Source organism: Escherichia sp. UTM R2, assembly GCF_048593455.1.
GTDB classification, from domain to species: Bacteria; Pseudomonadota; Gammaproteobacteria; order Enterobacterales; family Enterobacteriaceae; genus Escherichia; species Escherichia coli.
Genome location: NZ_JBFWDY010000002.1, coordinates 57,672 through 115,342, shown reverse-complemented (window position 1 = coordinate 115,342; position 57,671 = coordinate 57,672). Strand labels below are relative to the sequence as shown.

53 protein-coding genes, 1 tRNA gene and 1 other RNA gene (2 of these 55 cut by a window edge) are annotated in these 57,671 nt (G+C 50.6%); 28 read left to right on the top strand and 27 right to left on the bottom strand.

The genetic code is table 11. The features are described 5' to 3' along the window. The 6 genes from dppA to AB4H76_RS01365 all read right to left on the bottom strand — a co-directional run. On the bottom strand, positions 1 to 1,271 hold the 5' portion of the coding sequence (dppA, locus tag AB4H76_RS01390) for a dipeptide ABC transporter substrate-binding protein DppA (protein WP_001222883.1). The gene continues 337 nt to the left of window position 1, outside the view; 1,271 of the gene's 1,608 nt are visible here — the first part of the coding sequence; it begins with the start codon at positions 1,269 to 1,271; the stop codon falls past the left edge of the window. 742 nt (positions 1,272 to 2,013) lie between these two features. Beyond that, positions 2,014 to 2,147, bottom strand: a non-coding RNA gene (locus tag AB4H76_RS01385) — RtT sRNA. Between the two features lie 34 nt (positions 2,148 to 2,181). Next, a tRNA-Pro gene (locus tag AB4H76_RS01380) sits at positions 2,182 to 2,258 on the bottom strand. Between the two features lie 91 nt (positions 2,259 to 2,349). After that, the gene (gene eptB / locus AB4H76_RS01375; RefSeq protein ID WP_001269197.1) at positions 2,350 to 4,041 is read right to left on the bottom strand and encodes a kdo(2)-lipid A phosphoethanolamine 7''-transferase; all 1,692 of its coding nucleotides are present in this window, start codon (positions 4,039 to 4,041) and stop codon (positions 2,350 to 2,352) included. Positions 4,042 to 4,364: 323 nt separating this feature from the next. Beyond that, positions 4,365 to 5,573, bottom strand: coding sequence for an MFS transporter (locus AB4H76_RS01370; protein WP_000189019.1), 1,209 nt, complete (start codon positions 5,571 to 5,573; stop codon positions 4,365 to 4,367). Positions 5,574 to 5,801: 228 nt separating this feature from the next. Then, entirely contained in the window at positions 5,802 to 6,500 is a 699-nt protein-coding gene (locus AB4H76_RS01365) for an autotransporter outer membrane beta-barrel domain-containing protein (RefSeq protein ID WP_001299523.1), read from the bottom strand. A 157-nt stretch (positions 6,501 to 6,657) separates the two neighbouring features. Here AB4H76_RS01365 and tag point away from each other — a divergent pair, with 157 nt between their 5' ends. After that, a complete protein-coding gene (gene tag, locus AB4H76_RS01360) occupies positions 6,658 to 7,221 on the top strand; it encodes a DNA-3-methyladenine glycosylase I (RefSeq protein WP_000438948.1) in 564 nt (187 codons plus the stop codon). Beyond that, positions 7,218 to 7,658: an N-acetyltransferase gene (locus tag AB4H76_RS01355; protein ID WP_000617485.1), complete on the top strand. Its 441-nt coding sequence runs from the start codon at positions 7,218 to 7,220 to the stop codon at positions 7,656 to 7,658. Before tag ends, AB4H76_RS01355 begins: the two co-directional genes overlap by 4 nt. Here AB4H76_RS01355 and bisC read toward each other — a convergent pair. Next, positions 7,627 to 9,960, bottom strand: coding sequence for a biotin sulfoxide reductase (bisC, locus tag AB4H76_RS01350; protein WP_000013960.1), 2,334 nt, complete (start codon positions 9,958 to 9,960; stop codon positions 7,627 to 7,629). The genes AB4H76_RS01355 and bisC overlap by 32 nt on opposite strands. A gap of 152 nt (positions 9,961 to 10,112) precedes the next feature. Here bisC and AB4H76_RS01345 point away from each other — a divergent pair, with 152 nt between their 5' ends. Both AB4H76_RS01345 and ghrB read left to right on the top strand, forming a co-directional pair. Next, positions 10,113 to 10,772 carry an OmpA family lipoprotein gene (locus AB4H76_RS01345; protein WP_000747625.1) on the top strand — a complete coding sequence of 220 codons (660 nt, stop codon included), beginning with the start codon at positions 10,113 to 10,115 and terminating at the stop codon, positions 10,770 to 10,772. Positions 10,773 to 10,875: 103 nt separating this feature from the next. Further along, positions 10,876 to 11,850 (top strand): glyoxylate/hydroxypyruvate reductase GhrB, encoded by a 975-nt coding sequence (gene ghrB / locus AB4H76_RS01340; protein ID WP_000805027.1) that lies wholly within the window; start codon positions 10,876 to 10,878, stop codon positions 11,848 to 11,850. A 49-nt stretch (positions 11,851 to 11,899) separates the two neighbouring features. On the opposite strand, the gene AB4H76_RS01335 is transcribed toward ghrB, so the two are convergent. After that, a complete protein-coding gene (locus AB4H76_RS01335) occupies positions 11,900 to 12,610 on the bottom strand; it encodes a DUF3053 domain-containing protein (protein WP_134720038.1) in 711 nt (236 codons plus the stop codon). A 433-nt stretch (positions 12,611 to 13,043) separates the two neighbouring features. Here AB4H76_RS01335 and AB4H76_RS01330 point away from each other — a divergent pair, with 433 nt between their 5' ends. From AB4H76_RS01330 to ysaE, 3 genes are all read left to right on the top strand, one after another. Beyond that, positions 13,044 to 13,334: an HTH-type transcriptional regulator gene (locus tag AB4H76_RS01330; protein WP_000455798.1), complete on the top strand. Its 291-nt coding sequence runs from the start codon at positions 13,044 to 13,046 to the stop codon at positions 13,332 to 13,334. Positions 13,335 to 13,614: 280 nt separating this feature from the next. Continuing rightward, positions 13,615 to 13,827 carry an RNA chaperone/antiterminator CspA gene (cspE, locus tag AB4H76_RS01325; protein ID WP_000014594.1) on the top strand — a complete coding sequence of 71 codons (213 nt, stop codon included), beginning with the start codon at positions 13,615 to 13,617 and terminating at the stop codon, positions 13,825 to 13,827. A 138-nt stretch (positions 13,828 to 13,965) separates the two neighbouring features. Further along, a complete protein-coding gene (gene ysaE / locus AB4H76_RS01320) occupies positions 13,966 to 14,037 on the top strand; it encodes a protein YsaE (protein WP_211180513.1) in 72 nt (23 codons plus the stop codon). Here the strand turns inward: ysaE and hokA are convergent. Continuing rightward, positions 14,014 to 14,166, bottom strand: a complete 153-nt coding sequence (gene hokA / locus AB4H76_RS01315; RefSeq protein WP_001135732.1) for a type I toxin-antitoxin system toxin HokA — start codon at positions 14,164 to 14,166, stop codon at positions 14,014 to 14,016. The genes ysaE and hokA overlap by 24 nt on opposite strands. A gap of 79 nt (positions 14,167 to 14,245) precedes the next feature. Here hokA and AB4H76_RS01310 point away from each other — a divergent pair. Next, positions 14,246 to 15,615, top strand: a protein-coding gene (locus AB4H76_RS01310) for an IS3-like element IS150 family transposase (protein ID WP_112902337.1) whose coding sequence is annotated in 2 segments (ribosomal slippage) — positions 14,246 to 14,726 and positions 14,726 to 15,615 — 1,371 coding nt in all. Because the reading frame shifts where the segments join, the coding sequence is not laid out codon by codon here. 278 nt (positions 15,616 to 15,893) lie between these two features. Here AB4H76_RS01310 and glyS read toward each other — a convergent pair. The 3 genes from glyS to AB4H76_RS01295 form a co-directional block, all read right to left on the bottom strand. Beyond that, a complete protein-coding gene (glyS, locus tag AB4H76_RS01305) occupies positions 15,894 to 17,963 on the bottom strand; it encodes a glycine--tRNA ligase subunit beta (RefSeq protein ID WP_086703691.1) in 2,070 nt (689 codons plus the stop codon). Positions 17,964 to 17,972: 9 nt separating this feature from the next. Beyond that, complete coding sequence (glyQ, locus tag AB4H76_RS01300; protein WP_001168544.1) at positions 17,973 to 18,884, bottom strand: glycine--tRNA ligase subunit alpha; 912 nt, start codon at positions 18,882 to 18,884, stop codon at positions 17,973 to 17,975. A gap of 94 nt (positions 18,885 to 18,978) precedes the next feature. Next, the gene (locus tag AB4H76_RS01295; protein ID WP_000980109.1) at positions 18,979 to 19,278 is read right to left on the bottom strand and encodes a YsaB family lipoprotein; all 300 of its coding nucleotides are present in this window, start codon (positions 19,276 to 19,278) and stop codon (positions 18,979 to 18,981) included. 174 nt (positions 19,279 to 19,452) lie between these two features. Between AB4H76_RS01295 and wecH the strand changes: the two genes are divergently transcribed. Next, positions 19,453 to 20,448 (top strand): O-acetyltransferase WecH, encoded by a 996-nt coding sequence (wecH, locus tag AB4H76_RS01290; RefSeq protein WP_001182642.1) that lies wholly within the window; start codon positions 19,453 to 19,455, stop codon positions 20,446 to 20,448. Positions 20,449 to 20,489: 41 nt separating this feature from the next. Here wecH and yiaA read toward each other — a convergent pair whose 3' ends face one another. The 4 genes from yiaA to xylA form a co-directional block, all read right to left on the bottom strand. Next, positions 20,490 to 20,927 carry an inner membrane protein YiaA gene (gene yiaA, locus AB4H76_RS01285; RefSeq protein ID WP_001296808.1) on the bottom strand — a complete coding sequence of 146 codons (438 nt, stop codon included), beginning with the start codon at positions 20,925 to 20,927 and terminating at the stop codon, positions 20,490 to 20,492. A gap of 45 nt (positions 20,928 to 20,972) precedes the next feature. Further along, entirely contained in the window at positions 20,973 to 21,314 is a 342-nt protein-coding gene (gene yiaB, locus AB4H76_RS01280; RefSeq protein ID WP_088538111.1) for an inner membrane protein YiaB, read from the bottom strand. Between the two features lie 168 nt (positions 21,315 to 21,482). Next, positions 21,483 to 22,937 carry a xylulokinase gene (xylB, locus tag AB4H76_RS01275; protein ID WP_000275381.1) on the bottom strand — a complete coding sequence of 485 codons (1,455 nt, stop codon included), beginning with the start codon at positions 22,935 to 22,937 and terminating at the stop codon, positions 21,483 to 21,485. Positions 22,938 to 23,008: 71 nt separating this feature from the next. Beyond that, positions 23,009 to 24,331, bottom strand: a complete 1,323-nt coding sequence (gene xylA / locus AB4H76_RS01270) for a xylose isomerase (protein ID WP_001149592.1) — start codon at positions 24,329 to 24,331, stop codon at positions 23,009 to 23,011. Positions 24,332 to 24,696: 365 nt separating this feature from the next. Here xylA and xylF point away from each other — a divergent pair, with 365 nt between their 5' ends. From xylF to xylR, 4 genes are all read left to right on the top strand, one after another. Beyond that, positions 24,697 to 25,689 carry a D-xylose ABC transporter substrate-binding protein gene (gene xylF, locus AB4H76_RS01265; RefSeq protein WP_088538112.1) on the top strand — a complete coding sequence of 331 codons (993 nt, stop codon included), beginning with the start codon at positions 24,697 to 24,699 and terminating at the stop codon, positions 25,687 to 25,689. A gap of 77 nt (positions 25,690 to 25,766) precedes the next feature. After that, the gene (gene xylG / locus AB4H76_RS01260) at positions 25,767 to 27,308 is read left to right on the top strand and encodes a D-xylose ABC transporter ATP-binding protein (RefSeq protein ID WP_001146479.1); all 1,542 of its coding nucleotides are present in this window, start codon (positions 25,767 to 25,769) and stop codon (positions 27,306 to 27,308) included. Then, the gene (xylH, locus tag AB4H76_RS01255; RefSeq protein ID WP_000045978.1) at positions 27,286 to 28,467 is read left to right on the top strand and encodes a xylose ABC transporter permease XylH; all 1,182 of its coding nucleotides are present in this window, start codon (positions 27,286 to 27,288) and stop codon (positions 28,465 to 28,467) included. Before xylG ends, xylH begins: the two co-directional genes overlap by 23 nt. A 77-nt stretch (positions 28,468 to 28,544) precedes the next feature. Then, positions 28,545 to 29,723 carry a D-xylose utilization transcriptional activator XylR gene (xylR, locus tag AB4H76_RS01250; protein ID WP_000494484.1) on the top strand — a complete coding sequence of 393 codons (1,179 nt, stop codon included), beginning with the start codon at positions 28,545 to 28,547 and terminating at the stop codon, positions 29,721 to 29,723. Positions 29,724 to 29,918: 195 nt separating this feature from the next. Here xylR and AB4H76_RS01245 read toward each other — a convergent pair whose 3' ends face one another. Further along, positions 29,919 to 30,743 carry a protein bax gene (locus AB4H76_RS01245; RefSeq protein ID WP_001297957.1) on the bottom strand — a complete coding sequence of 275 codons (825 nt, stop codon included), beginning with the start codon at positions 30,741 to 30,743 and terminating at the stop codon, positions 29,919 to 29,921. 319 nt (positions 30,744 to 31,062) lie between these two features. Between AB4H76_RS01245 and malS the strand changes: the two genes are divergently transcribed. Together malS and avtA are read left to right on the top strand one after the other, a co-directional pair. Next, positions 31,063 to 33,093, top strand: coding sequence for an alpha-amylase (gene malS / locus AB4H76_RS01240; protein WP_000761225.1), 2,031 nt, complete (start codon positions 31,063 to 31,065; stop codon positions 33,091 to 33,093). 177 nt (positions 33,094 to 33,270) lie between these two features. After that, positions 33,271 to 34,524 carry a valine--pyruvate transaminase gene (gene avtA / locus AB4H76_RS01235; RefSeq protein WP_000144361.1) on the top strand — a complete coding sequence of 418 codons (1,254 nt, stop codon included), beginning with the start codon at positions 33,271 to 33,273 and terminating at the stop codon, positions 34,522 to 34,524. A 150-nt stretch (positions 34,525 to 34,674) separates the two neighbouring features. On the opposite strand, the gene AB4H76_RS01230 is transcribed toward avtA, so the two are convergent. Both AB4H76_RS01230 and yiaJ read right to left on the bottom strand, forming a co-directional pair. After that, positions 34,675 to 35,148 (bottom strand): 4Fe-4S dicluster domain-containing protein, encoded by a 474-nt coding sequence (locus AB4H76_RS01230; protein ID WP_001300918.1) that lies wholly within the window; start codon positions 35,146 to 35,148, stop codon positions 34,675 to 34,677. A 101-nt stretch (positions 35,149 to 35,249) separates the two neighbouring features. Next, a complete protein-coding gene (gene yiaJ / locus AB4H76_RS01225; protein ID WP_000514240.1) occupies positions 35,250 to 36,098 on the bottom strand; it encodes an IclR family transcriptional regulator YiaJ in 849 nt (282 codons plus the stop codon). A gap of 200 nt (positions 36,099 to 36,298) precedes the next feature. On the opposite strand from yiaJ, the gene yiaK reads away from it, so the two are divergent. The 9 genes from yiaK to araD all read left to right on the top strand — a co-directional run bounded on the left by yiaK (position 36,299) and on the right by araD (position 44,347). Then, entirely contained in the window at positions 36,299 to 37,297 is a 999-nt protein-coding gene (gene yiaK, locus AB4H76_RS01220; RefSeq protein ID WP_000869037.1) for a 3-dehydro-L-gulonate 2-dehydrogenase, read from the top strand. 11 nt (positions 37,298 to 37,308) lie between these two features. Further along, the gene (locus tag AB4H76_RS01215; RefSeq protein ID WP_000576077.1) at positions 37,309 to 37,776 is read left to right on the top strand and encodes a YhcH/YjgK/YiaL family protein; all 468 of its coding nucleotides are present in this window, start codon (positions 37,309 to 37,311) and stop codon (positions 37,774 to 37,776) included. Positions 37,777 to 37,893: 117 nt separating this feature from the next. Continuing rightward, complete coding sequence (gene yiaM / locus AB4H76_RS01210) at positions 37,894 to 38,367, top strand: 2,3-diketo-L-gulonate TRAP transporter small permease YiaM (protein WP_000721664.1); 474 nt, start codon at positions 37,894 to 37,896, stop codon at positions 38,365 to 38,367. A gap of 2 nt (positions 38,368 to 38,369) precedes the next feature. Further along, positions 38,370 to 39,647, top strand: a complete 1,278-nt coding sequence (gene yiaN, locus AB4H76_RS01205; RefSeq protein ID WP_000279599.1) for a 2,3-diketo-L-gulonate TRAP transporter large permease YiaN — start codon at positions 38,370 to 38,372, stop codon at positions 39,645 to 39,647. Between the two features lie 12 nt (positions 39,648 to 39,659). Then, positions 39,660 to 40,646, top strand: coding sequence for a 2,3-diketo-L-gulonate TRAP transporter substrate-binding protein YiaO (yiaO, locus tag AB4H76_RS01200; RefSeq protein ID WP_000776887.1), 987 nt, complete (start codon positions 39,660 to 39,662; stop codon positions 40,644 to 40,646). Positions 40,647 to 40,649: 3 nt separating this feature from the next. Then, positions 40,650 to 42,146: an L-xylulokinase gene (lyxK, locus tag AB4H76_RS01195; protein WP_000196054.1), complete on the top strand. Its 1,497-nt coding sequence runs from the start codon at positions 40,650 to 40,652 to the stop codon at positions 42,144 to 42,146. Next, complete coding sequence (gene ulaD, locus AB4H76_RS01190; protein ID WP_000089481.1) at positions 42,143 to 42,805, top strand: 3-keto-L-gulonate-6-phosphate decarboxylase UlaD; 663 nt, start codon at positions 42,143 to 42,145, stop codon at positions 42,803 to 42,805. The genes lyxK and ulaD overlap by 4 nt, the downstream gene beginning before the upstream one ends. Further along, positions 42,798 to 43,658, top strand: a complete 861-nt coding sequence (locus AB4H76_RS01185) for an L-ribulose-5-phosphate 3-epimerase (RefSeq protein ID WP_001296811.1) — start codon at positions 42,798 to 42,800, stop codon at positions 43,656 to 43,658. Before ulaD ends, AB4H76_RS01185 begins: the two co-directional genes overlap by 8 nt. Continuing rightward, positions 43,652 to 44,347 (top strand): L-ribulose-5-phosphate 4-epimerase, encoded by a 696-nt coding sequence (gene araD / locus AB4H76_RS01180; protein WP_000893142.1) that lies wholly within the window; start codon positions 43,652 to 43,654, stop codon positions 44,345 to 44,347. Before AB4H76_RS01185 ends, araD begins: the two co-directional genes overlap by 7 nt. Positions 44,348 to 44,378: 31 nt before the next feature. Here araD and AB4H76_RS01175 read toward each other — a convergent pair whose 3' ends face one another. Next, positions 44,379 to 45,194, bottom strand: coding sequence for an AraC family transcriptional regulator (locus tag AB4H76_RS01175; protein WP_000891841.1), 816 nt, complete (start codon positions 45,192 to 45,194; stop codon positions 44,379 to 44,381). A 225-nt stretch (positions 45,195 to 45,419) separates the two neighbouring features. Between AB4H76_RS01175 and AB4H76_RS01170 the strand changes: the two genes are divergently transcribed. Further along, positions 45,420 to 46,820: an MFS transporter gene (locus AB4H76_RS01170; protein ID WP_000204810.1), complete on the top strand. Its 1,401-nt coding sequence runs from the start codon at positions 45,420 to 45,422 to the stop codon at positions 46,818 to 46,820. A gap of 10 nt (positions 46,821 to 46,830) precedes the next feature. After that, positions 46,831 to 48,801, top strand: a complete 1,971-nt coding sequence (locus AB4H76_RS01165) for a glycoside hydrolase family 127 protein (protein WP_088538116.1) — start codon at positions 46,831 to 46,833, stop codon at positions 48,799 to 48,801. Positions 48,802 to 48,930: 129 nt separating this feature from the next. On the opposite strand, the gene AB4H76_RS01160 is transcribed toward AB4H76_RS01165, so the two are convergent. Next, positions 48,931 to 49,671 (bottom strand): MipA/OmpV family protein, encoded by a 741-nt coding sequence (locus AB4H76_RS01160; RefSeq protein ID WP_000906806.1) that lies wholly within the window; start codon positions 49,669 to 49,671, stop codon positions 48,931 to 48,933. A 123-nt stretch (positions 49,672 to 49,794) separates the two neighbouring features. Between AB4H76_RS01160 and AB4H76_RS01155 the strand changes: the two genes are divergently transcribed. Continuing rightward, on the top strand, positions 49,795 to 50,769 hold the full coding sequence (locus AB4H76_RS01155) for a LysR family transcriptional regulator (RefSeq protein ID WP_000164033.1): 975 nt from the start codon (positions 49,795 to 49,797) through the stop codon (positions 50,767 to 50,769). Here the strand turns inward: AB4H76_RS01155 and AB4H76_RS01150 are convergent. Then, positions 50,766 to 51,902, bottom strand: a complete 1,137-nt coding sequence (locus AB4H76_RS01150; protein ID WP_000364884.1) for an HlyD family secretion protein — start codon at positions 51,900 to 51,902, stop codon at positions 50,766 to 50,768. The two genes, AB4H76_RS01155 and AB4H76_RS01150, sit on opposite strands and share 4 nt — an antisense overlap. 5 nt (positions 51,903 to 51,907) lie before the next feature. Beyond that, complete coding sequence (locus tag AB4H76_RS01145) at positions 51,908 to 52,231, bottom strand: DUF3302 domain-containing protein (RefSeq protein WP_000478193.1); 324 nt, start codon at positions 52,229 to 52,231, stop codon at positions 51,908 to 51,910. Between the two features lie 170 nt (positions 52,232 to 52,401). Here AB4H76_RS01145 and AB4H76_RS01140 point away from each other — a divergent pair, with 170 nt between their 5' ends. Then, positions 52,402 to 52,557 (top strand): hypothetical protein, encoded by a 156-nt coding sequence (locus tag AB4H76_RS01140; protein WP_001296793.1) that lies wholly within the window; start codon positions 52,402 to 52,404, stop codon positions 52,555 to 52,557. Positions 52,558 to 52,775: 218 nt separating this feature from the next. Here AB4H76_RS01140 and aldB read toward each other — a convergent pair whose 3' ends face one another. The 4 genes from aldB to selA form a co-directional block, all read right to left on the bottom strand. Continuing rightward, entirely contained in the window at positions 52,776 to 54,314 is a 1,539-nt protein-coding gene (gene aldB, locus AB4H76_RS01135; protein ID WP_000183976.1) for an aldehyde dehydrogenase AldB, read from the bottom strand. Between the two features lie 164 nt (positions 54,315 to 54,478). Further along, on the bottom strand, positions 54,479 to 55,630 hold the full coding sequence (gene yiaY / locus AB4H76_RS01130) for an L-threonine dehydrogenase (RefSeq protein ID WP_000168700.1): 1,152 nt from the start codon (positions 55,628 to 55,630) through the stop codon (positions 54,479 to 54,481). Between the two features lie 189 nt (positions 55,631 to 55,819). Next, positions 55,820 to 57,664 carry a selenocysteine-specific translation elongation factor gene (gene selB, locus AB4H76_RS01125; protein WP_000582470.1) on the bottom strand — a complete coding sequence of 615 codons (1,845 nt, stop codon included), beginning with the start codon at positions 57,662 to 57,664 and terminating at the stop codon, positions 55,820 to 55,822. Beyond that, positions 57,661 to 57,671, bottom strand: the 3' end of a protein-coding gene (gene selA, locus AB4H76_RS01120) for an L-seryl-tRNA(Sec) selenium transferase (RefSeq protein WP_088538117.1). It continues 1,381 nt past the right edge of the window; only the last 11 of its 1,392 coding nucleotides appear in the window; the start codon falls outside the window, past its right edge; its stop codon occupies positions 57,661 to 57,663. The genes selB and selA overlap by 4 nt, the downstream gene beginning before the upstream one ends.

Genomic DNA, 57,671 nt, shown 5'->3' with positions numbered 1-57,671 from the left:
CCATCTTTCGCACGCTTGAGGTACTCACCCCATTCGTAGGTGACAATTTTGGCCTGCACGCCGACTTTCGCCCAGTCTGCCTGAATCATCTCCGCCATGCGGCGAGCGTTCGGGTTATACGGACGTTGTACCGGCATCGCCCACAGGTCGATGGAGAAACCTTTTTCCAGACCCGCTTCTTTCAGCAAGGCTTTCGCTTTTTCAGGATCGTAGGTGTAGTCCTGAACGTCGTCGTTATAGCCCCACATGGTTGGCGGGATCAGGTTTTTCGCTGATACGCCCGCGCCCTGATAAACCGCTTTGATGATCGCGTCTTTGTTCACCGCGTAGGTCAGAGCCTGGCGAACTTTCACGTCATCGAGTGGTTTTTTCTGCACGTTATACGAGAGATAACCGACGTTCAGCCCCGGCATTTCCATCAGATTGATGGATTTATCCTGCTTCATGCGAGCGATATCTGCCGGGTTCGGGTACGGCATCACCTGGCATTCATTCTTCTGCAATTTCGCGTAACGCACGGAAGCGTCAGGGGTAATAGAGAAAACCAGCGTATCGATCTGCGGTTTGGTGCCCCAGTAGCCATCAAACGCTTTGTAGCGGATACGGGAATCTTTTTGATACTGCTGTAACTGGAACGGACCGGTTCCGATTGGGTTGAGGTCCAGTTTTTCCGGTGTACCGGCTTTCATCATCGCATCAGCATATTCTTTTGACAGAATAGAGGCGAAGTCCATTGCCAGGTCAGCGAGGAACGGCGCTTCCGGGCGAGTCAGCACAAACTGAACGGTGTTGTCGTCCACCTTTTTCACTTCACTGATCAGCTCTGGCAAGCCCATGCCTTCGAAGTATTCGTAGCTGCCGCCAGAAACTTTATGGTACGGGTTTTGCGCGTTTTTCTGACGATCGAACGAGAACACCACATCATCGGCGTTCAGTTCACGCGTCGGTTTGAATTCTTTATTGTCGTGCCACTTCACACCTTTACGCAGATGGAAGGTATAGGTTTTACCGTCTTCGCTGACTTCCCACTTTTCAGCGAGGCCCGGGATCACTTCGGTGGTGCCGATTTTAAATTCAACCAGACGGTTATAAAGCGGGACGGAAGAGGCGTCATAGGTGGTGCCGGAGGTAAACAGCTGCGGGTTAAACCCTTCCGGAGATCCTTCTGAGCAATAAACCAGAGTTTTAGCCTGAACACTTGCTGCGACGGTCATAGCCACCAGGCTGAGACCAAGCTTCAGCATCCCTGACTTTTTCAAGGAAATACGCATTATTCTGCTCCAATTGTGATGTTTGTTGTTTTAACCCTTTGCAGTGGGTTGTCGCTGCCTGACCTTTTTTGTTTTTTGCCCGGTCGGGTCAACGTTATGAGGTGGGGATGCCGTACTAATTAACATCAGTGTAACAGTGCGGATCCTCCATAAAATGCCCCTCGTGACCTACAATCTGTCAACAGAATGTGAAAACGTCAATACAGCCAACCGGGATTTACACCAACGGTGAGAATCCACAAACAAAGATTAAAAAAACTTCAAACAGCTATTTGCAGCAGAGAAATTTGTGCTACTCCAACATGACCAGAACAATCAGCTTAATATTTAGCAACATTTGGTGATTAAGTTTTATGCATTTAATGAAAAAAATCTGAGGAAAAGGTGGATATCTGAGCGATTAATACCATGAACGCTAAAACGCACAGCGGAAAATGCCAGGGCCAGCCATAAGTAACGCAAAAAAAGATTTAAGCAAATATAAAAAAAGACAATGGTTTCTGTCACAAATCCGTTAATGGATAGTGAGATATGGGGCGCAAATTTGGCAGGGAAATGTGTGTCGTGTAGGTCGAATAAGGCGGTCGCGCCGCATCCGACAATGGCCGGCACATTTGCCTGATGCGACGCTGACGCGTCTTATCAGGCCTACGTCGAGTCGAACCTCCCTGCCCCCGGAGGTTCTCATCCTCATGAGCTGCAGATGCAAAAAAGCCTGCTCGTTGAGCAGGCTTTTCGAATTTGGTCGGTGATAGAGGATTACTCGCCACTTCGTGGCTCGCCCTGCGGGCCGTTGCTGGCGCAACGTTCTCTCGCTTCGCTCGAGTCGAACCTCCCTGCCCCCGGAGGTTCTCATCCTCATGAGCTGCAGATGCAAAAAAGCCTGCTCGTTGAGCAGGCTTTTCGAATTTGGTCGGTGATAGAGGATTCGAACCTCCGACCCCTTCGTCCCGAACGAAGTGCGCTACCAGGCTGCGCCAATCACCGAATGCGGGGCGCATCTTACTGCGCAGATACGCCCTCGTCAATCCCTTAATAGCAAAATGCCTTTTGATCGGCGAGAAAGTCAGCAGGCCGCTTAGTTAGCCGCTGCCTCTTTTGCCTGCGGGATGTGACACCAGTTGTTGTTTTCGTTAATTCCACCATCCGGTGAAGTATAGCCAAGACAACCCATGATGGTATCGTACAGCTCTACGTGACGGCGTGGCACTTTCATGTCGGCTTCTTTTTTCAGCTGCGCAAACGCCTGCGCATTGGCCGGATTTTCCAGATATTTATCTGACATCCAGACCATCATCGGTACGCGGAACTGCTCCGGCGGTGCCAGTTCACGCGGCGTGCCGTGCAGGTGCTCGCGTTCATTAATTGACTCACCGTGGTCAGCTGCGTAGAACACAATCGCTTTCTTATCGCGAACCTGATCAATCACGCTGGAGATAAAGTGATCCACATAGGTCACCGAGTTGTCATAGGAGTTGATCATCTGCGCTTTGGTACAGCCGCTATCAACACCAATACATTCCGGCTTCCACTGCGCGAAGCTACGCGGATAACGCTGGGTGTAGTTAAAATGCGAACCTTTGGTATGCAGAATGATCAGATGCTTACCATCCGGGTTGCGCCCTAGCGATTGCTGCATTTCGTCTACCAGCAACATATCATCTACCGGCTTGCCACGATTACGTGGCTCCGCACCAATCTGCTCACGATAAGCAATGTTGTCCGCCATCGTGTTGCTGTAGAACCACATTTCGCTCTGCATAGCGTAGAGGTCAGAACTGAATCCTAACTGCTTCAGAACCGCGAAAATGTTCTGTTCTTTTAATGTGCGCTGCGGATTATCTTCCGCGCCCCCCTGACGTACAAACATGCAACGCAGTGAGAGTTTGGTTGCGGTATCACAGGAGTAACCACGGAACGCCGCCAGATTTTTCTCCTGGGCCAGTTTCGGCGTGGTATTACGCTCATAGCCGAAAATACCCATATGGTCCCAACGCGTGGTTTCACCGATGATAAACACGACATAAGTGTCATCAACGTTTTGCGGTGCCTGATAAGTGAATTTCTTCGCCGGATTAAGCAATGAATTATTATCGGAAGATTCATCGACCCGCGCCCAGGCATACAGCCCCAACGCAGAAAGCCAGTTTGATGGCAGATAAGAGTTCGCTACGACACCGCCATAACTCGGCAAATCAACGCCGGTCGCCCTCTCCACTTTCTTCTGCTGGATATCCAGCAAACGAATCGGTGCCCAAACCATAATACCCGCCAGTACGACGACCGCCAGGCTGCGAATACGCTGCCCTGGGGTTCGCAGTTGTCGGAGCAAGGTGTAGCGACAGCGGTTATTCCAGATAAGGATAAGAGGCAATGCACTAACGGCGATTAACCAGAGAATAAAGTTCAGACCAACAACTTCTTTTGACAGGTCGATATCGGTGGTCATGACGGAAGCGATGATGCCATAACCAATGACCACATTAAGGAAGGTCATGTAATAGCTGGCACCTGCGGAAAAGAGCACCACCAGCGATGCCAGAATACGCCAGCTGCGGCGGCCAAACAGCGAAAGAAGACGTAGTAAAAAGAAGGTCACCAGTACGGTGGCGGCCAGTTCAACAACAGCAGAAATGCCTTTCCAGACGGTAAAATCGTGCGCATAGCTGCCGAAGCGGCGGTAAAAAACCGCGCCATTCATAAAAAGGCCAATATAGATTGCAAGCAAAAAGCTCAGCTTCTGCTGTGTAATCGATTTGATGTATCTCATGCAAACAAACCCTGGACAAACAGGTGATAACACCCTGCTTAGTGGCTTTTCAGGCCCGGCAGGGAAAAAGTGCGGAGGTAGTCAGATAAGTAAAATCTACACGCGCGAATAAGTAGACCACAGCAAAGGGAAAAAGTGTGGGGAAAGAGTGTGCATGAAGCACAAATTTACAAAAATGCAAGTTTGAAAAGAGACTTTAGCGTTACAAAAAGCAGTAAAAAGGGCCAGTTAATTGGCCCAAATTTTACGAGTCATTGTTTATACATTTCGTTGATGCGTTTGATGCACACGGAAGCTGAAGCCCAGTAGCTCGCGGCTGAGCATTAAAGGGAGCCATGCGCCTCACGCAACATTTTCTGCTCTGGCTGACGAATCGTCGTAGAAAGCGCCAATGACAGAATCAGCAGGGCGAAAATCACGTAGAAGGTCACATAGAAGCCGCCAAACAGTGAGGCGATAATCGAACCACAAATGCTACCGATACCGAAACCGAGATAAATCACACCGTAGTTTTTCGCCAGGTTATTGAGGCCAAAGAACTCACTGACCAGTGACGGAAAGACGGTAATAGTGCCGCCAAAGTTAAATGCCACGCAGGCAATCGCTGCAAAGAACGTCACTGCATTCAATGGTGCAAACAGCAGGGCCGCCATACCCACCAGCGATATCACCTGACCAATGGTAATAACACGGATACGGGCGATTTTGTCAGACAGAATACCCAGCACCAGACGACCTGAAAGGTTGGCGATGGAAATAACAGTGACTGCATTGGCTGCGGAAACCACATCAAGGTGTGCCAGACTTTGGGCGATATCTTTCGCTACCCCAATCACGTACAGGCCGCTCATGCAGGCGGTCAGGAACATTACCGCTAACATCCAGTACTGCGGTTTACGCATCGACTCTGCCAGCGTGTAATCTTTCTCCACCACACCATTGCTGGTTTTCACTTCCTGTTTTGGTGCGTCTTTCATTAACGTTGCGCCGAAAACAATCATCAACAGCGCAATCGCTCCCCAAATCACAAAGGTTTTTTCCAGACCGACCGTTTCCAGCAGCTGCGTGTCGATAAATTTGAAACCCAGGCTACCCAGACCATAAGAACCGATAGCGAACGCGGAGATCAGACCTTTACGCTCCGGGAACCACTTCACACAGTTAGAGAGCGTCAGCAGATAACCCGCGCCATCTGCCAGTCCCACCAGCACACCGGCGCTTAACCACAGCATCATCAGGTTGTCAGAATGCGCTGTCAGGAAGAAGCCTAATCCCAGCAAAATGCCGGAAGCCATGGTGACGCGTTTAACGCCAAAACGTTCCTGTAATTTGCCCGCAACAGAAGACGAAATTGCCAGCCCCAGACTTAACAAGCCGAAAGAGAAAGCGACCTGGCTTACCGGCGCATCCAGCTTGGCGGAAAGCGCGCCATTAAACAGGCTCCAGGTATAAACCGACCCCAGCGCAAACTGGGTAATGATAGTACCGATGAGTGTCAGCCAGCGGGTACGCTGATAATTTGAAGGTGTCATGGCAGTATTCCTGCAGTAATAAAAAGGAAAAATCTCTGCCGACAACCATAACGAAGTGCACTTTATGCCTGGGGAAAAACGGCATGAAATGCCATCAGAACGGAATGAAATGCCTTAGTTCAGGAATGAATGACGCGACAATTATTCACCAAATTTATTATTTGGTAAGTTAGCACCCACTATCGCCACAACTATTGTTATTTAATGGTTTCAATTGTGACTGTTACGTTAAAATCTGGCGCTAACCCCCATCGTATACAGATAGTCGCTATTATTAGTGGTATTTTCTGCCTGAGTTAGCGCGGCATAGGCGGCAATATTTTGATTGAGCAACATATCAGCGCCTACGGTGACATCCAGCCAGTTGCCGTTCTGGTTTGTCGCCGTCATCCGGCTCAGGCCTGATTGCGCCTTCCAGATATTCTCGCCAAATTGCTGGTTATAGCTGATTTGCGCCCAGGGTCGGAGATCGCCAAGCCGGGAGTCAACACGCCAGCCTAAGGTACTCACGCTGGCATGCCATAACGGATCGGTCAGCGTGGTAGTACTGTCGCCAAACTCGTTATACATCGAGGTGGTTGTGCCATCGTAATGTAATGCCGCGACCGGGCCGGTTGTAACCTGTTCATATAAAGGAAAATTCCAGCCCATACTCATACTGCTGGTCACATCCACAGGGGTTTCTTCCGCCAGATTGACTTCCAGTCCCAGCGCCCTTTGGCTACTTTGAATACGTTGCGACAAAATATCGTTGTAATCAGGTTGATGATCACTATCCCAGGTGTAACGCTCTGTGGAAAGTCCGGGTTGCGTATCAACGATATATTCTTGTTGCCAGGCGTAAGCTGTGTTGAGAAAAAAAGCACTGATTACCACGCTCGCCAGCAGGCTTAGCTGCCAGCGACCACCGCTTTTTTTTATGATCATTAACACGACTCCAGGGAAGAGCCGAATTCGGCAATATTATTGTCATTGTATGAAGGATATCGGGCATAGTAGCCCTGTATTAAATATTGACTTTTTCACCGATGCGTCAAGAAAAGCGGCTGAAATTTTTACGATCGGGTACATAGCGAGGGAAAGTATGGAACGTTGCGGCTGGGTGAGTCAGGACCCGCTTTATATTGCCTACCATGATAATGAGTGGGGCGTGCCTGAAACTGACAGTAAAAAACTGTTCGAAATGATCTGCCTGGAAGGGCAGCAGGCTGGGTTATCGTGGATCACCGTCCTCAAAAAACGCGAAAACTATCGCGCCTGCTTTCATCAGTTCGATCCGGTGAAGGTTGCCGCAATGCAGGAAGAGGATGTCGAAAGACTGGTACAGGACGCCGGGATTATCCGCCATCGCGGGAAAATTCAGGCAATTATTGGTAATGCGCGGGCGTACCTGCAAATGGAACAGAACGGCGAACCGTTTGCCGACTTTGTCTGGTCGTTTGTAAATCATCAGCCACAGGTGACACAAGCCACAACGTTGAGCGAAATCCCCACATCTACGCCCGCCTCCGACGCCCTATCTAAGGCACTGAAAAAACGTGGTTTTAAGTTTGTCGGTACCACAATCTGTTACTCCTTTATGCAGGCATGTGGGCTGGTGAATGATCATGTGGTTGGCTGCTGTTGCTATCCGGGAAATAAACCATGATTAGGGAAGCGCAACGTTCAGAACTCCCCGCGATCCTCGAACTGTGGCTGGAAAGTACAACCTGGGGCCATCCCTTTATAAAAGCGAATTACTGGCGTGAGTGCATTCCGCTGGTGCGGGATGCCTATCTTGCCAACGCACAAAACTGGGTCTGGGAAGAAGACAGTAAGCTTCTCGGTTTTGTCAGCATTATGGAAGGTCGATTTCTGGCAGCGATGTTTGTCGCACCGAAGGCCGTCAGGCGCGGTATTGGTAAGGCGCTGATGCAGTATGTGCAACAGCGCCATCCCCATCTGATGCTGGAGGTTTATCAAAAAAATCAACCGGCGATAGATTTTTACCAGGCGCAGGGTTTTCACATTGTCGATTGCGCATGGCAGGATGAAACCCAACTACCCACCTGGATTATGAGCTGGCCGGTGGTTCAAACGCTGTAAGTGTCAGTTCCGGACCGTTGTATTTTTCTAGCCATGCCAGCGCCGTATTACCCGCACAGCCATTCCCCAGCCGCGAGCTGGGGAGATCTTTGGTCAGCACGTTCACTGCGCCGTTTTTACAAATACCGTCAGCGGTTAAATCCAGATCCGGCCATGCCCCTTCGTGAATGCAAATCACGCCAGGTTTAATTCCCTCGCTAATGACCGCTCCGGCAAGAATTTGCCCGCGTGAGTTCCACAGCCGAACAGTATCGCCATCTTGTATGCCGCGCGCCTGGGCATCGTCAGGATGAATGGTGACAGGCTCACGGTTTGCCACCGCGTACAATTCGCGCAGAGAACTGTAATTCAGCTGGCTGTGCAGACGATGCGCCGGATGAGCAGAAAGTACCTGTAACTGTTCCGGTTCGGCATTGCCCTGCCATTCGTCCGGCACCAGCCACATTGGATGCCCCGGGCAATCCGGATAAGCGTAATCGGCAATACGCTGCGAGAAGATTTCAATCTTACCGCTGGCGGTTTTTAATGGATGCGCCTGCGGATCGCGGCAAAAATCAGCGAAGCGAATAAACCGCGCGCTGTCCGGGTTTTCCGGCATCTCAATTAACTGATTGGCTTGCCAGAACTCAGCAAATGGCGGCAATTCAACCTGCTGGCTTGCCCCGCGCTGTCGGGCAACGTTATAAAACGTTTCCAGCCATTGCAGCTCACTTTTTCCTTCCGTAAAACGTGCATAACCGCCCTTCTCCCAGCGTTCACTTAACTCGGCAAAAATATCAAAATCATTACGCGCTTCATAGCGTGGCGGCACCACTTGCTTCATCGGCACCAGATGCTGATTACTGTAATCACCGGTCATGGTGAGATCATTACGCTCAAAAGAGGTAGTCGCAGGCAGAACGATATCCGCGTGTTTCGCCGCTGCCGTCCAGAAGCATTCAGAGATCACCACCAGCTCCGGTTTTTGCCAGGCACGGATCAGACGATTGGTGTCCTGATGATGAGTAAAGTTGGCACCGCCCGCCCACCAGATAAAACGAATATCCGGGAAACGTCGGTTCATACCGTTGTGTTGATATGCGCCACCAGGGTTTTCCAGTGCTTCAACAATGCGGGCAACAGGTATTTGATCCACCGCATCGCAGCCACCCGGCAAGCTGCCCTGCATGGAAGAGAGCACCGCAGAACGCCGCGTGGGGTTACCACCATTGGCAAAATGATAAGAAAGACCAAAACCGCCGCCGGGTGTGCCGATTTGCCCCAACATTGCCGCCAGCGTGACGATCATCCAGTGTTTTTGCTCACCAAACTGTTGGCGCTGCATTCCCCAGCCAGCCATCAGCATGGTGGTATTTTGGTGGAAAATAGCCGCCAGCTCGCGGATTTTCGCTGCGCCAACACCACAAATCTCTGCTGCCCATTCGGCGGTTTTCGCTATTCCGTCACTCTCGCCCAGCAAATAAGAGGCGAAGACGGCATAACCTGTGGTGCAACGCGCCAGAAACGCTTCGTCGTGCCAACCATTTTCCACCAGCGTATGGGCGATCCCCAGCATCAGCGCAACATCAGTGCCCATGTGCGGTGCCACCCACTCCATTTTATCGCCAAAGAAATCGACGGTTTCCGATCGCATTGGATCAATGCAGATCAGCTTTTTCCCGCTGTCACGCAGTGCAGAAAAGTAAGAAAGCCCCTGCTCATCGGATGCATTCCACGCAATTTTCAGCGTATTGAGTGGGTTAGCACTCCACAGCACCACGACATCGCTATGTTCCAGCACCAGCGGCCAACTGGTCTGCTGTTGATAAACTTCACTACCACCCACGACATACGGCATGATCGCCTGTGCCGCGCCGGTCGAATAATCCCCCAGATGCCCGGTATAACCGCCTGCCAGCGCCATATAGCGTTGTAATAATGTCGAGGCCTTATGCAGCACGCCGTTTGAACGCCAGCCGTAGGAACCAGCAAAAATCGATGCCGGACCATAAGCCTCACGAATGCGTTTATGTTGTCGGTGAATAAGATCCAGCGCCTCATCCCAACTCACGCGAACAAATTCATCCTGCCCACGAATGCCTTGCGGGTTTTCCGGTGACGCGAGAAAGCCTTTGCGCACCATTGGAAATCGTACCCGCGTATTGCTGTGAACCTGGTCGCGAACCGCGCTCTGCAAGGAGTTTTCCATTCCTGTGGCTAACGCGCCACGCGAGCTAAACACGGTTTCGCCGTCGGTTTCAACCAGCATGGGCCCCCAATGGGCGGCAGTCAGAACGGAATATCGTGAGGATGAGTTGGCCAAACCGAAGACTCCTGAAAGGTTAGATGTATTGAGCAGTTAAATATTACTTACAAATTTCCGAGTATTCCCAGGAATAATCTTCATGTTCACGCGGCATAATCTCCCGCCACGGAACCCGTGGCAAAGAATAAAAAGGTTATTAAGGATTAACAATGAAGAAACGTGTTTATCTTATTGCCGCCGTAGTGAGTGGTGCTCTGGCGGTATCTGGCTGCACAACTAACCCTTACACCGGCGAACGCGAAGCAGGTAAATCTGCTATCGGCGCAGGTCTGGGCTCTCTCGTGGGCGCGGGTATTGGTGCGCTATCTTCTTCGAAGAAAGATCGCGGTAAAGGCGCGCTGATTGGCGCAGCAGCAGGCGCAGCTCTGGGCGGCGGCGTGGGTTATTACATGGATGTGCAGGAAGCGAAGCTGCGTGACAAAATGCGCGGCACTGGTGTTAGCGTAACCCGCAGCGGGGATAACATTATCCTCAATATGCCGAACAATGTGACCTTCGACAGCAGCAGCGCGACCCTGAAACCGGCGGGCGCTAACACCCTGACCGGCGTGGCAATGGTACTGAAAGAGTATCCGAAAACGGCGGTTAACGTGATTGGTTATACTGACAGCACGGGTGGTCACGACCTGAACATGCGTCTCTCCCAGCAACGTGCGGATTCCGTTGCCAGCGCGTTGATCACCCAGGGCGTGGACGCCAGCCGCATCCGTACTCAGGGCCTTGGCCCGGCTAACCCAATCGCCAGCAACAGCACCGCAGAAGGTAAGGCGCAAAACCGCCGTGTAGAAATTACCTTAAGCCCGCTGTAATCCCTTTCATGCCAGGTGATGCAGAAATCACCTGGCATTCTTCAGTTTTCCTTCATCATATTTCAGGCTAAGGTGATCGCCTTATCAGTGAATGGAGAGAAGCATGAAGCCGTCCGTTATCCTCTACAAAGCCTTACCTGATGATTTACTGCAACGCCTGCAAGAGCATTTCACCGTTCACCAGGTGGCAAACCTCAGCCCACAAACCGTCGAACAAAATGCAGCAATTTTTGCCGAAGCTGAAGGTTTACTGGGTTCAAACGAGAATGTTGATGCCGCATTGCTGGAAAAAATGCCGAAACTGCGTGCCACATCAACGATCTCCGTCGGCTATGACAATTTTGATGTCGATGCGCTTACCGCCCGAAAAATTCTGCTGATGCACACGCCAACCGTATTAACAGAAACCGTCGCCGATACGCTGATGGCGCTGGTGTTGTCTACCGCTCGTCGGGTTGTGGAGGTAGCAGAACGGGTAAAAGCAGGCGAATGGACCGCGAGCATAGGCCCGGACTGGTACGGCACTGACGTTCACCATAAAACACTGGGCATTGTCGGGATGGGACGGATCGGCATGGCGCTGGCACAACGTGCGCACTTTGGCTTCAACATGCCCATCCTCTATAACGCGCGCCGCCACCATAAAGAAGCAGAAGAACGCTTCAACGCCCGCTACTGCGATTTGGATACTCTGTTACAAGAGTCAGATTTCGTTTGCCTGATCCTGCCGTTAACTGATGAGACGCATCATCTGTTTGGCGCAGAACAATTCGCCAAAATGAAATCCTCCGCCATTTTCATTAATGCCGGACGTGGCCCGGTGGTTGACGAAAATGCACTGATCGCAGCATTGCAGAAAGGGGAAATTCACGCCGCCGGGCTGGATGTCTTCGAACAAGAGCCACTGTCCGTAGATTCGCCGTTGCTCTCAATGGCCAACGTCGTCGCAGTACCGCATATTGGATCTGCCACCCATGAGACGCGTTATGGCATGGCCGCCTGTGCCGTGGATAATTTGATTGATGCGTTACAAGGAAAGGTTGAGAAGAACTGTGTGAATCCGCACGTCGCGGACTAAGCCGCGACTGCGTAGAGTAAAGCCCGATAATCGCTCGGGCTTTTACTCTTTATTGGGTTGCAGTAACTGCTGTAGTCCAGGCCTGATTAAACGCCTGATGCTGTGCCGGTAATGGCGCAATCAGTTTGTTATATTCACTTGCCTGCTGTGAAGTCGGGAACTGGATGCCATTTGCGACAAAGCTCACCTGAGTACCTTGCTGAGCAATGTAGTCTCCAACCATCACCAGTTGTTGCGTGAAAGTTTGTGCCGCCGGAATCAACGGTTGCAATGCATCAGCTGGCGTCGTTACCACTTTGGTGAATGCCTGATCAAAGACCGGTTTCAAATCATCGCTCTGTTTTAGCGCAGAGTGCGCAGCATCGGCCTGCAACTTCGCATTTTGCAGTTGTTGCGCCAGCACACCCAGCGAACCGTTCATTTCACGCAGCGGACCGCTTTGCGTAACGTAATCCTGCGGTACGCGAATTGCGTTAACGCTGTCTACAACCGGGCGCAGACCGGAATCCATCGCCTGATTCACCTGCTGAGAATAACCATACAGAATCGCGTAATCAGAGACAAAAGGACCAAACTGTTTTTTCTGATCGGCAGTCAGGGTTGGTAGACGTTCACCGCTACGCATCACTGTATTCTGCAGGAAGTCGATAAACGCTTTACGCTGATCGCCTTCTTTATCAAAACACCCACTCAGGCTAACTACCATTAATAACGCCGCAAGAGGCGCAAACCAGCGAGAGCAGGACTTTCTTGTCGCCATTTTCTTACTCCTTTCACCCAAAAAAAGCGCACAACGACACACGCGTGTCTGACGTGACAAGGATAGTCCAGGACAGGCTTGCAGGATACCCTTTCTACGTAATCTTCCTGGTAAAATCATGGAGAAAATGAAACAAGGTTAATTTGTTGTTTCATTGTTAAAAAATGATAGTGCCGTTGCCTTTTTTGTAGCCAGAGATTTACGCCTTCGCAGAAGGTTAGATTTTCGAAATCTTTACAAAACAGGAGTGGTAAGAGATATATCGGCATTTATCAGATCGTTAGGTGGCTATAAGTCACGCTAAATGACAGGCTGAATCGAATCATAGCCAGAGCATGCCCTGACTTCACCCCGCTGTGTCTGCTTTTCCCGACTATTCTTAATGAGCTTCGATGCAATTCACGATCCCGCAGTGTGATTTGAGGAGTTTTCAATGGAATATAAAGATCCAATGCATGAGCTGTTGAGCAGCCTGGAACAGATTGTTTTTAAAGATGAAACGCAGAAAATTACCCTGACGCACAGAACAACGTCCTGTACCGAAATTGAGCAGTTACGAAAAGGGACAGGATTAAAAATCGATGATTTCGCCCGGGTTTTGGGCGTATCAGTCGCCATGGTAAAGGAATGGGAATCCAGACGCGTGAAGCCTTCAAGTGCCGAACTAAAATTGATGCGTTTGATTCAAGCCAACCCGGCATTAAGTAAGCAGTTGATGGAATAGACTTTTATCCACTTTATTGCTGTTTACGGTCCTGATGACAGGACCGTTTTCCAACCGATTAATCATAAATATGAAAAATAATTGTTGCATCACCCGCCAATGCGTGGCTTAATGCACATCAACGGTTTGACGTACAGACCATTAAAGCAGTGTAGTAAGGCAAGTCCCTTCAAGAGTTATCGTTGATACCCCTCGTAGTGCACATTCCTTTAACGCTTCAAAATCTGTAAAGCACGCCATATCGCCGAAAGGCACACTTAATTATTAAAGGTAATACACTATGTCCGGTAAAATGACTGGTATCGTAAAATGGTTCAACGCTGACAAAGGCTTCGGCTTCATCACTCCTGACGATGGCTCTAAAGATGTGTTCGTACACTTCTCTGCTATCCAGAACGATGGTTACAAATCTCTGGACGAAGGTCAGAAAGTGTCCTTCACCATCGAAAGCGGCGCTAAAGGCCCGGCAGCTGGTAACGTAACCAGCCTGTAATCTCTGCTTAAAAGCACAGAATCTAAGATCCCTGCCATTTGGCGGGGATTTTTTTATTTGTTTTCAGGAAATAAATAATCGATCGCGTAATAAAATCTATTATTATTTTTGTGAAGAATAAATTTGGGTGCAATGAGAATGCGCAACGCCGTAAGTAAGGCGGGAATAATTTCCCGCCGAAGACTCTTACTCTTTCAATTTGCAGGCTAAAAACGCCGCCAGCTCATAACTCTCCTGTTTAATATGCAATTCACACAGTGAATCTCTTATCATCCAGGTGAAAAATAAAAGCGTGAAACAAATCACTATTAAAGAAAGTAATCTATATTTCTGCGGCATTCCCAGCCTCCTGTGTTGATTTCCAACGAGTATGTACTGCACCCATTTTGTTGGACGATGAAATGGAATAGCCCCTAATATGTCAAAGCCAAAATACCCTTTTGAAAAGCGCCTTGAAGTCGTGAATCACTACTTCACAACTGATGATGGTTACAGGAGCATCTCGGCACGTTTTGGTGTCCCCCGAACCCAGGTCAGGACATGGGTTGCCCTCTATGAAAAACATGGAGAAAAAGGTTTAATTCCCAAACCTAAAGGCGTTAGTGCTGATCCAGAGTTGCGTATTAAGGTCGTGAAAGCTGTGATCGAGCAGCACATGTCCCTTAATCAGGCTGCTGCTCACTTTATGCTTGCTGGTAGTGGTTCTGTAGCCAGGTGGCTGAAGGTCTATGAAGAGCGCGGAGAAGCTGGTTTACGCGCGCTCAAGATTGGCACCAAAAGAAACATTGCAATATTAGTTGATCCAGAAAAAGCGGCATCAGCATTGGAGCTGTCAAAAGACCGACGCATTGAGGATCTTGAAAGGCAAGTTCGATTTCTTGAAACGCGGCTTATGTATCTAAAAAAGCTGAAAGCCTTAGCTCATCCCACGAAAAAGTGAAAGTACTCAACGAGCTAAGGCAGTTTTATCCTCTTGATGAGCTTCTCAGGGCTGCGGAGATACCGCGCAGTACGTTTTATTATCATCTAAAGGCTCTCAGCAAGCCTGACAAGTATGCGGACGTTAAAAAGCGTATTAGTGAGATTTATCACGAGAATAGAGGCCGATACGGATACCGTAGGGTAACGCTGTCTCTTCATCGAGAAGGGAAACAGATTAACCATAAAGCTGTTCAGCGCCTGATGGGAACCCTCTCACTTAAAGCAGCGATTAAGGTCAAGCGATACCGCTCTTACAGAGGAGAGGTAGGGCAAACCGCCCCTAATGTTCTCCAAAGAGATTTCAAGGCTACGCGGCCAAACGAGAAGTGGGTTACCGATGTTACTGAATTTGCAGTCAATGGGCGCAAGCTGTATTTGTCTCCAGTAATAGATCTCTTCAACAACGAAGTTATTTCTTACAGCCTTTCGGAAAGACCAGTGATGAACATGGTTGAGAATATGCTCGATCAGGCATTCAAAAAGCTTAATCCTCACGAGCATCCTGTTCTGCACTCTGACCAGGGATGGCAGTATCGTATGAGAAGATATCAAAATATCCTTAAAGAACATGGTATTAAACAAAGCATGTCCAGAAAAGGCAATTGTCTGGATAATGCTGTGGTGGAGTGTTTCTTTGGAACCTTAAAGTCGGAGTGTTTTTATCTTGATGAGTTCAGTAATATAAGCGAACTGAAGGATGCTGTTACGGAATATATTGAATACTACAACAGCAGAAGAATTAGCCTGAAATTAAAAGGTCTGACTCCAATTGAATATCGGAATCAGACCTATATGCCTCGTGTTTAACTGTCCAACTTTTTGGGGTCAGTACAAACTTTGATTTATAGTCAGGTGGGGCTTTTCTCTGTCTGCCTTTCGGTGAATACCTGAGACAAACAGTCTCAAGCACCCGTGGCTATTCTAGCTTAATAAGTTTGTTTCTTCTCCTTGATATAATCCTAAAAAAATCTCATAAAATTAATATATGAGATAATCTTTATTCAGCAGAAGATTATTAAAGGTTGCTGTATTATTTAGCGATAAAAAAAGCCTGCCAGATGGCAGGCTATTTAATAACGGCGTTATTATTGCAACAGCGAAATATCCGCAACGCGCAGGAACAGTTCGCGCAGTTTCTCCAGCATGGTCAGACGGTTGATACGCAATTCTTTGTCATCAACCATGACCATCACTTTATCGAAGAAAGCATCAACCGGTTCACGCAGCTCAGCCAGTTCGACCAGCGCATCCTGGTAACGACCTTCCGTAAAGTACGGCTCCAGCTTGTCACGTAGCACCACAACCTGCATCGCCAGTTTAATTTCTTCCGGCTCTTTCAGGGTAGAGGCATTCACGCGGTCGCTCAGCACTTCGTCAGATTTCGCCAGAATGTTAGATACACGTTTGTTCGCCGCCGCCAGTGCAGCAGCTGCATCCAGGATACGGAAATGCGATACCGCTTTCATACGGGCATCGAAATCAGCCGGACGAGTCGGACGACGCGCCAGTACCGCCTGGATGGTGTCAACGGTATAACCTTCGTCCTGATACCAGGCGCGGAAGCGACCGAGCATAAAGTCGATAACATCATCAACTACGTTGGCATTAGTCAGCTTATCGCCATACAGACGCACCGCTTCTTCGGTCAGCGTTTGCAGATCAAGGTTGAGGTTCTTCTCAACGATAATTCGCAGCACGCCAAGCGCGGCACGACGCAGCGCAAACGGGTCTTTGTCGCCTTTCGGATGCTGACCGATACCGAAGATACCCGCCAGGGTATCCATCTTGTCAGCAATCGCCAGCGCACAAGCTACTGGGTTGGACGGCAGGTCATCACCAGCAAAACGCGGCTGATACTGCTCATTCAGCGCCACCGCGACATCTTCCGCTTCGCCATCGTGACGCGCATAGTGCATCCCCATAACGCCCTGGGTGTCGGTGAACTCGAAGACCATGTTGGTCATCAGGTCGCACTTAGACAGCAGACCCGCACGGGTAGCGTGGTTAACGTCAGCGCCAATCTGTTCAGCAATCCAGCCAGCCAGCGCCTGGATGCGGTCAGTTTTGTCGCGCAGCGTCCCCAACTGTTGCTGGAACAACACGGTTTGCAGGCGCGGCAGGTTATCTTCAAGACGTTTTTTACGGTCGGTGTTGAAGAAGAACTCGGCATCCGCCAGACGCGGACGAACGACTTTCTCGTTACCGGAGATAATCTGCTGCGGATCTTTCGATTCGATGTTGGCAACGAAGATAAAGTTCGGCAGCAGTTTGCCGTCGTTCGCATACACCGGGAAGTATTTCTGGTCACCTTTCATGGTGTAAACCAGCGCTTCAGCCGGCACCGCGAGGAATTTCTCTTCGAATTTTGCGGTCAGAACGACCGGCCACTCCACCAGCGAAGCCACTTCTTCCAGCAGGCTTTCGCTTAAGTCAGCGTTACCGCCAATCTTACGCGCTGCTTCTTCGGCATCGGCTTTAATCTTCGCCTTACGTTCTTCGTAATCGGCGATGACTTTCCCACGCTCACGCAGAATTTCCGGATACTGATCGGCGTTATCGATGGTGAATTCCGGCTCGCCCATAAAGCGGTGGCCGCGAATCACGCGATCGGACTGAATGCCCAGAATGGTTGCCGGAATGACTTTGTCGCCCAGCAGCAGGGTCACGGTGTGCACCGGACGCACGAAGTGCACGTCGCTTGCGCCCCAACGCATCAGTTTCGGGATCGGCAGTTTCGCCAGAGAAGTCGCAACCATATTCGGCAGCAGTGCTTCGGTGCTTTCGCCCTTCACATGGGCGCGATACAGCAGCCATTCGCCTTTATCGGTAGTCAGACGCTCAGCCTGGTCAACGGTAATACCGCAACCACGCGCCCAACCTTCTGCCGCTTTGCTCGGTTTGCCTTCAGCGTCGAACGCCTGGGCAATCGCCGGGCCGCGTTTTTCGATTTCACGATCCGGTTGCGCTTCCGCCAGGTTAGCTACTTTCAGCGCCAGACGACGCGGAGCAGCAAACCATTGAACGGTGCCGTGTGCGAGGCCAGCGTTATCCAGCTCCGCAGTAAAGTTCGCAGCAAAGGACTCAGCCAGGCTGCGCAGTGCTTTTGGTGGCAGCTCTTCAGTGCCGATTTCCACCAGAAAAGTTTTCTCAGACATAGCCGCCTCTTACTTATCTTTGTTGCACATCGGGAAGCCGAGGGCTTCACGGGAAGCGTAGTATGCTTCTGCCACTGCTTTGGTCAGGGTGCGAATGCGCAGAATGTAGCGCTGACGCTCGGTGACGGAGATGGCTTTACGCGCATCCAGCAGGTTGAAGCTGTGGGCGGCTTTCAGAATACGCTCGTAGGCTGGCAGCGGCAGCGGATTTTCCAGCGCCAGCAGCTGCTGCGCTTCTTTCTCGTACTGCTCGAAGCAGGTGAACAGGAAGTCCACATCCGCGTATTCGAAGTTGTAAGTGGACTGCTCCACTTCGTTCTGATGGAACACGTCGCCGTAGGTGGTTTTACCCAGCGGGCCGTCGCTCCAGACCAGGTCGTAAACGCTGTCTACGCCCTGAATGTACATGGCCAGACGTTCCAGACCGTAGGTGATCTCGCCGGTAACCGGTTTACACTCCAGACCACCAACCTGCTGGAAGTAAGTGAACTGCGTCACTTCCATGCCGTTCAGCCACACTTCCCAGCCCAGTCCCCAGGCACCCAGCGTCGGGTTTTCCCAGTTATCTTCCACGAAACGGATGTCGTGAATAGTCGGGTCCATGCCCAGCTCTTTCAGAGAACCGAGGTACAGCTCCTGAATATTGTCCGGCGATGGCTTAATGACCACCTGGAACTGATAGTAGTGCTGTAAACGGTTGGGGTTTTCGCCGTAGCGACCATCGGTCGGGCGACGAGAAGGCTGAACATAAGCAGCCGCCATCGGTTCTGGCCCCAGCGCGCGCAGACAGGTCATTGGGTGAGAGGTTCCCGCGCCGACTTCCATGTCCAATGGTTGAACAATGGTGCAGCCCTGGCGAGCCCAGTAATCCTGTAAGGTCAGGATCAAGCCCTGGAAGGTCCTGGTATCAAACTTTTGCATATTATTTCGTGCTGGATACGTGTGGATTTAAAGGAAGGGATCAGTATACCCGCTGGATGGAAGATATACAGTACGAAACGGGAAAAAGCAGGGCTTAACGCATGGAAAGATGCAAAAAATGGCCATCCGCGTCAAAAGAACAGACAAACTGCTCTTTACGGAAGGTATAACCGCGCATTTCATAGCTTCCCTGGAACTGTTCGAAGGCGGTGACGTCGATTTTTTGCTCGCCGGTGTTATAACGTTTTGCCGCCTGATCCTTGCATAACGCTTCCATATTCAATGACCGAATGGGATCAACTTTCACCCTTTGAGCTTTCTGTTCTGGTGGTGGTGTAGAACAACCCACTAGCACCATAAGCGCCATTGCCGGAAAGAAAGCGTTCATCATCATTAAATTACCGTCTGGTTTGCAGGTGAGTCTTATTATTTATATCGGTATAGTGGCTGATATCTTACGAATTTCCTTAAGCCTCTATAAGCTGTAGTGATAAAACTCAGATTATTCCAGTGTGCCAACTGAATGATTTATCGGTCAGACTTTTTTTAACCAGATACAGAGACACAGATGCAGCCCAAAATTTACTGGATTGATAACCTGCGAGGGATAGCGTGTTTAATGGTGGTGATGATTCACACCACTACCTGGTATGTGACCAATGCTCATAGTGTTAGCCCCGTCACCTGGGATATCGCCAATGTTCTGAATTCTGCCTCTCGTGTCAGCGTGCCGCTATTTTTCATGATATCCGGCTATCTCTTTTTTGGCGAACGCAGCGCCCAGCCGCGCCATTTCTTGCGTATCGGCTTATGTCTGTTTTTTTATAGCGCAATCGCGCTGCTCTACATTGCACTATTTACCTCCATCAATGTGGAGTTAGCGCTGAAAAACCTGCTGCAAAAGCCAGTGTTTTACCACTTATGGTTTTTCTTCGCGATTGCGGTGATTTATCTGGTTTCACCGCTGATTCAGGTGAAGAACGTCGGCGGAAAAATGTTGCTGGTACTAATGGTAGTGATTGGTATCATCGCTAACCCAAACACCGTGCCGCAGAAAATCGACGGTTTTGAATGGCTGCCAATTAACTTATATATCAATGGCGATACTTTTTACTACATTCTGTATGGCATGTTGGGCCGCGCTATAGGGATGATGGACACGCAGCATAAAGCACTGTCGTGGGTGAGCGCAGTACTGTTTGTGACGGGGGTTTTTATTATCTCTCGCGGGACATTATATGAATTGCAGTGGCGCGGAAATTTTGCCGATACCTGGTATCTTTACTGTGGGCCGATGGTTTTTATCTGCGCAATCGCGCTATTGACTCTGATTAAAAACACGCTGGATACGCGTACCATTCGCGGACTTGGCTTAATCTCACGCCATTCGTTGGGTATATACGGATTCCACGCCTTGATTATCCATGCGCTGCGCACCCGGGGAATTGAGCTTAAAAATTGGCCAATACTGGATATTATTTGGATCTTTTGCGCGACGTTGGCAGCGAGTTTGTTACTTTCTATGCTGGTACAACGAATCGACAGAAACAGATTAGTGAGTTAAGTAAAAGCCCGGTCACATTGGACTGACCGGGCTTACGTGAGTTATTCGCTGTATTCTTCCTGGGTAACCTGTGTTTCTTTTGGTGGGTTTATTCCGGCATCACGAATATTTTTCTGCACCGCTACTGCACCAAACAAGCTTAAGAAGAAAGCCAGTCCATAAAAACCTTTTTCGCTGAGTAATAATGTCGCATTCCACAGACCTACCATCAGTAATGCAACAGAGATAATAAAGACAGTCAGGCAGGTCATATAATAAATGGAAGTGGTCGGTATGCCTTCATACTTGTCCCGAACGGTCTTTTGATAAGACGCCGCAGAAAACAGTCCTAATACCAGTACGGCAAAATAATATCCTTTTTCATTTAACTGCATCTCTGCATTCCATAGCCCTAACAGATAGGTAACGATACCACCAACGAGAGCTATCCATGACACAATACTAAAGGCCGGTGAATAGGTTGATATTTTGTTGTCCATCACAGTATTCCTTTCATTCCTGAATATGTAAGAGCTTTATGTTGCTCATGCCGAGCGAAACAAACGCATTTGACCAAACAAGCAGACAAAAAAGGCGATGGGATAGATCACCATTTCATAAGTATTGATAGGTGCGTTTAAAACACCGATAAACAAGAGACCGATAGTGATTAACGCAACTAACTGGCAGATATGGGTAAAAAAATCATGCAGTTGCCCGAGTTTTTCTGCGCGAAGATATGCATAGTTGCCAAAAGTTGCTGTCATTAACACGCCAAGAAAATAGCCTTTTCCACTTAACAATGGGCATGAGATCCATAGCCCAACCAGATAAACCAGCGCCCCGACAACAAATAATAGTTTTGCCACAGTCTTTGAGGTTTTCATAACGATCTCCATATCTACCAGCGATACATTACGAGTAACCAACGAAAGACAAAACTGAAAAATGCCATTAACAAATGATTTTCAGAATAAATTCATACTAAATATTAATTAATTACTGAGATATATAGATGTGAATTATCCCCCACCCGGTCAGGCAGGGGATAACGTTTACGCCATTAATGGCAGAAGTTGCTGATAGAGGCGACGGAACGTTTCTCGTCGTGGCTGATAAGCGGCATAACGCTGCGCATCTGGTAGATGCGACTGTTCTAACGGTAGTTGCGGCAACAATTCAATGAGCGATTTCTCTGGATTCGCCGCGATCTGCGCCAGCCTTGCTGCGCCCAGTGCTGGCCCCACATCCCCTCCCGTACGGTAATCGAGCTGCTGACCGCTGATATCCGCCAGCATCTGACGCCAGTACTCACTACGCGCCCCGCCCCCAATCAACGTAACACTTTGCGGTTTAATACCGCAGGCATGCACGACATCCATGCCATCTGCCAGCGCATAACCCACGCCTTCCAGCACTGCTCGCGCCAGTTCATTGGGGCCATGTTGATGAGTCAAACCAAAGAAAACCCCCTTCGCCTGGGGATTATTGTGTGGCGTACGCTCGCCGGAAAGATAAGGCAGAAACCAAACTGGCTCGGCACTTTCATCAGCCTGTTGAGCTGCAGCGATTAAAGCTGGGACATTGCTCAGGCCGGTTAATTTCGCGGCCCAATCCAGACACGACGCTGCACTCAGCATCACAGACATTAAATGCCAACGTTGCGGTAGCGCATGGCAAAAGCTATGTACGGCGCTTTCTGGCTTGCTTAAGAACCCTTCGCTGACAGCAAAATAGACCCCCGACGTCCCCAGCGATAACATTGCCTGATTAGCATCAACCATTCCCACACCAACTGCACCAGCTGCATTGTCGCCACCGCCTGCGACAACTGGCACCGTCGCCATACCCCACGCTTTCGCAACTTCAGGTAACAAAGCACCAGTAATTTCGCTGCCTTCGTATAATGCGGGCATCTGGTCACGAGATAAGTCGCAAGCCTGCAGCATGACGTCACTCCAGTCACGCTTTGCGACATCCAGCCACATGGTGCCAGCTGCGTCAGACATATCGCTGGCAAACTCCCCCGTCATACGCAGACGCAAGTAATCTTTCGGTAATAATACTTTGTCGATTTGACGGAATATCTCCGGCTCATGCCGCTGAACCCATAGCAATTTAGGCGCAGTAAATCCGGGCATCATCAGGTTGCCGGTAATCACTCGTGATTGCGGAACTCTCGCTTCCAGCAAAGTGCACTCTTGCGCACAGCGCCCGTCGTTCCACAAAATGGCAGGGCGCAATACCCGTTGTTGAGCATCCAGTAAGGTTGCTCCATGCATCTGGCCGGCAATACCCAATGCTTTAACGTCCTGCAGAGAATGCTGATCGCCCAGAGCTTTCATTGCGCGATCAGTTGCCTGCCACCACTGTTCCGGGTCTTGTTCCGACCAGAGTGGATGCGGGCGCGAAACGGTCAGCTTTTCCGTTTGCGAAGCAACCACCTCACCCTGCTCGTTGAGCAAAATAACTTTTACGCCCGAGGTGCCAAGATCTATCCCGATATACATATCGATCGTTCCTTAAAAAAATGCCCGGTATCGCTACCGATAACCGGGCCAACGGACTGCACAGTTAGCCGTTATTTGTCGAACAGATAATGATTTACCAGATTTTCCAGTTGCTCCTGGCGACCACTCTGATGCACCGGAGACAAATTATGTTCCTGAGCATATTTGGCTAAATCTGCCAGTGACATTTGGCCTTTCAGGATTTGCTGGCCCAATTCGCTATTCCAGCCGGAATAACGCTGCGCGATGCGTTTATCCAGCTCGCCATCTTCAATCATGCGCGCTGCAATTTTCAGCGCCAGTGCCATCGTATCCATCGCGCCGATATGACCGTAAAACAGATCATATTTATCAGTACTTTGACGACGTACTTTGGCATCGAAGTTCAGACCACCGGTGGTGAAACCGCCTGCTTTGAGAATTTCATACATCACCAGCGCATTCTCTTCCACACTGTTCGGGAACTGGTCGGTGTCCCAGCCCAGTTGCGCATCGCCACGGTTGGCGTCGACAGAACCGAACAGGCCAAGCGCAATGGCGGTGGCTATTTCATGATGGAAAGAGTGACCTGCCAGCGTCGCGTGGTTAGCTTCAATGTTCAGTTTAATCTCTTTTTCCAGACCAAACTGTTTCAGGAAGCCATAGACCGTCGCGGCATCGTAATCATATTGATGTTTGGTCGGTTCTTGCGGTTTCGGTTCGATAAGCAACGTGCCCTGGAAACCGATTTTATGTTTATGCTCAACCACCATCTGCATAAAGCGGCCCAGTTGTTCACGCTCCTGACGCAAGTCGGTATTTAACAGCGTTTCGTAACCTTCACGACCGCCCCACAGGACATAGTTTTCACCGCCCAATTTATGGGTTGCTTCCATCGCTGTAACAACTTGCGTTGCCGCCCAGCTGAAGACTTCAGGATCTGGGTTCGTCGCCGCACCCGCGCCGTAGCGAGGGTTTGTAAAGCAGTTGGCGGTTCCCCACAGCAGCTTCACGCCGCTCTCTTCTTGCTTGCCTGCCAGGACATCAACCATTTGCGCAAAATTATTGATGTACTCTTTTAACGACGCGCCCTCAGGGGAAACATCCACATCGTGGAAGCAATAAAATGGCACATGTAACTTGTGGAAAAACTCAAATGCGACATCTGCTTTACGCTTCGCCAACGCCAGTGCCTCACCAGGCTGCTGCCACGGACGATTAAACGCCCCCACACCAAACATATCCGCCCCGTTCCAGCAGAAGGTGTGCCAGTAGCAGGCGGCAAAACGCAAGTGCTCTTCCATACGCTTACCCAACACCAGTTCGTCGGGATTGTAGTGACGGAATGCTAACGGGTTTGAGGATTTTGAGCCTTCATAACGAACGCGATCGAGCTGGTCAAAATAGGCTTGCATATTGAACTCCATAATCAGGTAATGCCGCGGGTGATGGATGATGTCGTAATATTGGGCACTCCCTTTCAGTTGCTCAATTATGTTATTTCACACTGCTATTGAGATAATTCACAAGTGTGCGCTCGCTCGCAAAATAAAATGGAATGATGAAACTGGGTAATTCCTCGAAGAGAAAAATGCAATAAGTACAATTGCGCAACAAAAGTAAGATCTCGGTCATAAATCAAGAAATAAACCAAAAATCGTAATCGAAAGATAAAAATCTGTAATTGTTTTCCCCTGTTTAGTTGCTAAAAATTGGTTACGTTTATCGCGGTGATTGTTACTTATTAAAACTGTCCTCTAACTACAGAAGGCCCTACACCATGAAAATAAAGAACATTCTACTCACCCTTTGCACCTCACTCCTGCTTACCAACGTTGCTGCACACGCCAAAGAAGTCAAAATAGGTATGGCGATTGATGATCTCCGTCTTGAACGCTGGCAAAAAGATCGAGATATCTTTGTGAAAAAGGCAGAATCTCTCGGCGCGAAAGTATTTGTACAGTCTGCAAATGGCAATGAAGAAACACAAATGTCGCAGATTGAAAACATGATAAACCGGGGTGTCGATGTTCTTGTCATTATTCCGTATAACGGTCAGGTATTAAGTAACGTTGTAAAAGAAGCCAAACAAGAAGGCATTAAAGTATTAGCTTACGACCGTATGATTAACGATGCGGATATCGATTTTTATATTTCTTTCGATAACGAAAAAGTCGGTGAACTGCAGGCAAAAGCCCTGGTCGATATTGTTCCGCAAGGTAATTACTTCCTGATGGGCGGCTCGCCGGTAGATAACAACGCCAAGCTGTTCCGCGCCGGACAAATGAAAGTGTTAAAACCTTACGTTGATTCCGGAAAAATTAAAGTCGTTGGTGACCAATGGGTTGATGGCTGGTTACCGGAAAACGCATTGAAAATTATGGAAAACGCGCTAACCGCCAATAATAACAAAATTGATGCTGTAGTTGCCTCAAACGATGCCACCGCAGGTGGGGCAATTCAGGCATTAAGCGCGCAAGGTTTATCAGGGAAAGTAGCAATCTCCGGCCAGGATGCGGATCTCGCAGGTATTAAACGTATTGTTGCCGGTACGCAAACTATGACGGTGTATAAACCTATTACGTTGTTGGCAAATACTGCCGCAGAAATTGCCGTTGAATTGGGCAATGGTCAGGAGCCAAAAGCAGATACCTCACTGAATAATGGCCTGAAAGATGTCCCCTCCCGCCTCCTGACACCGATCGATGTGAATAAAAACAACATCAAAGATACGGTAATTAAAGACGGATTCCACAAAGAGAGCGAGCTGTAAGCGTTACGCCCCGGCGCGGAGCGGGGGCGTGATTTCTCTCCATGCCGCGTGAATGAATTGGCTTAGGTGGAGTCGTTATGCCTTATCTACTTGAAATGAAGAACATTACCAAAACCTTCGGCAGTGTGAAGGCGATTGATAACGTCTGCTTGCGGTTGAATGCTGGCGAAATCGTCTCACTTTGTGGGGAAAATGGGTCTGGTAAATCAACGCTGATGAAAGTGCTGTGTGGTATTTATCCCCATGGCTCCTACGAAGGCGAAATTATTTTTGCGGGAGAAGAGATTCAGGCGAGTCACATCCGCGATACCGAACGCAAAGGTATCGCCATCATTCATCAGGAATTGGCCCTGGTGAAAGAATTGACCGTGCTGGAAAATATCTTCCTGGGTAACGAAATAACCCACAATGGCATTATGGATTATGACCTGATGACGCTACGCTGTCAGAAGCTGCTCGCACAGGTCAGTTTATCCATTTCACCTGATACCCGCGTTGGCGATTTAGGGCTTGGGCAACAACAACTGGTTGAAATTGCCAAGGCACTTAATAAACAGGTGCGCTTGTTAATTCTCGATGAACCGACAGCCTCATTAACTGAGCAGGAAACGTCGGTTTTACTGGATATTATTCGCGATCTACAACAGCACGGTATCGCCTGTATTTATATTTCGCACAAACTCAACGAAGTCAAAGCGATTTCCGATACGATTTGCGTTATTCGCGACGGACAGCACATTGGTACGCGTGATGCTGCCGGAATGAGTGAAGACGATATTATCACCATGATGGTCGGGCGAGAGTTAACCGCGCTTTACCCTAATGAACCACATACCACCGGAGATGAAATATTACGTATTGAACATCTGACGGCATGGCATCCGGTCAATCGTCATATTAAACGAGTTAATGATGTCTCGTTTTCCCTGAAACGTGGCGAAATACTGGGTATTGCCGGACTCGTTGGTGCCGGACGTACCGAGACCATTCAGTGCCTGTTTGGCGTGTGGCCCGGACAATGGGAAGGAAAAATTTATATTGATGGCAAACAGGTAGATATTCGTAACTGTCAGCAAGCCATCGCCCAGGGGATTGCGATGGTACCCGAAGACAGAAAGCGCGACGGCATCGTTCCGGTAATGGCGGTTGGTAAAAATATTACCCTCGCCGCACTCAATAAATTTACCGGTGGCATTAGCCAGCTTGATGACGCGGCAGAGCAAAAATGTATTCTGGAATCAATCCAGCAACTCAAAGTTAAAACGTCGTCCCCCGACCTTGCTATTGGACGTTTGAGCGGCGGCAATCAGCAAAAAGCGATCCTCGCTCGCTGTCTGTTACTTAACCCGCGCATTCTCATTCTTGATGAACCCACCAGGGGTATCGATATTGGCGCGAAATACGAGATCTACAAATTAATTAACCAACTCGTCCAGCAGGGTATTGCCGTTATTGTCATCTCTTCCGAATTACCTGAAGTGCTCGGCCTTAGCGATCGTGTACTGGTGATGCATGAAGGGAAACTAAAAGCCAACCTGATAAATCATAACCTGACTCAGGAGCAGGTGATGGAAGCCGCATTGAGGAGCGAACATCATGTCGAAAAGCAATCCGTCTGAAGTGAAATTGGCCGTACCGACATCCGGTGGCTTCTCCGGGCTGAAATCACTGAATTTGCAGGTCTTCGTGATGATTGCAGCTATCATCGCAATCATGCTGTTCTTTACCTGGACCACCGATGGTGCCTACTTAAGCGCCCGTAACGTCTCCAACCTGTTACGCCAGACCGCGATTACCGGCATCCTCGCGGTAGGAATGGTGTTCGTCATAATTTCTGCTGAAATCGACCTTTCCGTCGGCTCAATGATGGGGCTATTAGGTGGCGTCGCGGCGATTTGTGACGTCTGGTTAGGCTGGCCTTTGCCACTTACCATCATTGTGACGTTGGTTCTGGGACTGCTTCTCGGTGCCTGGAACGGATGGTGGGTCGCGTACCGCAAAGTCCCTTCATTTATTGTCACCCTCGCGGGCATGTTGGCATTTCGCGGCATACTCATTGGCATCACCAACGGCACGACTGTTTCCCCCACCAGCGCCGCGATGTCACAAATTGGGCAAAGCTATCTACCTGCCAGCACTGGCTTCATCATTGGCGCGCTTGGCTTAATGGCTTTTGTTGGTTGGCAATGGCGCGGAAGAATGCGCCGTCAGGCTTTGGGTTTGCAGTCTCCGGCCTCTACCGCAGTAGTCGGTCGCCAGGCTTTAACCGCTATCATCGTATTAGGCGCAATCTGGCTGTTGAATGATTACCGTGGCGTTCCCACTCCTGTTCTGCTGCTGACGTTGCTGTTACTCGGCGGAATGTTTATGGCAACGCGGACGGCATTTGGACGACGCATTTATGCCATCGGCGGCAATCTGGAAGCAGCACGTCTCTCCGGGATTAACGTTGAACGCACCAAACTTGCCGTGTTCGCGATTAACGGATTAATGGTAGCCATCGCCGGATTAATCCTTAGTTCTCGACTTGGCGCTGGTTCACCTTCTGCGGGAAATATCGCCGAACTGGACGCAATTGCAGCATGCGTGATTGGCGGCACCAGCCTGGCTGGCGGTGTGGGAAGCGTTGCCGGAGCAGTAATGGGGGCATTTATCATGGCTTCACTGGATAACGGCATGAGTATGATGGATGTACCGACCTTCTGGCAGTATATCGTTAAAGGTGCGATTCTGTTGCTGGCAGTATGGATGGACTCCGCAACCAAACGCCGTTCTTGATTTTGATAAAAATTTTCTCAAAGCCGGTTACGTATTACCGGTTTTGAGTTTTTGCATGATTCAGCAGGAAAAGAACCATGTTTACTAAACGTCACCGCATCACATTACTGTTCAATGCCAATAAAGCCTATGACCGGCAGGTAGTAGAAGGCGTAGGGGAATATTTACAGGCGTCACAATCGGAATGGGATATTTTCATTGAAGAAGATTTCCGCGCCCGCATTGATAAAATCAAGGACTGGTTAGGAGATGGCGTCATTGCCGACTTCGACGACAAACAGATCGAGCAAGCGCTGGCTGATGTCGACGTCCCCATTGTTGGGGTTGGCGGCTCGTATCACCTTGCAGAAAGTTACCCACCCGTTCATTACATTGCCACCGATAACTATGCGCTGGTTGAAAGCGCATTTTTGCATTTAAAAGAGAAAGGCGTTAACCGCTTTGCTTTTTATGGTCTTCCGGAATCAAGCGGCAAACGTTGGGCCACTGAGCGCGAATATGCATTTCGTCAGCTTGTCGCCGAAGAAAAGTATCGCGGAGTGGTTTATCAGGGGTTAGAAACCGCGCCAGAGAACTGGCAACACGCGCAAAATCGGCTGGCAGACTGGCTACAAACGCTACCACCGCAAACCGGGATTATTGCCGTTACTGACGCCCGAGCGCGGCATATTCTGCAAGTATGTGAACATCTACATATTCCCGTACCGGAAAAATTATGCGTGATTGGCATCGATAACGAAGAACTGACCCGCTATCTGTCGCGTGTCGCCCTTTCTTCGGTCGCTCAGGGCGCGCGGCAAATGGGCTATCAGGCGGCAAAACTGTTGCATCGATTATTAGATAAAGAAGAAATGCCGCTACAGCGAATTTTGGTCCCACCAGTTCGCGTCATTGAACGGCGCTCAACAGATTATCGCTCGCTGACCGATCCCGCCGTTATTCAGGCCATGCATTACATTCGTAATCACGCCTGTAAAGGGATTAAAGTGGATCAGGTACTGGATGCGGTCGGGATCTCGCGCTCCAATCTTGAGAAGCGTTTTAAAGAAGAGGTGGGTGAAACCATCCATGCCATGATTCATGCCGAGAAGCTGGAGAAAGCGCGCAGTCTGCTGATTTCAACCACCTTGTCGATCAATGAGATATCGCAAATGTGCGGTTATCCATCGCTGCAATATTTCTACTCTGTTTTTAAAAAAGCATATGACACGACGCCAAAAGAGTATCGCGATGTAAATAGCGAGGTCATGTTGTAGCGATGATGAGAATTGTCGGCGTCACATCAGGTAACGCTGCGTGGTTGTCGGATGCGGCGTGAACGCCTTATCCGACCTACCCGCCAGGCATGATAAAACGCACCAACAACGCTTCAGGCTCGTAGCTCAACTGCCTGAGACAAAGTAAAAAGCCTTATCCGACTGACAAGTCGGATAAGGCTCAAGGAAATGCAATTACATATGCGCCGCGATTAACCGTTGGTTATCCTGGTACATTGCGAACAGGTAGTTGTTATAACTCTTCCCTTTGGTCGAGTAGCCCTTCAGCTTGTGAATCATCGCTGTGGCAGTCACTTCCTGATCCGCTTTACGCAGCTGCGCACGCGATTTACGGAACGAAGAGTAAGCCGGGTGCGTATTCAGGTTAGTGACATAGGCGCTCACCGATTCTTTGACAGAACTAAACTGTGAGTACCCTTTCACTTTACCTGGCGCATTGGTACAACGTCCTTTCATGCATTTCATGCCGAACAGGTTGTTGTTGTTGCGCGCCAGCTTCGACGTTCCCCAACCGCTTTCTGCTGCAGCCATCGTCGCCACCATACTGGTGGGGATAATGTCTACGCGTTCAAGCAAGGTATTCCACGGGATTTTTCGCGTATTACCGGACCACTTCACCTTGTAGCGTTTGGCGATGTCTTTCAGACGCGCACGCTCAGCAGGTGACCATTGGCCCTGATACTGTTTTGAAATGAGCCAGTTACGTTCCGCAGTAATGGCCGCATTTTGGCTGGTAATGTAAGGCATTACGGTCCGGAGAAACGCCTTTTTCCTTGGTGTTCCGGAAGGGTATTTTCGCAAATCAGGAAGTGAACTACTCTTTGCACTATTGCGAGAATACTCTTGTTTACTGCTTACCTGTTTATTACTAGCTTTAGTTAAGTGGGACTTTTGACTCGCTGTTGTTGTGTGCGTCTTCGCTAACACCTCACTCGAAAACACCAGAGTGAGTAACATAAGAATCATCGCCCCATATCGTCGTATGGGAGTCAAAATCATCAGGTCTCCTGGTCGGATTTAATCATTCCAACACCTTATATTTTTCACAAATTTGAGAGTTGAATCTCAAATCATATCAAAAATAGCTGTCAAGAGCACCCCAAGGAATAGTCCAAATCTGAAACTATGTCACGTGTTAACGATTCAGATTGGCGCTAAATCGCAGAAAATGTGGGGGTTATCGCAAAATTCAGCCGTTTTTTGCGCGAGATCGCTCACCCTTGCTTCTCATCCTGTGGACTTACCGCTCAGGGATGAGTTTTGTTTGGCTTATCGCTGGCAAACTGTCTGAAATCGCAGCAATAAGGACTCATCCGCCATGAAACTCGCCGCCTGTTTTCTGACACTCCTTCCTGGCTTCGCCGTTGCCGCCAGCTGGACTTCTCCGGGGTTTCCCGCCTTTAGCGAACAGGGGACAGGAACATTTGTCAGCCACGCGCAGTTGCCCAAAGGTACGCGTCCACTAACGCTAAATTTTGACCAACAGTGCTGGCAGCCTGCGGATGCGATAAAACTCAATCAGATGCTTTCCCTGCAACCTTGTAGCAACACGCCGCCTCAATGGCGATTGTTCAGGGACGGCGAATATACGCTGCAAATAGACACCCGCTCCGGTACGCCAACATTGATGATTTCCATCCAGAACGCCGCCGAACCGGTAGCAAGCCTGGTCCGTGAATGCCCGAAATGGGATGGATTACCGCTCACAGTGGATGTCAGCGCCACTTTCCCGGAAGGAGCCGCCGTACGGGATTATTACAGCCAGCAAATTGCGATAGTGAAGAACGGTCAAATAATGTTACAACCCGCTGCCACCAGCAACGGTTTACTCCTGCTGGAACGGGCAGAAACTGACACATCCGCCCCTTTCGACTGGCATAACGCCACGGTTTACTTTGTGCTGACAGATCGTTTCGAAAACGGCGATCCCAGTAATGACCAGAGTTACGGACGTCATAAAGACGGTATGGCGGAAATTGGCACTTTTCACGGCGGCGATTTACGCGGCCTGACCAACAAACTGGATTACCTCCAGCAGTTGGGCGTTAATGCTTTATGGATAAGCGCCCCATTTGAGCAAATTCACGGCTGGGTCGGCGGCGGTACAAAAGGCGATTTCCCGCATTATGCCTACCACGGTTATTACACACAGGACTGGACGAATCTTGATGCCAATATGGGCAACGAAGCCGATCTACGGACGCTGGTTGATAGCGCACATCAGCGCGGTATTCGTATTCTCTTTGATGTCGTGATGAACCACACCGGCTATGCCACGCTGGCGGATATGCAGGAGTATCAGTTTGGCGCGTTATATCTTTCTGGTGACGAAGTGAAAAAATCGCTGGGTGAACGCTGGAGCGACTGGAAACCTGCCGCCGGGCAAACCTGGCATAGCTTTAACGATTACATTAATTTCAGCGACAAAACAGGCTGGGATAAATGGTGGGGAAAAAACTGGATCAGAACGGATATCGGCGATTACGACAATCCTGGATTCGACGATCTCACTATGTCGCTAGCCTTTTTGCCGGATATCAAAACCGAATCAACTACCGCTTCTGGTCTGCCGGTGTTCTATAAAAACAAAATGGATACCCACGCCAAAGCCATTGACGGCTATACGCCGCGCGATTACTTAACCCACTGGTTAAGTCAGTGGGTCCGCGACTATGGGATTGATGGTTTTCGGGTCGATACCGCCAAACATGTTGAGTTGCCCGCCTGGCAGCAACTGAAAACCGAAGCCAGCGCCGCGCTTCGCGAATGGAAAAAAGCTAACCCCGACAAAGCATTAGATGACAAACCTTTCTGGATGACCGGTGAAGCCTGGGGCCACGGCGTGATGCAAAGTGACTACTATCGCCACGGCTTCGATGCGATGATCAATTTCGATTATCAGGAGCAGGCGGCGAAAGCAGTCGACTGTCTGGCGCAGATGGATACGACCTGGCAGCAAATGGCGGAGAAATTGCAGGGTTTCAACGTGTTGAGCTACCTCTCGTCGCATGATACCCGCCTGTTCCGTGAAGGGGGCGACAAAGCAGCAGAGTTATTACTATTAGCGCCAGGCGCGGTACAAATCTTTTATGGTGATGAATCCTCGCGTCCGTTCGGTCCTACAGGTTCTGATCCGCTGCAAGGTACACGTTCGGATATGAACTGGCAGGATGTTAGCGGTAAATCTGCCGCCAGCGTCGCGCACTGGCAGAAAATCAGCCAGTTCCGCGCCCGCCATCCCGCAATTGGCGCGGGCAAACAAACGACACTTTTGCTGAAGCAGGGCTACGGCTTTGTTCGTGAGCATGGCGACGATAAAGTGCTGGTCGTCTGGGCAGGGCAACAGTAACTTTTCCGGCTTCCCGTTCGTCAGTACCTCGGGAAGCCGCCAACCAGGATAAAATGTCAGCCCTAATCAGCGTTGCAGGATAAAGCACCGCTCACTCTTCAACAGACCGATTTGCACCCCAGCAAATGTAGCGTTATTGTTACCTTCCTTGCTACAGAGTTCGACAGATATCCCGCTATGACATTCTCCCTTTTTGGTGACAAATTTACCCGCCACTCCGGCATTACGCTGTTGATGGAAGATCTGAACGACGGTTTACGCACGCCTGGCGCGATTATGCTCGGCGGCGGTAATCCGGCGCAGATCCCGGAAATGCAGGACTACTTCCAGACGCTACTGACCGACATGCTGGAAAGTGGCAAAGCGACTGATGCACTGTGTAACTACGACGGTCCACAGGGGAAAACGGAGCTACTCACACTGCTTGCCGGAATGCTGCGCGAGAAGTTGGGTTGGGATATCGAACCACAGAATATTGCACTAACAAACGGCAGCCAGAGCGCGTTTTTCTACTTATTTAACCTGTTTGCCGGACGCCGTGCCGATGGTCGGGTCAAAAAAGTGCTGTTCCCGCTTGCACCGGAATACATTGGCTATGCTGACGCCGGACTGGAAGAAGATCTGTTTGTCTCTGCGCGTCCGAATATTGAACTGCTGCCGGAAGGCCAGTTTAAATACCACGTCGATTTTGAGCATCTGCATATTGGCGAAGAAACCGGGATGATTTGCGTCTCCCGGCCGACGAATCCAACAGGCAATGTGATTACTGACGAAGAGTTGCTGAAGCTTGACGCGCTGGCGAATCAACACGGCATTCCGCTGGTGATTGATAACGCTTATGGCGTCCCGTTCCCGGGTATCATCTTCAGTGAAGCGCGCCCGCTATGGAATCCGAATATCGTGCTGTGCATGAGTCTTTCCAAGCTGGGTCTACCTGGCTCCCGCTGCGGCATTATCATCGCCAATGAAAAAATCATCACCGCCATCACCAATATGAACGGCATTATCAGCCTGGCACCTGGCGGTATTGGTCCGGCGATGATGTGTGAAATGATTAAGCGTAACGATCTGCTGCGCCTGTCTGAAACAGTCATCAAACCGTTTTACTACCAGCGTGTTCAGGAAACTATCGCCATCATTCGCCGCTATTTACCGGAAAATCGCTGCCTGATTCATAAACCGGAAGGAGCCATTTTCCTCTGGCTATGGTTTAAGGATTTGCCCATTACGACCGAGCAGCTCTATCAGCGCCTGAAAGCACGCGGCGTGCTGATGGTGCCGGGGCACAACTTCTTCCCAGGGCTGGATAAACCGTGGCCGCATACGCATCAATGTATGCGCATGAACTACGTACCAGAGCCGGAGAAAATTGAGGCGGGGGTGAAGATTCTGGCGGAAGAGATAGAAAGAGCCTGGGCTGAAAGTCACTAAAAATTGCCTGATGCGCTACGCTTATCAGGCCTACATGATTTCTGCAATATATTGAATTTGGAAGAATTTGTAGGCCGGATAAGGCGTTTACGCCGCATCTGGCATAAACAAAGCGCACTGTTCCGGCGTTGAGAAACGCCGGAAAACGTTTCAAACAGGCTGCTGCCGTAGCCGATGCCGCTGCACTTTCTCGACATCCATGCACTGCAACGCCTTTGTCGGGCAGGCTTCAACACAGGCCGGTCCCGTCTCCCGATGCCAGCACAGATCGCACTTAATCGCCCTCGCCTTTTTGCGCGAAGAAACGACCTCCATCGCACCAAACGGGCAAGCCAGCATACAGCTTTTACAGCCAATGCAACGTGTTTGTTCAACGAAAATATGCCCATGTTCGCGGCTTATCGCGTCAACAGGGCAGACATTCGCGCACGGTGCATCTTCACACTGATGACAGGCTACTGCCGTGGTCCAGCAGTGGTCTTTAATGACACGAATACGGGAAATAAACTCGTCTGGTGACAACGCAGCGCAATCCTGATTCTCATGATGCGACACTGCGCAAGCCACTTCACAGGTACGGCAACCGATACATTTCGTCGCATCCGCAATAATAAACCGGTTCATGATCACTCCTTTGCACTAAAACAGCAGAGTGCCAGAGAGCGCGTCCCTACTGCTTTGATCCAACGAAGGAAATGTTAAAGTTTTGGCACTTGTCCAAAGCGTTATGTGATCGCGCCCAGGTCGTCCCTGACAGTAAATCCCAGTTCATTAGAAATAGCCTGCGCGGTTTCACGCAGTGGTTTCAGGAGATTTTTCTCCCCCACCTGTTTCAGACGTGATGTCGAAAGCGAAATCGACACGGCGTACGGCACCCGCCCATGAATATCAAACACCGGAACAGCAATACAGGAGACGCCGAGTTCGTTTTCTTCTCTGTCCATCGCCGCTCCGCTTTCACGAATGTGCGCCAGTTCGTCGAACATCGCGGGCAGCTCGGTAATGGTATTGCGGGTTAACGGCTGGATCTCATGCTGATGGCTTTCCCAGTATGACTTCACGTAGTCCGGGTGACCAAACGCCATGTAGATCTTGCCCATTGCGGAACAGTAGAGCGGCATATGCTGGCCAATATAGGCACGGGTTCGCAGCATCCCGGTTGTCGGCTCCAGCTTATAAATCAAAATAGCGTGATCGTCTTCGCGGCTGGAGAAGTTAATGGTTTCACCAGTGGCGATGTTCAGTGCCTCAAGATGCGGAGCGGCGATATGAATGATATTCAGCGAAGACAGCGCCTTCTGCCCGACGGCAATAAATTTGGTAGTCAGGCGGTAACTCCCTGCGGCGGGCGCGGTGGTCACATAGCCGCAGGACTGTAATCCCTGCAATAAGCGATGGACGGTACTCTTATTTAAACCAGCCAGCTCCGAAAGATGCGCCAACGGACAACCGTTTGGATAGTTGCTCAAAATCTCAATCAGCATCAACCCGCGAAACAGACTCTGGCTTCCGGCTGGACGCTCTTTTTCCTGCGCCATCTCGTTCTCTTTTTTTCCCATCACTTCTTTCCCCATTTTGTCGCGTCCTGATGGTAGCGCAAAGTGTGCCGTAGTTCACGATCTCGACAGATAATTTATAACCACTTGATTTTTATGTCTTTTGAAATTCATCAATCAGATTGCTTTGTTAAAAAGTGATCGATATATTTGAAATCATGTTTCGCATATTGAAATTTTAAGCCAAAAAAGCGATCAAAAAAACAAGGAAGCCTGGGATGAAAGTTACATTTGAGCAGTTAAAAGCAGCCTTTAATCGGGTCTTAATTTCACGCGGCGTTGACAGCGAAACGGCTGACGCCTGTGCAGAGATGTTCGCCCGCACCACCGAATCCGGCGTTTATTCTCACGGCGTTAATCGTTTCCCTCGTTTCATTCAACAACTGGAAAACGGCGATATCATTCCTGATGCCCAACCCAAACGTATAACCAGCCTCGGCGCAATTGAACAGTGGGACGCCCAGCGTTCGATCGGTAACCTGACAGCGAAAAAGATGATGGATCGCGCCATTGAACTGGCTGCCGATCACGGTATTGGTCTGGTGGCACTACGTAATGCCAACCACTGGATGCGCGGCGGCAGCTACGGCTGGCAGGCGGCGGAAAAAGGCTATATTGGCATTTGCTGGACCAACTCCATCGCCGTAATGCCGCCGTGGGGCGCAAAAGAGTGTCGCATCGGCACTAACCCGCTGATCGTCGCCATTCCTTCCACGCCGATCACCATGGTCGATATGTCGATGTCGATGTTCTCTTACGGCATGTTAGAAGTTAACCGTCTGGCAGGTCGTCAGCTCCCGGTAGATGGTGGCTTTGATGATGAGGGCAATTTGACCAAAGAACCTGGCGTTATCGAGAAGAATCGCCGCATTTTGCCGATGGGCTACTGGAAAGGTTCTGGCATGTCGATTGTGCTGGATATGATCGCTACTCTCCTTTCCGACGGCGCATCCGTTGCCGAAGTCACCCAGGACAACAGCGACGAATACGGCATTTCACAAATTTTTATTGCCATTGAAGTGGACAAGCTTATCGACGGTCCCACCCGCGATGCCAAGCTGCAACGCATCATGGATTACGTTACTAGTGCCGAGCGTGCTGACGAAAATCAGGCCATTCGCTTACCCGGCCATGAATTTACTACCCTGCTGGCCGAAAACCGCCGTAACGGCATCACTGTTGATGACAGCGTGTGGGCCAAAATCCAGGCGTTATGAGGAGATAAGTCATGATTTTTGGACATATCGCGCAGCCCAATCCGTGCCGTTTGCCCGCCGCCATTGAAAAGGCGCTCGATTTTCTGCGCGCTACCGATTTCAACGCCCTGGAGCCGGGCGTTGTCGAAATCGACGGCAAAAATATTTATACGCAAATTATCGATTTAACCACACGCGAAGCGGTGGTAAACCGTCCGGAAGTGCATCGTCGGTATATCGATATTCAGTTTCTGGCGTGGGGCGAAGAGAAAATCGGCATTGCTATTGATACGGGAAATAATAAAGTCAGCGAATCACTATTAGAGCAGCGCGATATTATTTTTTATCACGACAGTGAACATGAATCATTTATAGAAATGATACCGGGCAGCTACGCAATTTTCTTTCCGCAGGATGTTCACCGACCAGGTTGTATTATGCAAACAGCCTCTGAGATACGAAAAATTGTGGTTAAAGTCGCATTAACGGCGCTGAATTAATCGAATAATCGTCTACGCCAGAACGCCTGGGTAATGTTATTGCTCTAACTATATTAATAATTCAGGTTGCTGCACATGCGACTTGAATTATGACAGACATAGCCTCAAGGAATAGCTATGAAAAAAATACTCGAAGCAATACTGGCGATTAATCTCGCCGTACTTTCCTGTATTGTATTTATAAACATTATTTTAAGATATGGTTTTCAGACAAGCATTTTATCTGTTGATGAATTGTCACGTTATTTATTTGTCTGGTTAACGTTTATTGGCGCGATTGTAGCTTTTATGGATAACGCCCACGTTCAGGTCACCTTTCTGGTGGAGAAACTCTCCCCCGCATGGCAGCGACGAGTCGCTCTGGTTACCCATTCCTTAATCTTATTTATTTGTGGCGCACTGGCCTGGGGCGCAACGCTAAAAACAATTCAGGACTGGAGCGATTATTCACCGATCCTCGGTTTACCCATCGGCCTGATGTATGCCGCTTGTCTGCCCACCAGCCTCGTTATCGCATTCTTTGAACTGCGTCATTTATATCAACTCATCACGCGTAGCAATTCTCTAACGTCGCCACCGCAAGGAGCTTAATCATGGCTGTGCTGATTTTTCTGGGCTGTCTGTTGGGTGGTATTGCTATCGGTTTGCCTATTGCCTGGGCACTGTTGTTGTGCGGGGCGGCGTTAATGTTCTGGCTGGACATGTTTGATGTCCAGATCATGGCACAAACGCTGGTGAACGGAGCCGATAGCTTCTCCCTGCTGGCGATTCCGTTCTTTGTGCTGGCGGGTGAAATCATGAATGCGGGCGGCTTGTCAAAACGCATTGTTGACCTGCCGATGAAACTGGTGGGGCATAAACCAGGCGGGCTGGGCTACGTCGGCGTGCTGGCAGCTATGATTATGGCGAGCCTTTCTGGTTCTGCCGTTGCGGATACCGCCGCCGTTGCCGCTCTACTGGTGCCGATGATGCGCAGCGCCAACTATCCGGTCAACCGGGCGGCGGGGCTGATTGCCTCTGGCGGCATTATCGCGCCAATTATTCCCCCTTCCATTCCGTTTATTATCTTCGGCGTTTCCAGCGGATTATCCATCAGTAAGCTGTTTATGGCGGGCATTGCCCCTGGCATGATGATGGGCGCAACGCTGATGCTTACCTGGTGGTGGCAGGCCAGTCGCCTTAATTTACCCCGCCAGCAAAAAGCAACGATGCAGGAAATCTGGCACTCTTTTGTCTCCGGTATCTGGGCGCTGTTTCTTCCAGTCATCATTATTGGCGGGTTTCGCTCCGGTCTGTTTACCCCTACCGAAGCCGGGGCCGTTGCTGCTTTCTATGCGCTGTTTGTCGCCACAGTTATTTACCGTGAAATGACCTTCGCCACACTTTGGCATGTACTCATTGGCGCGGCGAAAACCACCTCAGTGGTTATGTTTCTGGTGGCCTCGGCACAAGTTTCCGCCTGGCTGATTACCATTGCTGAACTGCCGATGATGGTTTCTGATTTACTGCAACCGTTGGTCGATTCACCGCGTCTGCTGTTTATCGTCATTATGGTGGCTATCCTGATTGTCGGCATGGTCATGGATTTAACGCCGACAGTATTAATTCTTACCCCGGTATTAATGCCTTTAGTTAAAGAGGCAGGAATCGATCCGATTTATTTCGGTGTCATGTTTATCATTAACTGCTCAATCGGCTTAATTACACCGCCTATCGGTAATGTACTTAACGTTATTTCAGGGGTGGCAAAACTCAAATTCGATGATGCAGTCAGAGGCGTTTTCCCTTACGTCCTGGTTTTATATTCATTATTAGTCGTATTTGTTTTTATTCCCGATCTCATCATCCTCCCTTTGAAATGGATTAATTAAAAGGAAAATATTATGAAATTACGCTCTGTAACCTACGCATTATTCATTGCTGGCCTGGCTGCATTCAGCACATCTTCTCTGGCGGCACAATCTTTACGTTTCGGTTATGAAACATCACAAACCGACTCGCAACATATTGCGGCGAAAAAATTCAATGATTTATTGCAGGAGAGAACCAAAGGCGAGCTGAAATTAAAACTGTTCCCGGACAGCACTCTCGGTAACGCGCAGGCGATGATCAGCGGCGTACGTGGCGGCACCATCGATATGGAAATGTCCGGCTCGAATAACTTTGCCGGGTTATCACCAGTGATGAACTTGCTTGATGTCCCTTTCCTGTTCCGCGATACCGCTCACGCGCATAAAACGCTCGACGGCAAAGTCGGTGATGATCTGAAAGCCTCACTTGAAGGTAAAGGACTGAAAGTACTGGCCTACTGGGAAAACGGCTGGCGCGATGTCACCAACTCGCGCGCACCGGTTAAAACCCCCGCCGACCTGAAAGGGCTGAAAATCCGCACCAACAATAGCCCGATGAATATCGCCGCATTCAAAGTCTTTGGCGCTAACCCGATCCCGATGCCGTTTGCCGAAGTCTATACCGGGCTGGAAACCCGCACTATCGACGCTCAGGAACACCCGATCAACGTCGTCTGGTCAGCAAAATTTTTCGAAGTGCAGAAGTTCCTTTCTCTGACGCACCACGCCTATTCCCCGCTTCTGGTGGTGATCAACAAAGCGAAGTTTGATGGCTTAAGTCCGGAGTTCCAGCAGGCGCTAGTTTCATCTGCACAAGAAGCGGGTAACTATCAGCGCAAACTGGTTGCTGAAGATCAGCAAAAAATCATCGACGGCATGAAAGAAGCGGGCGTGGAAGTCATCACCGATCTCGACCGCAAAGCCTTTAGCGACGCACTGGGGAATCAGGTTCGCGACATGTTTGTTAAAGATGTGCCGCAGGGAGCTGATCTGCTGAAAGCCGTGGATGAGGTGCAATAAACCATGACGCAATACTGGCTGGGGTTAGATTGTGGCGGTAGCTGGCTGAAAGCCGGGCTGTATGACCGCGAAGGCCGGGAGGCAGGCGTGCAGCGCCTGCCGCTGTGCGCATTAAGCCCGCAGCCAGGCTGGGCAGAGCGCGATATGGCAGAACTGTGGCAATGCTGCATGGCTGTCATTCGCGCCCTGCTTACTCATTCTGGTGTTAGCGGGGAACAAATTGTCGGTATCGGCATCTCCGCACAGGGAAAGGGCTTGTTTTTGCTGGATAAAAACGACAAACCGCTCGGGAATGCTATTTTGTCCTCGGACCGCCGGGCGATGGAAATCGTTCGTCGCTGGCAGGAAGATGGCATCCCGGAAAAACTCTACCCGCTGACCCGACAAACCTTGTGGACCGGGCATCCGGTGTCGCTGTTACGCTGGCTGAAAGAGCACGAACCAGAACGCTACGCGCAAATTGGCTGCGTGATGATGACGCACGACTACCTGCGCTGGTGTTTAACTGGCGTCAAAGGCTGTGAAGAGAGCAATATTTCCGAGTCCAACCTCTACAACATGAGTCTTGGGGAATATGACCCGTGCCTCACCGACTGGCTGGGGATCGCTGAAATCAATCACGCCCTGCCGCCTGTTGTCGGATCTGCCGAAATCTGCGGGGAGATCACCGCTCAGACAGCCGCCCTGACCGGTCTGAAAGCGGGTACGCCCGTTGTTGGCGGCCTGTTTGATGTGGTTTCCACCGCACTCTGCGCCGGGATCGAAGACGAATTTACCCTCAATGCGGTGATGGGGACCTGGGCGGTGACCAGCGGCATAACCCGCGGTTTACGTGACGGTGAAGCGCATCCGTATGTCTATGGTCGCTACGTTAACGATGGTGAATTTATCGTTCACGAAGCCAGCCCTACCTCTTCCGGCAACCTCGAATGGTTTACCGCACAGTGGGGAGAAATCTCGTTTGATGAGATCAATCAGGCCGTTGCCAGCTTGCCGAAGGCTGGGGGCGATCTCTTTTTCCTGCCGTTCCTGTACGGCAGCAACGCCGGACTCGAGATGACCAGTGGTTTCTACGGGATGCAGGCCATTCACACCCGCGCGCACCTGTTGCAGGCCATCTATGAAGGGGTGGTGTTCAGCCATATGACCCACCTCAACCGAATGCGCGAACGTTTTACTGATGTTCACACCCTACGCGTCACTGGCGGCCCGGCGCACTCCGATGTCTGGATGCAAATGCTGGCGGACGTCAGCGGTCTGCGTATCGAGCTGCCGCAGGTGGAAGAAACCGGCTGCTTTGGTGCGGCCCTTGCCGCCCGCGTCGGCACCGGGGTTTATCACAACTTCAGCGAAGCCCAACGTGACTTGCGACACCCGGTGCGCACCCTGCTGCCAGATATGACCGCCCATCAGCTTTACCAAAAAAAATATCAACGTTATCAGCATCTCATTGCCGCACTTCAGGGCTTTCACGCCCGCATTAAGGAGCACACATTATGAGCCGACCACTTCTGCAACTGGCCCTCGACCACTCATCACTTGAAGCCGCGCAGCGCGACGTGACGCTGTTAAAAGACAGCGTCGATATCGTCGAAGCGGGCACCATTCTCTGTTTAAACGAAGGGCTTGGCGCGGTGAAAGCCTTGCGCGAACAGTGCCCGGACAAAATCATCGTTGCTGACTGGAAGGTCGCCGACGCTGGTGAAACGCTCGCGCAACAGGCGTTTGGCGCAGGCGCTAACTGGATGACCATCATCTGCGCCGCGCCGCTCGCGACGGTAGAAAAAGGCCACGCAATGGCACAACGCTGCGGGGGTGAAATTCAGATAGAGCTGTTCGGTAACTGGACGCTGGACGACGCCCGCGACTGGCATCGTATTGGCGTGCGGCAGGCCATTTATCATCGCGGTCGTGATGCACAGGCCAGCGGGCAACAGTGGGGCGAAGCCGATCTGGCACGCATGAAGGCGCTTTCAGATATCGGCCTTGAGCTTTCCATTACTGGCGGGATTACCCCTGCTGACCTGCCGCTGTTTAAAGATATCCGCGTGAAAGCGTTTATTGCCGGGCGGGCACTGGCAGGCGCGGCAAATCCGGCGCAAGTGGCTGGCGATTTCCATGCGCAAATCGACGCTATCTGGGGAGGTGCGCGTGCGTAATCATCCGTTAGGGATTTATGAAAAAGCGCTGGCGAAAGATCTCTCCTGGCCGGAGCGGCTGGTGCTGGCAAAAAGCTGCGGTTTTGATTTTGTCGAAATGTCGGTGGATGAAACCGACGAACGGCTCTCACGTCTTGACTGGAGCACCGCACAAAGGACTTCGCTGGTTGCCGCGATGATCGAAACGGGTGTTGGGATCCCGTCGATGTGCCTGTCCGCACATCGTCGCTTTCCTTTTGGTAGCCGTGACGACGCGGTACGCCAGCGAGCACGGGAGATCATGAGCAAAGCGATTCGTCTGGCACGCGATCTCGGCATACGCACCATCCAGCTGGCGGGCTACGACGTCTATTACGAAGACCACGATGAAGGCACCCGGCAACGTTTTGCTGAAGGGCTGGCGTGGGCGGTCGAACAGGCGGCGGCATCACAAGTCATGCTAGCGGTGGAGATTATGGACACCGCGTTTATGAACTCCATCAGTAAATGGAAAAAGTGGGACGAGATGCTCGCCTCGCCGTGGTTCACCGTCTACCCGGACGTCGGCAACCTCAGCGCCTGGGGCAATGATGTTCCCGCCGAACTGAAACTGGGCATTGACCGTATCGCCGCGATCCACCTGAAAGACACCCAGCCAGTTACCGAGCAAAGTCCCGGACAGTTCCGCGACGTGCCGTTTGGCGAAGGCTGCGTCGATTTCGTTGGCATCTTCAAAACGCTGCATAAACTGAACTATCGCGGTTCTTTCCTGATTGAGATGTGGACCGAAAAAGCCAAAGAGCCGGTGCTGGAGATTATTCAGGCGCGGCGTTGGATTGAAGCGCGTATGCAGGAGGCTGGATTTATATGTTAGAGCAACTGAAAGCCGACGTGCTGGCGGCGAATCTGGCGCTTCCCGCTCACCATCTGGTGACGTTCACCTGGGGCAATGTCAGCGCGGTAGACGAAACGCGGCAATGGATGGTAATCAAACCTTCCGGCGTCGAGTATGACGTGATGACCGCCGACGATATGGTGGTGGTTGAGATAGCCAGCGGCAAGGTGGTGGAAGGTAGCAAAAAGCCCTCGTCCGACACGCCAACGCATCTGGCGCTTTACCGTCGCTACGCCGAAATCGGTGGCATTGTGCATACCCACTCACGCCACGCCACCATCTGGTCGCAGGCCGGGCTGGATCTCCCCGCCTGGGGCACCACGCACGCTGATTATTTCTATGGTGCCATCCCCTGCACGCGACAGATGACCGCAGAGGAGATTAACGGCGAATATGAATATCAGACCGGCGAAGTGATCATTGAAACCTTCGAAGAACGTGGCAGGAGTCCGGCACAAATCCCGGCGGTGCTGGTGCATTCTCATGGCCCGTTCGCATGGGGTAAAAACGCCGCCGATGCCGTGCATAACGCCGTAGTACTCGAAGAATGCGCCTATATGGGCCTATTCTCGCGCCAGCTTGCGCCGCAGCTCCCTGCGATGCAAAACGAACTGCTGGATAAGCACTACCTGCGTAAGCATGGGGCCAATGCCTATTACGGGCAGTAATCCCTCACGCCGGGGCTTCATCGCCCCGGCACTACGAATTGATATGTTCCTTGCTGTAACGCCGCTTCCACGCTGCTGGCGTTAAACCGGTGTGCTTGCGAAAAATCTGCCGGAAATAGCCAACGTCATTAAACCCGCACAACGCAGCCACTTCAGTGAGCGATCGCGCTTCGCTAATTAACAGCTTTTCGGCTTCGCGCACTCGCTGGCGATGGATTGCTTCTGTTAACGTCAGATGAAACACCCGCCGGTAGACGCGCCCAAGATAATCGGCATTGCAGTACAGCTCGCGGGCTAAAAGCGCCGTGGAAAGCGGGCGATGATATTGCGTGCGGATCAGTTTCTGCGCTTTCCAGGCAAGGGTGGTGCCTGCGCCATCGGCCTGTTCATCAAGACGCGCGTCACGGGTGAGCTGCTGCAAAATCAGCAGCACAATAAACTCCAGCGCCGGAGTGCGTTGATGCTTTTCCTGTTCGCTTAAGAACTGGCGAAACAGGGCCACCAGCGCCTGCGGATCGACAACCTTCGTTTGTTGCGGCACGCTAAGATGAGTAAGCCAGCGAGGGTCGCTATCCGGCGCTTTAACCTCAAAATGCAGCCAGTAAAATTTGAGATCGGCGGGAAAATCCTCCACCCCAACATGTTGTCGATTCGGCCAGAGTAATAAACTCTCTCCCGCATCGACCAGAAATATCCGTTCTTCTTCCTGAATCGTTAATCGACCTTTTTCGACAAAGATAATTTCCCATGACTCCAGCCGCCTTGCAGGATGCCTCCCTACGCCGCGGGAAATAAATAATCCACCATTTTGCACTTTAATCGGTAACGTCATGGATAATTCGAGCATTGATATGTAATTTCCCGCTTATTCATTAATGATTAAACACATTACCTTTTGATTATTAATCAAAAACATTAATTTCACCTGATCCATTTCACACTTTTAAATTCAGGTCGGAATCGTCACCTTTTTTTACTCTTTTCTCACCTTGTTGATATTCCCGTTCACGGCAGAATTAATCAGGTCATTGCAATAAAACTAAAAATTGCTTCCTATTCACGAGGAATATCTATGACCTCTACACCGATTACTACCGCTGATATCGCTAAAGGTAAAATTGACGATGCGTTATCTGTACGGGAAAAAATAGGCTACGGCCTGGGTGACGCAGGCGGCACCGTAATAACTTGCCTGATCATGAATTTTCTCACCTTTTTCTACACAGACGTTTTTGGATTAACTCCGGCGCTGGTTGGCACGCTGTTTATTGCACTGCGCGTGTTTGATGCCATCTCCGACCCGGTGATGGGCGTCATTGCCGACCGGACGCAAAGTCGTTGGGGGCGCTTTCGTCCGTGGCAGCTATGGATTGCCATTCCCATCGGCATTATCGGCATCCTGACGTTCACCGTGCCAGATGCCAGCATGGGAGTAAAAATCGCCTGGGCGTTCGGTACTTACCTGCTCCTTTCAGTCGGTTATACCGCCATCAACGTACCGTACTGCGCGCTGATCAACACCATGACCACCCGCCACAATGAAGTGATCTCCTGCCAGTCCTGGCGATTCGTTCTCTGCGGCGTAGCGGGATTTCTGGTTTCGGTAGGCTTACCGTGGATGGTAGATCTCTTCGGTCAGGGCAACGCTGCACGCGGCTATCAACTGGGCGTCGGCGTATTGTGCGCCATTGCCGTGGTGATGTTCCTGTGCTGTTTTTTCTGGGTTCGTGAACGGGTGCCGCTCTCCACAATGGGGAAATTTACCCTGCGCGAACATCTTGCCGGGCTGCGGAACAACGACCAACTGCTGCTGATGCTGGTTATGTCTTTCCTGCTGATTAACGTCTTTAATATTCGCGGCGGTGGGTATATGTACTTCATTACCTACGTCTTACAAGGCAGTACGGGCTACACGTCGCTGTTCTTCACCATGGTCACCTTCGCCTCCATTATCGGCTCGGTGATTGTCAGCCCGTTAACGCGGCGTTTCGATACCGTCAAAATTTACTACTACACCAATCTGCTCCTCGCTGCGCTGGCGGTGTTGATGTGGTTCCTGCCCTCCGGCCCGGCTTATCAAACGCTGTGGCTGGCGGTGATCCTCGGTAATGGCGTGATTCTTGGCTTCACATTGCCATTGCACTTCTCATTGATGGCCTTTGCCGATGACTACGGCGAGTGGAAAACCCGCGTACGTTCTTCCGGCATGAACTTCGCCTTCAATCTGTTTTTCATCAAGCTGGCCTGGGCCTCCAGCGCCGGGATCATCAGCCTGCTGTTTATTTTTGTCGCCTACCAGCCTGGCGTGGAAAACCAGACCGCCAGTTCGCTTGGCGGGATCGCGGCGATGGAAACATTACTGCCTGCGCTATTCCACCTGCTGCTGGCAGGGGCGATCCGCTTTTGCAAACTCAATAATCCTATGATGTCACGCATAGCTACCGACCTGCGTCAGCGTCATGTACAGCCTTAAGGAGCACAAGATGAACATTTCGGAAGTCGATCTGCGTAAACTGACGGTCAGCGATCCGTTCCTCGGTCAGTACCAACAACTGGTCCGCGACGTGGTGATTTCTTATCAATGGGATGCCTTGAACGATCGTATCCCAGAAGCGGAACCCAGCCATGCGATTGAAAACTTTCGCATTGCTGCCGGACTTCAGGAGGGTGAATTTTACGGGATGGTGTTTCAGGACAGCGACGTCGCCAAATGGCTGGAAGCGGTAGCCTGGTCGCTGTGCCAGAAGCCGGACGCCGAACTGGAAAAAACCGCCGACGAGGTAATCGAACTGATCGCCTCCGCCCAATGTGAAGACGGCTATCTCAATACTTACTTTACGGTAAAAGCACCCGAAGAACGCTGGAGCAATCTTGCGGAGTGTCATGAACTTTACTGCGCCGGTCATCTGATTGAAGCCGGAGTCGCCTTCTTCCAGGCCACGGGAAAACGACGCTTGCTGGAGGTGGTTTGCCGTCTGGCCGATCATATCGACCGCGTATTTGGTCCAGATGAAAGTAAGTTACACGGTTATCCTGGTCACCCGGAAATTGAACTGGCACTAATGCGCCTGTATGAAGTGACTGAAGAGCCGCGCTACCTGGCGCTGACGAACTATTTTGTCGAACAGCGTGGTGCGCAACCGCACTATTACGACCAAGAATATGAAAAGCGCGGGCAGACATCGCACTGGCACACCTACGGCCCGGCGTGGATGGTGAAAGACAAAGCCTACAGCCAGGCACATTTGTCCCTTGCGCAACAGCAAACCGCCATCGGTCACGCGGTACGTTTTGTCTACCTGATGACCGGCGTCGCGCATCTCGCGCGTTTAAGTCACGATGACAGCAAGCGTCAGGACTGCCTGAGGCTGTGGAACAATATGGCCCAGCGTCAGTTATATATTACCGGCGGCATTGGCTCGCAAAGCAGCGGCGAAGCGTTCACTAGCGATTACGATCTGCCGAATGACACGGTTTACGCCGAAAGTTGTGCTTCCATCGGCCTGATGATGTTCGCCCGGCGAATGCTGGAAATGGAAGGCGACAGTCAATATGCCGATGTGATGGAGCGCGCGCTGTACAACACCGTGCTAGGCGGCATGGCGCTGGATGGCAAACATTTCTTCTATGTGAATCCGCTGGAAGTACATCCAAAATCGCTGAAATTCAACCATATCTACGATCACGTTAAACCGATCCGCCAGCGTTGGTTTGGCTGCGCTTGTTGTCCGCCAAATATCGCCCGCGTGCTGACCTCGATTGGTCATTATCTCTACACGCCGCGTGAAGATGCGTTGTATATCAACATATACGCAGGAAACAGCATGGAAGTGCCGGTAGAAAATGGCACGCTGCGCCTGCGGGTTAGCGGGAACTATCCGTGGCAGGAGCAGGTGACGATTGCGGTTGAATCGCCCCAGCCGGTACGTCATACGCTGGCTTTACGTCTGCCGGACTGGTGCACACAGCCGCAGATCATATTGAATGGGGAAGAGGTCGAGCAGGATATTCGTAAAGGGTATTTGCACATTACCCGCGAATGGCAGGAGGGCGATACGCTGAATCTGACTTTGCCGATGCCGGTACGCCGCGTTTACGGTAACCCGCTGGTGCGTCACGTCGCCGGAAAAGTGGCGATTCAGCGCGGCCCGCTGGTGTATTGCCTGGAACAGGCCGACAATGGCGAGTCACTGCATAATCTGTGGCTACCCGCCGATGCGCCATTTACGACATTTGAAGGTAATGGATTGTTCCGCCATAAGATCTTAATCCAGGCACCGGGTTACCGGTATGAACAGAGCAATCCAGAGCAGCAACCGCTGTGGCATTACGACAGCGCGCCAGCCAAACGCCAGACGCAAACTCTGACCTTTATCCCGTGGTTTAGCTGGGCCAACCGGGGTGAAGGCGAAATGCGGATCTGGGTGAATGAGGAAAAGCATTGCCATCCGTAGGTTGGATAAGGCACTCGCGCCGCATCCAACGTAAGGAGCACATTGCCTGATGCGACGCTTAACACGTCTTATCAGGCATACAAGTCGGTGCGAGAGCGTAGGCCAGCCGCACCGACATCCACCGGTGAATTAAAAACGCCAGCTCACGCCGGTGACAAAGGTAAAACTCTCATTACGATCAATCATCGGGCTGTCGGTAATCTCTTCCGGCAGCTCGCTGTATCCTGCACTCGCCATCAATACGACGTGCTCTCCTATCGGGTATTTTGCCGTCAGGCTGACATAGGGCACCCAGGCATCCTGCGCGGAATAACTTGCCAGACCGCTACGACGGGACTCACTCTCTGAAATGCCATAGTAATAGTCACTGAAATTCTCGTCATAATAGAGCACGCCCAGCGCAGGTGTCAGCGACAGGCGACCTATCTGCATTTTGTGGAAAACCGATAGCTCCCCCACCCAGCCGTTGCTGTTATCCAGAACGTCCGCAGCCGCAGAGGCTTTCACAGTTCCCCAACGCTCGTGGTGATACCAGGCAACCCCCGCCATAGCCGTACTATCACGCTTATCAAGCTGTTGCATGGCATAATCGTCATTATCGGCAGGGTCAAATTCCAGCGGCATCCAGGATGCGGTCAGGCTAAGTTCATTTTTTTCACTTTGCGACAGAATAAAACCTAACGTGGTCTGACGAACATAAAAAGAATCACCTTCATAACTAATCAGGGGAATTGCCTTTGTATTTTCATTATAACCGCGATAAGGCGATTCATTATAAGCCGCACCGGCACCAATGGATAATTCAGAAGCAGTTGCGCTTGCCATAAAAGGCAACGCAAATAACGCCACAATATTGCGGTTAATTAACATGTTCGGTATTCCATTTTAAAATAAGATAAAAAAGAGTCGGCATAGTAATGCTTACAATTTCTCCGGTGCAAGATTCATATTTATATAGTAATATATAAAATTATATATAATTGGGCTGTTGCGATGACAAAATTACAACTTAAGTACCGGGAGTTAAAAATTATCTCGGTAATCGCTGCCAGTGAAAATATCAGCCATGCCGCGACTGTACTTGGCATCGCACAGGCCAACGTCAGCAAATACCTTGCTGATTTTGAATCAAAAGTGGGTTTAAAAGTCTTTGACCGAACCACCCGGCAGCTGATGCTCACACCTTTTGGTACCGCGCTGTTACCGTACATCAACGACATGCTGGACAGAAACGAGCAGCTTAATAATTTTATTGCAGATTATAAGCATGAGAAACGTGGTCGGGTCACCATCTACGCCCCAACCGGCATAATTACCTATTTATCCAAACATGTAATCGATAAAATTAAAGATATCGGTGATATCACCTTATCGCTAAAAACCTGCAATCTTGAGCGTAATGCCTTTTATGAAGGCGTCGAATTTCCTGATGATTGTGATGTTTTAATCAGCTATGCCCCACCAAAAGATGAATCGCTGGTTGCCAGTTTTATTACCCAATATGCCGTAACCGCTTATGCCAGCCAGCGCTATCTTGAGAAACATCCCATTAGCCGTCCTGACGAACTCGAACATCACTCCTGTATTTTGATCGACTCGATGATGATCGACGACGCGAATATCTGGCGCTTCAACGTCGCCGGGAGTAAAGAGGTGCGGGATTATCGCGTGAAGGGAAATTACGTTTGCGACAACACGCAATCTGCGCTGGAGCTGGCACGAAATCACCTGGGGATTGTGTTTGCGCCAGACAAAAGTGTGCAGAGCGACCTGCAAGACGGCACGCTGGTGCCCTGCTTTCAGCACCCGTATGAATGGTGGCTGGATCTGGTGGCTATCTTCCGTAAACGGGAATACCAGCCCTGGCGGGTCCAGTATGTGCTGGATGAAATGCTGCGTGAAATTCGCCACCAGCTTGCTCAGTCGCAGCAACTGCGGCCTGAACAAGCGGCGGAAAGCGAAGATTAATGATCGAGATAAAGGTAATGCACCCAACTGGTCATGCGTAACAGCACTTTGCGCATCACCGAGACATGGCTGAAATGATCAGAGTAGACCGCCACCTGGGCGTAAATACCGTCTGGTAAAGCGCTCAAATCAGTGTGCTCATCCAGTTCAATGGTCGCAATAACGCCATCTGAACCCGGCGCTGTGTTTAACGTCTGTAAGGTGCCGGTCGACTGATAAGCTCCGCCGGGAACAGCTGGACTAATGGCTGCCAGCTTACCGCTGAACACTTTGCCTGGCAGAGCGTTAAATACCACTTCCGCATCATCGCCAGGGGCCAGGCGCAGCAAGGAGTTCTGACGGAACTGCGCCACAATTTGTCGTTTCTGATCGGGTATAAACACCATCACCGGACGTAGCGGCAGCGACGCGGCATAGGTACCCGGACGAATCAGCACCTGGGTCACATAACCATCGCTCGGCGCACGCACTATCGTCTGCTCAAGGTTATATTTTGCTTCCGCGAGCTGCGCTTTCAAGCTGGCGATTTGAGAATGTTCACCCAACACCAGGCTATCCAGCTGGCTCTGGATCTGTTTTTGTTCCGCCGCCGATGACTTTACGGAGGCTTCCTGCGCCAGATAATTTTGCCGCGCCACATCAATATCGCGTTCTGAAAACGGGTTTACTTTCGCCTGGCTGCCGCGTGCGTAACGCTGATACTCTTTAGCGAATTTATCCCGCGTGGCCTTTGCCTGCTGAGTATTCGCCGCCATCTCATCTAACTCTGCGCCCAACGCCCGCTGTTTATGTTCTGCGGTAACGATATCCGCCATCAGCCGATCCACCCGCGCCTGATAACGCGTCGGGTCCAGTCGAAATAGCACCTCACCTTTTTTAATCAGCGTATTTTTCTTATCCGTCACTTCGATCACCACGCCTGTCACCTGTGGGACAACAGGAATAGAAATAACCGCTTTTTGCGCTTTGAAGGTATACGGATGGTTATAGTTCATTAACAGAATTAAACCACTGACAATAAATATGCCACCCAGGGCCGCTGTGGGAATGGTCCATTTATTTACAGGAATTTTGAAGATCTTAAACATTGCCCATGCAAAAGCCACATAGGTCAAAATAATCAGTAAATCCATAAGTATTACTCGGCAGAAGAGGATTTGATGTCGGCGAGCTGTTTCTCCAGCCCGGCAATACGCTGTTGTAGTTGCACAACGGAGGAGTCATGGTTTTGCATTCCCCATCCCCGCTCCGGGCGGTAAAGCGTGGCCCAAATCCACAAAAATGGCCAGATAACATGCAGCGTAAAAAGACTCACCCAACCAGCAACATGAATGGCGTCGGCATGAGGATGATTACGTTTTTTAGCAATCAGGTAGGGAATATCATGTAAAATAATAATCCCATAGAATATCACCAGAAATACAAAAATAAGCACTCCCAGTGCAAAATAGTCCAGGAACATATTTCCCTCAAAGAATATAAAAAAGAACAATTAACGCATATTATGAAATGCCATGATGCAGTGCAATTTCCTTATTTATATAACAACATATTGTTTTTTATATACTTTCTGAAATGTGCTGTCTGGTTTTTCAACAGGACGAGGTTTATCATATTGAAATAGTGGAACTATTGGCCAAACTAATGAATAACTCCAGTAAAACATCCACAGTACAGATTAAGCGTATTAAACCTTCAATTATCTACCGTTTATTGCTGATTGGCCTCGGATCACCAATGGTGATTTACGGCCTGGTTCGCCCGCTCACCATCGAAACGCGAGATTAAACTCCTGACAAAACACGCCCCAGAAACGCACTTCTGTTGGCGTAGTCTGGGTTATTGCGCACGTAGGTTTAAAACGTAAATTGTAACAACGTGCGCTTTGTTTATGCCGGATGCGGCGTGTACGCCTTATCCGGCCTACGGTCAGGTTCCCGTAGGCATGATAAGACGCGTAAGCGTCGCATCAGGCAATGAATACCCAATGCGACCAGCTTCTTATATCAGAACAGCCCCAACGGTTTATCCGAGTAGCTCACCAGCAGGCACTTGGTTTGCTGGTAATGCTCCAGCATCATCTTGTGGGTTTCGCGACCGATACCTGATTGTTTGTAGCCACCAAACGCAGCATGTGCCGGGTAAGCGTGATAGCAGTTGGTCCACACGCGCCCAGCCTGTATGCCGCGCCCCATCTTATAGGCCAGATTACCGTTGCGGCTCCAGACACCTGCGCCCAGGCCATATTGCGTGTCGTTCGCCAGCTCCAGCGCCTCATCCATCGTTTTAAAGGTGGTCACCGCCAGCACCGGGCCAAAAATCTCCTCCTGGAACACGCGCATATTGTTCTGACCAAACAAAATCGTCGGTTCGAGGTAGTAGCCGTCTTTCAGTTCACCTTCCAGCAGCTTGCGCCGCCCGCCTGTGAGCACGTCAGCGCCCTCTTTTTTACCGATATCAATGTAGTTGAGGATGGTTTCCAGTTGCCCGTGAGAAACCTGCGCGCCCATTTGCGTCACGCTGTCGAGCGGGTTACCGCTACGAATGCTTTCGACACGGCGGATGGCGCGTTCCATAAAGCGTTCGTAGATAGATTCCTGCACTAAAGCACGACTCGGACAGGTGCAAACTTCGCCCTGGTTAAAGGCAAACAGTGCAAAGCCTTCCAGCGCTTTATCGAAAAAGGCATCTTCTTCATCCATCACATCAGCAAAGAAGATATTTGGCGATTTGCCGCCCAGCTCCAGCGTCACCGGAATAATGTTTTGCGTGGCGTATTGCATAATTTGTTGGCCCACTTCCGTTGAGCCGGTAAACGCCACTTTGGCGATGCGTTTCGAGGTCGCCAGATATTCGCCAATTTCCCCACCTGCGCCGTTGACCACGTTCACCACGCCCGGCGGCAGTAAATCACCGACGATTTCCATTAGCAGCAGTACAGAAAGCGGGGTAAGACGTGCGGGTTTCAGCACCACACAGTTGCCCGCCGCCAGCGCGGGAGCCATTTTCCAGCTCGCCATCAGCAGCGGGAAGTTCCACGGAATAATCTGCCCCACCACGCCTAACGGTTCGTGGAAATGATAGGCCACGGTTTCGCTATCAACTTCACTGATACCGCCTTCCTGTGCCCGGATACACGAGGCGAAATAGCGGAAATGGTCAATCGCCAGCGGTACATCAGCAGCACTGGTTTCGCGAATGGGTTTGCCGTTATCCCAGGTTTCAGCTGTCGCTAACAGCTCGAGGTTTTGTTCCATTCGATCGGCAATCTTAAACAGAATCGCCGCACGATCCTGCACCGAGGTGTGCGCCCATTTATCTTTCACTTTGTGCGCAGCATCCAGCGCCAGATCGATGTCTCGTTTGCCCGAAGACGCCACTTCGCACAGCAGCTGCCCGGTCACCGGCGTCAGATTCTGGTAATACTCGCCGTCGGCAGGGGCTACCCATTCGCCGCCAATAAAGTTGTCATAGCGGGCTTTTAACTTGAGGGGGAAACCATACTCGCCGGGCTTAATCTGTGCTGAAGGGGGATTATTGGTCATGATCGTCTCCTTGCGGTGTGAGGTATAACAAGGGTAGACGTGACTGGCGAAATCTTCGCCAGTCGGTAACAGCTTTACGACAGCTATCACGAATTTACGGGCAAGGGTTACAGAGATAGTTGAAAAAGCGGCTGACAATTTGCCAGCCGTTGTGGAAATGATGATTACATCGCTGCGCGATAAATCGCCACAATTTCTTCGTGAGTTGCCTGGATCGGGTTAGTAAAACCACAGGCATCTTTCAGGGCATTAGTTGCCAGAACCGCGAAATCTTCTTCTTTCACGTTCAGGTCGCGTAGGCCTGCCGGGATATCCACTTTCTTCGCCAGTTCACGGATGGCGTTAATGCAGGCCTCAGCACCTTCCGCATCGTTTTTACCTGTCACGTTCACGCCCATTGCAGCGGCACAGTCACGCAGACGTGCGGCGGCGACTTTGCTGTTGAATACCTGAACATGCGGCAGCAAAACGGCGTTACATACACCGTGTGGCAGGTTGTAGAAACCGCCCAGCTGGTGCGCCATCGCATGAACATAACCCAGAGAAGCATTATTGAACGCCATACCGGCGAGGAACTGGGCATAAGCCATTGCTTCACGCGCTTTCGCATTACTGCCATCTTCAACGGCTAACGGCAGGTTTTCGGCAATCATGGTCACGGCTTTCAGTGCACAAGCGTCAGTGATCGGCGTGGCGGCAATAGAAACATACGCTTCGATAGCGTGCGTTAAGGCGTCCATACCAGTGGCGGCGGTCAGTGACTTCGGCATACCGATCATCAGCGAGGAGTCATTGACAGAAAGCAGCGGAGTCACGTGCTTATCAACAATCGCCATTTTGATGTGACGCGCTTCGTCGGTGATGATGCAGAAACGAGTCATTTCTGATGCTGTACCCGCAGTGGTATTGATGGCGATCATCGGCAGCTGCGGTTTTGCAGAGCGGTCAACGCCTTCATAATCACGGATATCACCACCATTGGCTGCCACCAGCGCAATACCTTTTGCACAGTCATGCGGAGAACCACCGCCTAAGGAAATCACGCTATCGCAATTATTTTCTTTAAGTAATTTCAAACCTGCGGCGACGTTTTCCGTGGTTGGGTTAGGTTGGGTGCCATCATAAATAACGCTAAAAATATTGCGTTCTTCCAGTGCTTTTTGCACATCACCCGCCATACCTAATTTCGTTAACATATTGTCAGTGACAATTAAGGTACGGGTAAATCCATAATCTGCCATCATATTCATTGCATCAGTCAATGAATCAGCGCCGATGACATTCACAGAAGGAATAAAGAAAGTTGAAGATGCCATAACACACTCCTGAAAGTGTAAAAAAGGGCGGGCAGCTTACTGAGGATTTTCATTCGAAAATATGATCAGTATTATTGATTATCAAAATTAATCTAATAAAAAACACATTGTATTCATTAAACAATGTGCTTTTTTTAAAATCATAAGAAATTTGTATTAATTTATTTTAAAAATTAATTAATCATTTCCTTATTTTTCCGGAAATAATAATGCGTCGCGCAATAAATGATCATTTCCACGACGACGCGTAAAGCCAATGCGGTCAAAATATTCCAGAATCTGAATTGCCAGCTTTCGGCCTACGCCTAAGCGATCGCGGAAATCCGCCGCGCAGGTTGAACCACACTCCTGATCGAGATCGCGGATCATATTGGCAAATTCGACAATCCGATCGTTACGGTAATAACGATCTTTGACGATCGCGGTAATTATTCCTTGCTGCGCCGCCTGGCGCAGCGTCAGGCGCATTGCCTGCTCGTCGGTTCCCGTCTCTTTTGCCAGGTCACGCACCCACCACGGCTCGTCACCAAACAGCGGCTCTGCTTTTTGCCAGATGGCCTGCTGCTCTTCGCTGAAGCCCGCTTTGTGATCTGGCAGATGCAGCCAACCGTGATGACTGAGGATGTCGCCGCTTTCGCGCATCTTTTCAATCAGCAACAGTACCAGCGCTTCATCTTCCATTGGCAACGCCATACGTCGCAGACGTTCGCGCCCAGGACCAGGTTCATCGCGATGTTGCTCATGATAAGTCGCTAATGTGTCAAGAATTTTCCGCTGCCAGCGGGCGGCAACCGGCGCATTCAACAAGCTATAACCAGCCTGAATATAACCAGGCTGTTGCAGCAATTCGCGCATCCCTTCGCCGTTGAGCTGGCGCGCCCAGGCGAAATCCGCAAGGTTAACCGCGCCGCGTTCCAGATGAACAGATAACGCATCGGCATCGCTCTGCGCCCGTGCAAGAGACGCCAGCCATTGCAGATATTCCGGCTTACGTTTACCGCGACGCGGCGGGTTAAGCATCACGACGCGCGCTCCGGCCAGCGTGTTGCGGGCAGAGATATCGCGCAATACCAGGCGGTCGTTATCTGCCAGCCATAACGGGGTGTCGAAGACCAGTTCAGCAAGGTTATCTTCCAGCAGTGAAACGCGTCCCGTGACGTGGCTGGCGGCGTGGTGAATATGCAGCGGCTGCCACTGGGTCAGCGGTGTATGGGTTTGAAGCTCGACAATCACCCGTGTGAACGGCTCTGGCGGCACATCGGCAAGCAGCCAGTCGCCACGGTTAATCTGCTCTTTTTCCGCATCACCCGCGATGTTAAGCGCGATACGCTGCCCGGCATTGGCGGTTTCTGTTGGCTGGTTTTGCGCATGCAGCGCACGTACACGCATCGGTTTATTTACACCAGTCAGCCAGAGTGAATCGCCTACCTTCACTTCCCCGCTTAACGCCGTACCGGTGACGACCAGCCCGGCACCTTTTACGGTAAATGCGCGGTCAATCGCGAGGCGGAAACTATGTTGGCTGGCGTGCTCGCGTTCCGGCAACTGAAGCAGATGCTCGCGCAGGGCATCCATTCCCCGACCTTCGGTTGCTGCGGTGATAAACAGTTTTGCCTCAGCAAAACCGTATTCCCGCAGAACCTCCTTTACCTGGCGTTCAACCTCATCAACACGCGCTTCGTCCACGCGATCGGCTTTGGTCAGCGCCACTGTCAGCATCGGGTTACCGGTCAGCTGCAAAATCGCCAGATGCTCACGGGTCTGTGCCATCACGCCGTCATCGCACGCCACCACCAACAGCGCGTGATCGATACCACCAACGCCCGCCAGCATGTTGGAAAGAAACTTTTCATGACCGGGAACGTCGATAAAACCAGGCACGCGACCATCCGGCTGCGGCCAGTAGGCATAGCCGAGATCGATGGTCATGCCGCGCTTTTTTTCTTCCGGCAGACGGTCAGCATTTACGCCAGTAATCGCCTGCAATAAGGTTGTTTTGCCGTGGTCAACGTGTCCGGCAGTCGCAATAATCATTTCAACA

Coding starts and splice junctions, on each gene's coding strand:
- eptB (WP_001269197.1), bottom strand. CDS start 4,041: ATGAGATACATCAAATCGATTACACAGCAGAAGCTGAGCTTTTTGCTT.
- AB4H76_RS01370 (WP_000189019.1), bottom strand. CDS start 5,573: ATGACACCTTCAAATTATCAGCGTACCCGCTGGCTGACACTCATCGGT.
- AB4H76_RS01365 (WP_001299523.1), bottom strand. CDS start 6,500: ATGATCATAAAAAAAAGCGGTGGTCGCTGGCAGCTAAGCCTGCTGGCG.
- tag (WP_000438948.1), top strand. CDS start 6,658: ATGGAACGTTGCGGCTGGGTGAGTCAGGACCCGCTTTATATTGCCTAC.
- AB4H76_RS01355 (WP_000617485.1), top strand. CDS start 7,218: ATGATTAGGGAAGCGCAACGTTCAGAACTCCCCGCGATCCTCGAACTG.
- AB4H76_RS01345 (WP_000747625.1), top strand. CDS start 10,113: ATGAAGAAACGTGTTTATCTTATTGCCGCCGTAGTGAGTGGTGCTCTG.
- ghrB (WP_000805027.1), top strand. CDS start 10,876: ATGAAGCCGTCCGTTATCCTCTACAAAGCCTTACCTGATGATTTACTG.
- AB4H76_RS01335 (WP_134720038.1), bottom strand. CDS start 12,610: ATGGCGACAAGAAAGTCCTGCTCTCGCTGGTTTGCGCCTCTTGCGGCG.
- AB4H76_RS01330 (WP_000455798.1), top strand. CDS start 13,044: ATGGAATATAAAGATCCAATGCATGAGCTGTTGAGCAGCCTGGAACAG.
- cspE (WP_000014594.1), top strand. CDS start 13,615: ATGTCCGGTAAAATGACTGGTATCGTAAAATGGTTCAACGCTGACAAA.
- hokA (WP_001135732.1), bottom strand. CDS start 14,166: ATGCCGCAGAAATATAGATTACTTTCTTTAATAGTGATTTGTTTCACG.
- glyS (WP_086703691.1), bottom strand. CDS start 17,963: ATGTCTGAGAAAACTTTTCTGGTGGAAATCGGCACTGAAGAGCTGCCA.
- glyQ (WP_001168544.1), bottom strand. CDS start 18,884: ATGCAAAAGTTTGATACCAGGACCTTCCAGGGCTTGATCCTGACCTTA.
- AB4H76_RS01295 (WP_000980109.1), bottom strand. CDS start 19,278: ATGATGATGAACGCTTTCTTTCCGGCAATGGCGCTTATGGTGCTAGTG.
- wecH (WP_001182642.1), top strand. CDS start 19,453: ATGCAGCCCAAAATTTACTGGATTGATAACCTGCGAGGGATAGCGTGT.
- yiaA (WP_001296808.1), bottom strand. CDS start 20,927: ATGGACAACAAAATATCAACCTATTCACCGGCCTTTAGTATTGTGTCA.
- yiaB (WP_088538111.1), bottom strand. CDS start 21,314: ATGAAAACCTCAAAGACTGTGGCAAAACTATTATTTGTTGTCGGGGCG.
- xylB (WP_000275381.1), bottom strand. CDS start 22,937: ATGTATATCGGGATAGATCTTGGCACCTCGGGCGTAAAAGTTATTTTG.
- xylA (WP_001149592.1), bottom strand. CDS start 24,331: ATGCAAGCCTATTTTGACCAGCTCGATCGCGTTCGTTATGAAGGCTCA.
- xylF (WP_088538112.1), top strand. CDS start 24,697: ATGAAAATAAAGAACATTCTACTCACCCTTTGCACCTCACTCCTGCTT.
- xylG (WP_001146479.1), top strand. CDS start 25,767: ATGCCTTATCTACTTGAAATGAAGAACATTACCAAAACCTTCGGCAGT.
- xylH (WP_000045978.1), top strand. CDS start 27,286: ATGTCGAAAAGCAATCCGTCTGAAGTGAAATTGGCCGTACCGACATCC.
- xylR (WP_000494484.1), top strand. CDS start 28,545: ATGTTTACTAAACGTCACCGCATCACATTACTGTTCAATGCCAATAAA.
- AB4H76_RS01245 (WP_001297957.1), bottom strand. CDS start 30,743: ATGATTTTGACTCCCATACGACGATATGGGGCGATGATTCTTATGTTA.
- malS (WP_000761225.1), top strand. CDS start 31,063: ATGAAACTCGCCGCCTGTTTTCTGACACTCCTTCCTGGCTTCGCCGTT.
- avtA (WP_000144361.1), top strand. CDS start 33,271: ATGACATTCTCCCTTTTTGGTGACAAATTTACCCGCCACTCCGGCATT.
- AB4H76_RS01230 (WP_001300918.1), bottom strand. CDS start 35,148: ATGAACCGGTTTATTATTGCGGATGCGACGAAATGTATCGGTTGCCGT.
- yiaJ (WP_000514240.1), bottom strand. CDS start 36,098: ATGGGGAAAGAAGTGATGGGAAAAAAAGAGAACGAGATGGCGCAGGAA.
- yiaK (WP_000869037.1), top strand. CDS start 36,299: ATGAAAGTTACATTTGAGCAGTTAAAAGCAGCCTTTAATCGGGTCTTA.
- AB4H76_RS01215 (WP_000576077.1), top strand. CDS start 37,309: ATGATTTTTGGACATATCGCGCAGCCCAATCCGTGCCGTTTGCCCGCC.
- yiaM (WP_000721664.1), top strand. CDS start 37,894: ATGAAAAAAATACTCGAAGCAATACTGGCGATTAATCTCGCCGTACTT.
- yiaN (WP_000279599.1), top strand. CDS start 38,370: ATGGCTGTGCTGATTTTTCTGGGCTGTCTGTTGGGTGGTATTGCTATC.
- yiaO (WP_000776887.1), top strand. CDS start 39,660: ATGAAATTACGCTCTGTAACCTACGCATTATTCATTGCTGGCCTGGCT.
- lyxK (WP_000196054.1), top strand. CDS start 40,650: ATGACGCAATACTGGCTGGGGTTAGATTGTGGCGGTAGCTGGCTGAAA.
- ulaD (WP_000089481.1), top strand. CDS start 42,143: ATGAGCCGACCACTTCTGCAACTGGCCCTCGACCACTCATCACTTGAA.
- araD (WP_000893142.1), top strand. CDS start 43,652: ATGTTAGAGCAACTGAAAGCCGACGTGCTGGCGGCGAATCTGGCGCTT.
- AB4H76_RS01175 (WP_000891841.1), bottom strand. CDS start 45,194: ATGCTCGAATTATCCATGACGTTACCGATTAAAGTGCAAAATGGTGGA.
- AB4H76_RS01170 (WP_000204810.1), top strand. CDS start 45,420: ATGACCTCTACACCGATTACTACCGCTGATATCGCTAAAGGTAAAATT.
- AB4H76_RS01165 (WP_088538116.1), top strand. CDS start 46,831: ATGAACATTTCGGAAGTCGATCTGCGTAAACTGACGGTCAGCGATCCG.
- AB4H76_RS01160 (WP_000906806.1), bottom strand. CDS start 49,671: ATGTTAATTAACCGCAATATTGTGGCGTTATTTGCGTTGCCTTTTATG.
- AB4H76_RS01155 (WP_000164033.1), top strand. CDS start 49,795: ATGACAAAATTACAACTTAAGTACCGGGAGTTAAAAATTATCTCGGTA.
- AB4H76_RS01150 (WP_000364884.1), bottom strand. CDS start 51,902: ATGGATTTACTGATTATTTTGACCTATGTGGCTTTTGCATGGGCAATG.
- AB4H76_RS01145 (WP_000478193.1), bottom strand. CDS start 52,231: ATGTTCCTGGACTATTTTGCACTGGGAGTGCTTATTTTTGTATTTCTG.
- aldB (WP_000183976.1), bottom strand. CDS start 54,314: ATGACCAATAATCCCCCTTCAGCACAGATTAAGCCCGGCGAGTATGGT.
- yiaY (WP_000168700.1), bottom strand. CDS start 55,630: ATGGCATCTTCAACTTTCTTTATTCCTTCTGTGAATGTCATCGGCGCT.
- selB (WP_000582470.1), bottom strand. CDS start 57,664: ATGATTATTGCGACTGCCGGACACGTTGACCACGGCAAAACAACCTTA.